The 41,656-nt window shown below is 46.0% G+C and carries 48 protein-coding genes, 1 tRNA gene and 1 pseudogene; 29 read left to right on the forward strand and 21 right to left on the reverse strand.

What is annotated here, in order from left to right:
• The 14 genes from Q0238_RS11970 to Q0238_RS12035 all read right to left on the reverse strand — a co-directional run.
• On the reverse strand, window positions 1-934 hold a 934-nt coding region (locus Q0238_RS11970), incomplete at its 3' end, for a type II secretion system F family protein (RefSeq protein ID WP_297946450.1).
• A complete protein-coding gene (locus Q0238_RS11975) occupies window positions 931-2,679 on the reverse strand; it encodes a GspE/PulE family protein (protein WP_177389147.1) in 1,749 nt (582 codons plus the stop codon). The genes Q0238_RS11970 and Q0238_RS11975, both read right to left, overlap by 4 nt.
• 5 nt (window positions 2,680-2,684) lie before the next feature.
• Window positions 2,685-3,224 (reverse strand): hypothetical protein, encoded by a 540-nt coding sequence (locus Q0238_RS11980; protein ID WP_177389145.1) that lies wholly within the window; start codon window positions 3,222-3,224, stop codon window positions 2,685-2,687.
• Window positions 3,221-4,228 carry a hypothetical protein gene (locus tag Q0238_RS11985; protein ID WP_297946455.1) on the reverse strand — a complete coding sequence of 336 codons (1,008 nt, stop codon included), beginning with the start codon at window positions 4,226-4,228 and terminating at the stop codon, window positions 3,221-3,223. Before Q0238_RS11985 ends, Q0238_RS11980 begins: the two co-directional genes overlap by 4 nt.
• Window positions 4,221-5,051, reverse strand: a complete 831-nt coding sequence (locus Q0238_RS11990) for an ATP-binding protein (protein ID WP_297946458.1) — start codon at window positions 5,049-5,051, stop codon at window positions 4,221-4,223. The genes Q0238_RS11985 and Q0238_RS11990 overlap by 8 nt, the downstream gene beginning before the upstream one ends.
• Window positions 5,044-6,552: a pilus (MSHA type) biogenesis protein MshL gene (mshL, locus tag Q0238_RS11995; RefSeq protein ID WP_297946461.1), complete on the reverse strand. Its 1,509-nt coding sequence runs from the start codon at window positions 6,550-6,552 to the stop codon at window positions 5,044-5,046. The genes Q0238_RS11990 and mshL overlap by 8 nt, the downstream gene beginning before the upstream one ends.
• Window positions 6,530-6,889 (reverse strand): hypothetical protein, encoded by a 360-nt coding sequence (locus Q0238_RS12000; protein WP_177389139.1) that lies wholly within the window; start codon window positions 6,887-6,889, stop codon window positions 6,530-6,532. The genes mshL and Q0238_RS12000 overlap by 23 nt, the downstream gene beginning before the upstream one ends.
• A 68-nt stretch (window positions 6,890-6,957) precedes the next feature.
• Complete coding sequence (locus Q0238_RS12005) at window positions 6,958-7,611, reverse strand: hypothetical protein (protein ID WP_295152091.1); 654 nt, start codon at window positions 7,609-7,611, stop codon at window positions 6,958-6,960.
• Window positions 7,611-9,131: a hypothetical protein gene (locus Q0238_RS12010; protein ID WP_297942316.1), complete on the reverse strand. Its 1,521-nt coding sequence runs from the start codon at window positions 9,129-9,131 to the stop codon at window positions 7,611-7,613. The genes Q0238_RS12005 and Q0238_RS12010 overlap by 1 nt, the downstream gene beginning before the upstream one ends.
• 62 nt (window positions 9,132-9,193) lie before the next feature.
• Window positions 9,194-10,063 carry a GTPase Era gene (gene era / locus Q0238_RS12015; protein ID WP_297946465.1) on the reverse strand — a complete coding sequence of 290 codons (870 nt, stop codon included), beginning with the start codon at window positions 10,061-10,063 and terminating at the stop codon, window positions 9,194-9,196.
• Between the two features lie 509 nt (window positions 10,064-10,572).
• Window positions 10,573-11,892 carry an HslU--HslV peptidase ATPase subunit gene (gene hslU, locus Q0238_RS12020; protein ID WP_297946468.1) on the reverse strand — a complete coding sequence of 440 codons (1,320 nt, stop codon included), beginning with the start codon at window positions 11,890-11,892 and terminating at the stop codon, window positions 10,573-10,575.
• Window positions 11,889-12,437, reverse strand: a complete 549-nt coding sequence (gene hslV / locus Q0238_RS12025) for an ATP-dependent protease subunit HslV (RefSeq protein ID WP_005870266.1) — start codon at window positions 12,435-12,437, stop codon at window positions 11,889-11,891. The genes hslU and hslV overlap by 4 nt, the downstream gene beginning before the upstream one ends.
• Window positions 12,430-12,873 carry a 50S ribosomal protein L9 gene (rplI, locus tag Q0238_RS12030; RefSeq protein WP_297904005.1) on the reverse strand — a complete coding sequence of 148 codons (444 nt, stop codon included), beginning with the start codon at window positions 12,871-12,873 and terminating at the stop codon, window positions 12,430-12,432. Before rplI ends, hslV begins: the two co-directional genes overlap by 8 nt.
• A gap of 175 nt (window positions 12,874-13,048) precedes the next feature.
• Entirely contained in the window at window positions 13,049-14,269 is a 1,221-nt protein-coding gene (locus Q0238_RS12035) for an argininosuccinate synthase (protein WP_177386989.1), read from the reverse strand.
• A gap of 88 nt (window positions 14,270-14,357) precedes the next feature.
• Between Q0238_RS12035 and Q0238_RS12040 the strand changes: the two genes are divergently transcribed.
• The 4 genes from Q0238_RS12040 (at window position 14,358) to Q0238_RS12055 (ending at window position 17,563) form a co-directional block, all read left to right on the forward strand.
• Entirely contained in the window at window positions 14,358-14,603 is a 246-nt protein-coding gene (locus Q0238_RS12040) for an RNA-binding S4 domain-containing protein (RefSeq protein ID WP_177386991.1), read from the forward strand.
• On the forward strand, window positions 14,587-14,994 hold the full coding sequence (gene tsaE / locus Q0238_RS12045) for a tRNA (adenosine(37)-N6)-threonylcarbamoyltransferase complex ATPase subunit type 1 TsaE (RefSeq protein ID WP_297946471.1): 408 nt from the start codon (window positions 14,587-14,589) through the stop codon (window positions 14,992-14,994). The genes Q0238_RS12040 and tsaE overlap by 17 nt, the downstream gene beginning before the upstream one ends.
• The gene (gene lptB, locus Q0238_RS12050) at window positions 14,987-15,709 is read left to right on the forward strand and encodes an LPS export ABC transporter ATP-binding protein (protein ID WP_297946474.1); all 723 of its coding nucleotides are present in this window, start codon (window positions 14,987-14,989) and stop codon (window positions 15,707-15,709) included. Before tsaE ends, lptB begins: the two co-directional genes overlap by 8 nt.
• A gap of 1,035 nt (window positions 15,710-16,744) precedes the next feature.
• Window positions 16,745-17,563 carry an ATP-binding protein gene (locus tag Q0238_RS12055; RefSeq protein ID WP_297946477.1) on the forward strand — a complete coding sequence of 273 codons (819 nt, stop codon included), beginning with the start codon at window positions 16,745-16,747 and terminating at the stop codon, window positions 17,561-17,563.
• Between the two features lie 458 nt (window positions 17,564-18,021).
• Here the strand turns inward: Q0238_RS12055 and Q0238_RS12060 are convergent, their stop codons facing one another.
• The 5 genes from Q0238_RS12060 to Q0238_RS12080 form a co-directional block, all read right to left on the reverse strand.
• A complete protein-coding gene (locus Q0238_RS12060; RefSeq protein ID WP_297946480.1) occupies window positions 18,022-18,756 on the reverse strand; it encodes an arginyltransferase in 735 nt (244 codons plus the stop codon).
• Window positions 18,749-19,030: a hypothetical protein gene (locus Q0238_RS12065; RefSeq protein WP_297946483.1), complete on the reverse strand. Its 282-nt coding sequence runs from the start codon at window positions 19,028-19,030 to the stop codon at window positions 18,749-18,751. The genes Q0238_RS12060 and Q0238_RS12065 overlap by 8 nt, the downstream gene beginning before the upstream one ends.
• Window positions 19,031-19,038: 8 nt before the next feature.
• The gene (locus Q0238_RS12070) at window positions 19,039-20,472 is read right to left on the reverse strand and encodes an acetyl-CoA carboxylase subunit A (protein WP_297946485.1); all 1,434 of its coding nucleotides are present in this window, start codon (window positions 20,470-20,472) and stop codon (window positions 19,039-19,041) included.
• 115 nt (window positions 20,473-20,587) lie between these two features.
• Window positions 20,588-20,674: transfer RNA gene (locus tag Q0238_RS12075), tRNA-Leu, on the reverse strand.
• 69 nt (window positions 20,675-20,743) lie between these two features.
• Entirely contained in the window at window positions 20,744-21,040 is a 297-nt protein-coding gene (locus Q0238_RS12080) for an HU family DNA-binding protein (RefSeq protein ID WP_177389243.1), read from the reverse strand.
• 326 nt (window positions 21,041-21,366) lie between these two features.
• Here Q0238_RS12080 and Q0238_RS12085 point away from each other — a divergent pair, with 326 nt between their 5' ends.
• From Q0238_RS12085 to Q0238_RS12170, 18 genes and pseudogenes are all read left to right on the forward strand, one after another.
• Window positions 21,367-22,044 carry a response regulator transcription factor gene (locus Q0238_RS12085; RefSeq protein ID WP_297882598.1) on the forward strand — a complete coding sequence of 226 codons (678 nt, stop codon included), beginning with the start codon at window positions 21,367-21,369 and terminating at the stop codon, window positions 22,042-22,044.
• A gap of 487 nt (window positions 22,045-22,531) precedes the next feature.
• Window positions 22,532-23,773, forward strand: a complete 1,242-nt coding sequence (locus tag Q0238_RS12090; RefSeq protein ID WP_297946488.1) for an ArsS family sensor histidine kinase — start codon at window positions 22,532-22,534, stop codon at window positions 23,771-23,773.
• Between the two features lie 50 nt (window positions 23,774-23,823).
• Window positions 23,824-24,216 (forward strand): cytochrome C oxidase subunit III, encoded by a 393-nt coding sequence (locus Q0238_RS12095; protein WP_295152060.1) that lies wholly within the window; start codon window positions 23,824-23,826, stop codon window positions 24,214-24,216.
• The gene (gene hemL, locus Q0238_RS12100; protein WP_297946490.1) at window positions 24,213-25,484 is read left to right on the forward strand and encodes a glutamate-1-semialdehyde 2,1-aminomutase; all 1,272 of its coding nucleotides are present in this window, start codon (window positions 24,213-24,215) and stop codon (window positions 25,482-25,484) included. The genes Q0238_RS12095 and hemL overlap by 4 nt, the downstream gene beginning before the upstream one ends.
• 31 nt (window positions 25,485-25,515) lie before the next feature.
• Entirely contained in the window at window positions 25,516-25,815 is a 300-nt protein-coding gene (locus Q0238_RS12105) for an AtpZ/AtpI family protein (protein WP_297880198.1), read from the forward strand.
• Between the two features lie 11 nt (window positions 25,816-25,826).
• The gene (locus Q0238_RS12110; RefSeq protein WP_297946494.1) at window positions 25,827-27,008 is read left to right on the forward strand and encodes a hypothetical protein; all 1,182 of its coding nucleotides are present in this window, start codon (window positions 25,827-25,829) and stop codon (window positions 27,006-27,008) included.
• 350 nt (window positions 27,009-27,358) lie between these two features.
• Window positions 27,359-28,411, forward strand: a pseudogene (locus tag Q0238_RS12115) (quinone-dependent dihydroorotate dehydrogenase); the annotation flags it as partial.
• 911 nt (window positions 28,412-29,322) lie between these two features.
• Complete coding sequence (locus Q0238_RS12120; RefSeq protein ID WP_297946496.1) at window positions 29,323-30,576, forward strand: pitrilysin family protein; 1,254 nt, start codon at window positions 29,323-29,325, stop codon at window positions 30,574-30,576.
• A complete protein-coding gene (dapA, locus tag Q0238_RS12125; RefSeq protein ID WP_297946499.1) occupies window positions 30,569-31,465 on the forward strand; it encodes a 4-hydroxy-tetrahydrodipicolinate synthase in 897 nt (298 codons plus the stop codon). Before Q0238_RS12120 ends, dapA begins: the two co-directional genes overlap by 8 nt.
• Window positions 31,466-32,245 (forward strand): enoyl-ACP reductase, encoded by a 780-nt coding sequence (locus Q0238_RS12130; protein ID WP_297946502.1) that lies wholly within the window; start codon window positions 31,466-31,468, stop codon window positions 32,243-32,245.
• Window positions 32,242-32,799, forward strand: coding sequence for a CDP-diacylglycerol--glycerol-3-phosphate 3-phosphatidyltransferase (gene pgsA, locus Q0238_RS12135; protein ID WP_297946547.1), 558 nt, complete (start codon window positions 32,242-32,244; stop codon window positions 32,797-32,799). Before Q0238_RS12130 ends, pgsA begins: the two co-directional genes overlap by 4 nt.
• 76 nt (window positions 32,800-32,875) lie before the next feature.
• Window positions 32,876-33,148: a hypothetical protein gene (locus Q0238_RS12140; protein WP_297946504.1), complete on the forward strand. Its 273-nt coding sequence runs from the start codon at window positions 32,876-32,878 to the stop codon at window positions 33,146-33,148.
• Window positions 33,149-33,179: 31 nt separating this feature from the next.
• Window positions 33,180-33,521 carry a hypothetical protein gene (locus Q0238_RS12145; RefSeq protein ID WP_297946506.1) on the forward strand — a complete coding sequence of 114 codons (342 nt, stop codon included), beginning with the start codon at window positions 33,180-33,182 and terminating at the stop codon, window positions 33,519-33,521.
• 13 nt (window positions 33,522-33,534) lie between these two features.
• Window positions 33,535-34,248 carry a hypothetical protein gene (locus Q0238_RS12150; protein WP_297946509.1) on the forward strand — a complete coding sequence of 238 codons (714 nt, stop codon included), beginning with the start codon at window positions 33,535-33,537 and terminating at the stop codon, window positions 34,246-34,248.
• 11 nt (window positions 34,249-34,259) lie between these two features.
• Complete coding sequence (locus Q0238_RS12155) at window positions 34,260-34,448, forward strand: hypothetical protein (protein ID WP_297946512.1); 189 nt, start codon at window positions 34,260-34,262, stop codon at window positions 34,446-34,448.
• A gap of 41 nt (window positions 34,449-34,489) precedes the next feature.
• A complete protein-coding gene (locus tag Q0238_RS12160) occupies window positions 34,490-34,696 on the forward strand; it encodes a hypothetical protein (RefSeq protein WP_297946515.1) in 207 nt (68 codons plus the stop codon).
• 9 nt (window positions 34,697-34,705) lie between these two features.
• A complete protein-coding gene (locus tag Q0238_RS12165) occupies window positions 34,706-34,870 on the forward strand; it encodes a hypothetical protein (RefSeq protein ID WP_297946518.1) in 165 nt (54 codons plus the stop codon).
• 43 nt (window positions 34,871-34,913) lie between these two features.
• The gene (locus Q0238_RS12170; protein ID WP_297946520.1) at window positions 34,914-35,159 is read left to right on the forward strand and encodes a hypothetical protein; all 246 of its coding nucleotides are present in this window, start codon (window positions 34,914-34,916) and stop codon (window positions 35,157-35,159) included.
• Between the two features lie 51 nt (window positions 35,160-35,210).
• On the opposite strand, the gene Q0238_RS12175 is transcribed toward Q0238_RS12170, so the two are convergent.
• Window positions 35,211-35,447 carry a hypothetical protein gene (locus Q0238_RS12175; RefSeq protein ID WP_297946522.1) on the reverse strand — a complete coding sequence of 79 codons (237 nt, stop codon included), beginning with the start codon at window positions 35,445-35,447 and terminating at the stop codon, window positions 35,211-35,213.
• Between the two features lie 227 nt (window positions 35,448-35,674).
• Here Q0238_RS12175 and rseP point away from each other — a divergent pair, with 227 nt between their 5' ends.
• The 7 genes from rseP (at window position 35,675) to Q0238_RS12210 (ending at window position 41,032) form a co-directional block, all read left to right on the forward strand.
• Window positions 35,675-36,790, forward strand: a complete 1,116-nt coding sequence (gene rseP / locus Q0238_RS12180) for an RIP metalloprotease RseP (protein ID WP_297946525.1) — start codon at window positions 35,675-35,677, stop codon at window positions 36,788-36,790.
• The gene (locus tag Q0238_RS12185) at window positions 36,787-37,425 is read left to right on the forward strand and encodes a YggS family pyridoxal phosphate-dependent enzyme (protein ID WP_297946527.1); all 639 of its coding nucleotides are present in this window, start codon (window positions 36,787-36,789) and stop codon (window positions 37,423-37,425) included. The genes rseP and Q0238_RS12185 overlap by 4 nt, the downstream gene beginning before the upstream one ends.
• A gap of 357 nt (window positions 37,426-37,782) precedes the next feature.
• Window positions 37,783-38,040, forward strand: coding sequence for an ABC transporter ATP-binding protein (locus Q0238_RS12190; RefSeq protein WP_297946530.1), 258 nt, complete (start codon window positions 37,783-37,785; stop codon window positions 38,038-38,040).
• 194 nt (window positions 38,041-38,234) lie between these two features.
• Window positions 38,235-38,918 (forward strand): hypothetical protein, encoded by a 684-nt coding sequence (locus Q0238_RS12195; RefSeq protein ID WP_297946533.1) that lies wholly within the window; start codon window positions 38,235-38,237, stop codon window positions 38,916-38,918.
• Between the two features lie 140 nt (window positions 38,919-39,058).
• Complete coding sequence (locus Q0238_RS12200) at window positions 39,059-39,430, forward strand: hypothetical protein (RefSeq protein ID WP_297946536.1); 372 nt, start codon at window positions 39,059-39,061, stop codon at window positions 39,428-39,430.
• Window positions 39,431-39,563: 133 nt separating this feature from the next.
• On the forward strand, window positions 39,564-40,022 hold the full coding sequence (locus tag Q0238_RS12205; RefSeq protein ID WP_297946539.1) for a hypothetical protein: 459 nt from the start codon (window positions 39,564-39,566) through the stop codon (window positions 40,020-40,022).
• Window positions 40,023-40,297: 275 nt separating this feature from the next.
• Window positions 40,298-41,032 carry a methyltransferase domain-containing protein gene (locus Q0238_RS12210; RefSeq protein WP_297946541.1) on the forward strand — a complete coding sequence of 245 codons (735 nt, stop codon included), beginning with the start codon at window positions 40,298-40,300 and terminating at the stop codon, window positions 41,030-41,032.
• A gap of 431 nt (window positions 41,033-41,463) precedes the next feature.
• On the opposite strand, the gene Q0238_RS12215 is transcribed toward Q0238_RS12210, so the two are convergent.
• Window positions 41,464-41,656 (reverse strand): hypothetical protein (locus tag Q0238_RS12215; protein WP_297946544.1); only part of this gene is annotated, 193 nt, incomplete at its 5' end.

The following is a 41,656-nucleotide window of genomic DNA, read 5'->3' on the forward strand; positions in this document are numbered from 1 at the left end:
AAGTATGATTATCCACCATTAAAACAGATGTATCCAGCGCATCAGCGATAGGAATACCCGCTCGCACGAGCTCTGTAAAAATAAGCATAAATCGCGACATCGTAGAGAAAAATATAATCTTGCCGAATAGGTAGACCTTTAAAATCGTCTTGTCAAAGCCCTTTTTAAACTCATCGTTATTGCGATACGCCCATCTAAGCCCCACAATAGTAAGTATGATACCCGCTAAAACAAAAATTCCATAATTATTAAGCGTACTTTCGATGCCGAGCAAAATTCTAGTAGGCAGCGGCAGATCCGCACCCAAATCCTCAAAAATCTCGCGGAATTTCGGCACGACATACATCATCAAAATAGAAAACGCAATCGCCATAACGATCATAAGAATTATCGGATAACGCATCGCCTTTTTAAATTTACGCTGGTTTTCCCAAAGCTCTTGAAGCATAGCGGCAAGCTTGGCTAGGGATTCTGCCATATTACCGGTTGCTTCGCCCAGACTTACCATCGCAACGACGACATCGCCAAGCTGACCTCTAAATTTCTCCGTAGATTCGGTAAGACTAAGACCCGCGTTAAGATCGTCGTTCATAGCACTAAAAATCTCTTTTAGCGTCTTATCCTCTGCCGCCCTTGCGACCTCTTTGATCGAGTCGTGGATTGAAATTCCCGCATTTGTCATAACCGAAAGCTGACGGATCGACGCTACTAACGGCAGTGTTCTAACTCTTCCGCTACCGCCTAGCATGCGCGAAACCTGCGCCTTAAAATCGCCGCCCGTATTTGCTACGACTTGGGTTTCACCTCTTTTTACGATCGTCCCGCCTACGCGCTGCTTCATGAGATTGTTTGCTTGCACCTTATCGCTAGCTTGCAAAAACATCTTCCTTCTTGCGCCCTTGGCGTTGTATTCAACTTCTAATTGCTTTTTCATTGTTTAGCCACCCTATAAATTTCTTCTATACTAGTTACTCCGCGCGCAGCACGTATAACACCATCTTCAAACATATCTATAAAACCCTCCTCCTTCGCCAAGGCTCTCATATCGTCCTTTGAGCCGCCGTTAGCGATCAAGCTCTGCATTTTATCGGTAATAGGTAAAATTTCACTAATCATCTCACGCCCCATGTAGCCCGTCTGACCGCATTGATCGCAACCTACGGCCTTGAAAAATGTGTATTTTTCAGGCAAAAATTCCTTCAGCTGATCAAGCATCGATTTAGGCAGATTCGTAGGCTGCTTGCAGTGCGGGCAAAGCTTTCGCACGAGACGCTGTGCCTCTACTGCAATGAGCGCACCACTTATGAGGTAGGCCTCTATACCCATATCCACTATTCGCGGGATCGCGCTAACGGCGTCGTTGGTGTGTAGGGTCGAGAAAACCAAGTGTCCTGTAAGAGCAGCCTGGATCGCGATCCTAAGGGTTTCTTGATCACGGATCTCACCAATCATTATGATGTCGGGGTCTTGTCTTAAGATCGAGCGCAATGCTGAAGCAAAGGTAAGACCTGCTTTTTCGTTAACTTGAACTTGTTGGATTAAATTTACTTGATACTCGACCGGATCTTCTACGGTAATGACCTTAGTATCGATATTTTTAATATCGTTTAGCGCCGCATATAGCGTCGTAGACTTACCGCTTCCAGTAGGTCCGGTAACCAAGATAATACCGTATGGAGCCTTCATAGCGTTATTAAATTTCTTAAAGCTATCAGGGTGCATGCCTAGTTTTTCGAGGCTGATGATAACCTTCGATTTATCAAGGATACGCATAACGGTAGATTCGCCGTTGATGATAGGCAGCGTCGAGATACGAAAGTCATATTCGCGACCTGAAATTTTCATACTAAACCTGCCGTCTTGCGGCTTGCGACGCTCGGCGATATCCATATTCGAAAGTAGCTTCAATCGGCTTACTAGCGGCGGATAGATATCCTTATCAAAGATAAAAATTTCAGCAAGCATTCCGTCTATTCTGGTACGCACGACGCAGTTATTCTCGGTAGGTTCGATGTGAATATCGCTACCGCGCATCTTAATAGACTGACTAATTATCATCTCAATGAGCTTCAAAATCGCCGAGGTATCATCGCTACTTCCGCTACCGCCGGTGTTAGCAAGCTCTTTGCGGATCTCCGCTACGAGCCCTTTAATGCTCTCTGAAAGCTCAAGCTTAGATAGATATTTATTTACCTGATTTGGATCGGCTACTACGATTTTAAGCAGCTGTTTGCTAAACATAGCCTGCGCTTTATCTTGCGACTCAAGATTAAACGGATCAGAAAAAGCAACGTAAATATTCAGATCATCCGCTTTAACCGGTATCACGCCGTATCTTTTAAGCTGTGCGGTAGGAGTGCGTTCCGATAGCCTGAAGTCTATATCGATATCATCTAAATTCATATACGACAGATTCATCTTTTTAGCTAGAATTTGCAAAAATTCCTTTGGATCCATCGAAAATTTTTCGCTTATATCGTCAAATGCTATCTGACGACGCTTGTACAGCTCAACTAAAATCGAGCAAAAATCATCCTGGCTTAGATAGTTATCTCCGACTAAAACCTCGCCTAGCGTCAAGCCGATATCCATCTTGTCCTTTATTTCCGGAACAACGGTGCTAGTAAGGATATTGTTTCTTATTAAAATCGCAACGATTTGCTCTTCAATCTTCGTCATCGCGATCACCAATAAATTTTAATCGAGCTAAGCTTATCGCCAGCATAAATTGCAATTACCATCTTTTTTACCTCTTCCTCTTCTTTGATAAAAAGCTCGGCACGCTCGCCGTTTTCTAGGGTAAAGACATACGTATCACTCTTTTTTACGTATGCTCTCTCCGTAAATTTATCAAAAATTTCAGACAAAATATAATTGATCTTAGGCGTGCGTATATAGCTAATATCCACGCCATCACAAAGCGCTAAATAAAGCATCTTTTTTTGAAAAATTATGGTCGAATAAAGAGAGGCATTCTCGCGAGCCTCTTTCGTCTTATAAAGCATCACCGTAGGCACGACGAGCTCATTTACTTTGTCCATCTTGAGGCACGCTTTAGCATACATATTTGCAAGTGCCTCGCTCTGCTCCTCGATGAATAAATTTCGCACGCTTTCTTGGCAGATACGGTTGTACTGACCGATCTGATCCCAGTTGCGCACGTCATCGGCACTAACTGCAAATAACGACGCGATCGCAAAAGCTAAAATATATAAAATTTTCATAGTTTATCGCTTCTTATCTTTGAAATTAGGTTAGAAATTTCGTTATTTTTCGCCTTTGCGTTAAAGGTCTCAAGAGCGTAAAGCGCGTCTTCTTTACGACCCTTTTTATAATTGGCTTTAGCAAAAATTATCCAGCTGGCGACGTTGTCCTTATCAAGCTCATTTGACGTAAGAGCCCATTTGATCGCATTGTCGTAGTCTTTCTTATTATACGCTTCTTCAGCTAGCGATAGCGAATACTCAATCTTATTCGTCGCGTAAAATTTGCTCTCCAAGCTCTGTTTATCTTCGCTTAAATTTGAAGTTTTTATCTCAATTCTAGAACTTAGCGGAGCGCTACTTGCGGTATTTGTAGAACCTCCAGAGAAATTTGATTTAGGCGGCAATGGAGCACGCCCAAAATCTATAACCTCGTTTTTAGGCGGCTGATTTGCAAAAGCTGCGTTATTGGTATTAGGCACATTAAATGTAGGAGCATTTTGATTGCCAAAATTCTGTCCGCCAAAATTTTGACCGCCGAAATTTTGCGCCTGAGCCTGCCCGCCATAGTTTCCGCCATTTTCGTAATTATTGGTTATCTTAAACCCACCGGAATCCTCGCTGGATAGCACACCCACATCGTTTAAATTTAAGCTTGGGCGTTCCTTTTCGTGTTTAGAGGTGTGGGCAACTTTCGGCGCACTGATATTATAATCCTCTTTGGAGATATTATTTTGCACTGCAAGATCAGCCGCCTGCTGCTCGGCATCACTAGCAGAATTTGTAGCTCCGCCCTTATCCTCAATATTTTGATTAATACTTGCCATACTGACGCTATCACTATCTTTAAGCAGCCAAAATATCGCTCCGATCGCAACCGAGATCAATATCAAAAGCCCTAAAATCGTCTTGTCAAATCTCAATACGAAATTCGGCTTAGATTTCAGGAAAGAAAACTGCTTTCTATTTTTGTTATACTCTTCCCATTTTTTTTCAAGTTCGTTTACTTCGTAAAATTCAAGCATTTATTATCCCCGAGCCTATCGCTGCCATCTCTATAATTTTATTATTAATCTGCGAAAAACTAATTTCCGTAGGTTTATTTACCTCGTAATACTCAAAAAGCTCATACATCTTATACATAAGCTTGTTGATGTTCCTCATATTGCCGTCCGTTAAATTTAAAATCAAATCGAAATTATCGTCGCTAAACATAAAATAGTATTGTTGAAAGCCATGAAGCACAAGCTTCTTTTCAATATACAGCTTGACTTCGCCTAAATTTGAATTAGGAAGCTCAATGCTCTCCCAAATTCTGGTTTTAAAATAATCCTTCGCGAGGCGATCTTCCTCGTCCGTCTTATGCACTGTAAATAAAAATTTAAATAATCTGGTATCTGCCATAAGGCGAATTTTTTCTATTAAATTTCCTGGATACAGCTGAGCTTCGTCGAGCAAAATAACGACCTGCTCTACCGCTCCGACATTGGTAGAGATGCCAAATCTTTCTCTATAAATCCGCATAAAATTTTCATAATTATCAATCGGCTCGCTAGGAGTTGAATGAAAAATCTGCGAATAAAGCTCTAAGAAAAATTCTTTCTCATCAAAAAACGGCTGCGGCACAAATACTACTCTTACCTTTTTTTCAAGATCAACCTTGATCTTATTAAGCAAAAATGTCTTGCCACAGCCCGGTTTGCCGTAGAAAAGTATAAGTTTTAACGGCTTTTGCAAAGCATTTAAAATTTTATGATAAGCAAGGGTCGATTTATCGAGATTAACGAAGTCTGAGACTTCGTTATCCTCGATAAAAATCTCCTTGATCGCCGTATAGTTATTACTCATTTTCGTAGATGGATTTTGAGTAACCTAGCTCTTTAAGAGAGGTAGCAAGCGGTGCGCCGGTATTGTCGATGATATGTGGAGTTACTACGAAGATTAGCTCCGATGTGCTCAAAACATCGGCAGTGCTTTTGAAAAGATTTCCGATTAATGGAATTTCAGCTAGCACAGGCACCCTAGTGTTATTCTTGGACTTAGTTGCACCAATCAAACCGCCTAAAATTACAGTATCGCCATCATCTACCCAAACGACGCTTGAGAGTTTCTTTTGCAAGGTATCAGGTGCGATATCTCTTCTGCCATTCTCTTTCCTTACATTATCTTCTGCATATTTAAGAGAACTTAAAGACGGATTAATTCGTAGCATAATCCTATTATCATCTGAAATTTCAGGCAAGATATTTAAAAGAATACCTACAAATATCGAATACTGATCATCTGACTGAGTATCTCCGCCTTGATAATCACCTGTAGTAGTGGATTTCAATACATAGTTAATGGTATCACCTACAGAGATAATAGCAGGCTGATTATTCATCGTAGTTACCTTAGGACTAGATATAATCTTAGTCTTACCTTTGGTCTCTAGGAAGTTAATTAAGCCGTCAATATTGAAATTTAGATTAGCTCCAATTGTCCAAGTTCCGTGAGTATCGCTAGCCTTTCCTCTATTTCCGTTATCTATGTGATAGCCTGAAAGTTTCTTTGGATCTCCGCCTACATAGGTATTAAATCCCAATTGGAATTTACTCCAATCAATACCGGTAGTGTATTCGTTATTTAGCTCGACAGATATGATATTTACGTCTAGCAAGACTTGGCGACTAAGGCGTTTTTGCATACCGCTTAGATATCTATCGACGCGAGCTATCTGAGACTTCATAGCAGTAACGGTTACTAAACCGGCATTTTGATTTATAATAGGGGCTACTGCAACGTATTTTTCGGTACCGTTATTTAAAACAGAGGTGATTTCCTCGCTAATCTTCTCCCAAAAATCAAATTTCTCTTTGGTAGTGATCTTATTATCTTCTTTATTTTCTTTATCGTCGCTATCATCCACTTTCGTAGGTGCGGAATCGACAGAAGATTTAGTAACAGCAGTGCCTTCTCTAATAGAGGTGATGTAATCCACTTTAAAAGTCCTAGTCTCTAGCGCTGAAATTTTTAATATGCCATGAGAATACTCATAGCTTAGATTATTCTCTTTTATGAGTAGATCTAAAACTTCGCGTAAAGAAAGGTCTTTGATGCTTACGCCTTGCAGTGGCTTACTCATCTCCTCTTGAGCGATAGCATCTTTTGCTACCACTGAAAAGCGGCACATATCGGATAGCTGAGTTAGCATCTCGTTTAGCGTAACGGTATCGTTAATCTTAATATTTAGCGCCTTCCTATCGCAGTTACCTGCAGTTGCGGGAGCGGCATATAGACTAGTAGCCGTAACAGACAAAGCAAGCATAGCAGCTATGCTAAGCTTTTTACTTATATGTAATAATGACATTTTGACTTCCTTGTTTTAGTGTTAGTTCGACTTTATTTTCATCGTCGTTGGTAATAATAACGCTATTGCCCGTTATTTGCACGATCTTATATGAACCTACATATTCGCCCAAACCATACCACTTATCGTTTAGCTTAACCTTATCGCCCATAATACCTACTAGCTGATAACCTAGATCCACTTGCTGATTAGCTTCTCTAGGCGCATTGGCTTCTTTAGGATAAAACGGATCTTGCAAAGAAGCTATCTGCTCATCACTAAGACCTACTCTAGGCTTACTAAGATCATCGAATATCGCATCGTATTTAGCTTTATAGGCTCCATTACTAGGCGCCACCGTCTGATTATTATCTACAGCAAATAGAGCAGTAGAAAGTAGCAAAGAGCATAAAATTAACTTTTTCATTAGTAATTTACTCCCCAGATAGATATACCGATGCTTCCACCGATTTTGCCATTTTTAGTGGCATTGATATCCATCTTATTTACATCTACGATCATCTCCGATTGTTCTATAAGATTGATATACCTAAGGACGTTCGAAAATGCTCCTTCAAATTTCACATCTATATCCAGCAAAGCCTCAGGCTGAAAAATTTGTTTGATGCTAGGCTCTCTTCTATCGCTGTGAATAGCATAAATTTTAATATTGTTATTCTCTGCGATCGTTGAGAGGCTATCCATAAATTTAGCCCAGTTCTTTTCATTATAGGTAAGCTTTGAAATTTCTTTTAGCTTACCGTCTAGATACCCACGCTCTTCAATAATATTGTTAAGGTTGGTCCTAGCACCATTGAGGATATTGCGCTTATTATCAACGAAAGCTTTAGGATCACCACCAAAAAACTCGTTATACTCTCTCTGTGCGCCTTCAAGCTTAGTCGTGGCAGTACTTAGATTTGTTTCGCTCTCCTCTAAATACGGATCCGCATAGCCACTCAAAATAAAGTAAGCTACCACACCTACAAACAACAAAGCTATGTAAAAATAGTTATTTGCACTATTTCCCTTGGAGGCAAACCATTGATCAAGTTGATCTAATGAACTTTTCTTTTTCATTATTTAACCTCCACACTGATGTTGCTATCGTAAAAGACGGTTTTATTACCCTCTTGTAGCGCGATTGTTTTAGTATCCACGCCATACACCTCTTTTTTACTGATATCCTCTAAAAGCTCGGTCATCTGCTTATCGTTTTTGGTGCGCACCTGAACAGTTAGAGTCCTATTCTCATCACCGATCCTAACCATATTGCCCTTATTTTTAACGACCATATTGGTTAGCTCAAAAATAGAAACACCCTTCATAGCGTAATTATTTTTCTTATCTAAGATGGCATTAATTAGATCGCGCCTGTCGTTAAGCTCCTTACCACTCTTAGCAGCCTGAGCATTTACCTCTTTAGTCTCTTTATCCAAACGCGCATTTTCTGCTCTAGCAGGAACCATTTGATCTTCTAAACCCTGATATTCGCTAGTTTTATCGTTAGCTACCATATTATTATAATATCCATAGCCGAAGTTATACGCAGGATACACAGCGCCAAGTAAGCAGCCTAGCAGCATATAGCCTATCAGCTTACCGGTTGATCTTTGAGTCAAAGGCGGAGGTCTCATAAACGGCGAGTAGTTGTGATCGTCGTCTTTAGTAACCAAATAATCTTGACCTACCAAGAACATCAAAATATCTAGCTGAGTGAGCGGATAATCTTTTGCGTTGATTGCAACGTTAAAATTAAAATCCTTGTATCTTAGCTTTAGATTATTTTCTACGAAAACCTCGATCGCAGGAATTTTACCGATATCCGTTCCAATATAGACATTTTGAATATTGACGTTGTAAATTTTACTAATACCGTTCAATACGTCGTTGATGTAGTAAAACATATCGTCAAAAATTTGGATCATATAATCGCGTTCGGTCGGATTTTCTAAATTTACTCCCTGTTTGGAGAGCAGTCTATAAAAGCTCTCTTCATCGACTCTGCTACCGACTAGCTCGACATATTTTTCATGCAAAAATTTTAGGTTATATCTTACTTGACGAGATTGAAAATATTCGCCGTTTTGATACACTACCAAAAACGCATCGTCGCGCTGCAAGTAGATGAAGCAGTCGATTCCGTCGCGAGTTAGGACGCCTCTATTATACAAGCCCTCGTATAAAAACGGAGCCATAGCCACATAGTCGATGTAGTTCGTCCTAGCGGCGATCGCATCGAATTCTGAAGTGAGTTTGGCATTATCTACGACAAAGACGTTGAAAATTCTATCGTCGCCGCCAGCGCCTATTACCTCACTATAGGTGATTTTGTAATCCAAAGCGGTGTCAAGCCCCAGCTCCTCATACACCTTAACGACGATCGCATCTAAAAGATCCGCGTCCTCTACCGATCTGCTTATCTCGACCGTCGCAGTCATTATATCCTTATACGGAATATATGAGACGTAAGTTTCCTTCGCACGATTCGCTTTTGAGAAGTCGTGCTCGAAAACTTCATTCTCACTTAGACCGAATATGGTTTGCGTGACTTTGTTAATCGCAACAATCGAACTAGCATTTTTACTATTCTTTGCCATAACACTCCACTTCCAAATGAAATTTTCTACGCTGCTAATACTAATAGAAATAAAATAAAATGTCAATAGATAAAATCGGTTTTTACCCTAAATTCGTCATTTTTCCAGCTTTTTTTTACAAAAACTGTTAATTTTAAGTAAATTTTGACCTTAGAAAAATTTGAAATTAACTTTTTGGCTCGAATTCCGATCCGCTTGATCGCCTCGCCGTTTTTGCCGATCAACATCTCTTTGTGTGAATTGCTGTCCGTTATGATCCTCGCATAGACCGAGATTAGACCGGGTTTTTCCACTATTTTTTCCATCACGACGTCGCTGCAATATGGGATCTCGTCGCTCATACTCTCAAAGATCGCTTCAAGTATGAAGTCACGATAAATTTCACGCTCATTGGTTGCGCTTAAAATTTCAGGATCGTAAAAATACTCATGTTCGGGCAAAATTTTACAAATTTCGTCCAAAACCTGCTTTTTATAGACCTTTTTTTTGATGCTAACGGGGATTATCGCTTCGAATTTATCGGCAAATTTTTGATATTGCAGCAGCTTTTGCACGATCTTTTTGTCGTTTGCTTCGTCAATTTTAGTTAAAATCACGATATGTTTGGTGCCTGCGTTTAAATTTAAAAATTTTTCGTATTCAGAGGTATCGTCGTGCACGGGCGCCAAAAACAGCACCAGATCGCAGCCCTCAATCGCCCCGAGCGCCACTTCGACCATCAGCTTATTCATCAGCTTGGCGCTTTCGTGCAGCCCCGGCGTGTCCGTGAAAATCATCTGATCTGCGCCGTTCATCGCGATGCCGTTAATCTTACGGCGCGTGGCGTTAATTTTATGCGAGACTAGCGAAATTTTCTCGCCGCAGAGATAGTTTAATAGCGAGCTCTTGCCCGCATTCGTCCGCCCGATGAGCGTTACAAATCCGCTTTTCATATTTTCCTTAAATTTATAAATTTTATCTTGAGACCGCAGCGTTAAGCTCCGATGGGCAAATTTAAAATCTCTCTTCGTGCAAATCGGCTCTTGCACGAGCGGCAAAATTTTAAAATTCCGCCGCCGTATAAGCAAATGAAATTTTAAAATTTCAAGCTGCACGGTAGCGGTAAATTCCGCTCCCCTAGGCGCAAAATATTATCTATTTCAAATTTTGCGCGCCGTAAATTTTGCGGCTTCACAAACTAGCAACGAAATTTTAAATTTCATCCCACGACTACATTATATATAGTCCGCACCGCGCAGAATTAAATCATCCTTGAAATTTTACAATCTTAAAATTTCAAAGCATCGTCAAATTTAAAAGGACGAAATTCTGCGCATTTTAAAATTCCGCTACATTTTGCGCCCGAAATTCCAGCGCTTTGCAAATTCTAAGAGCGCATAATTTTCGCTATCCGCAAAATTCCGCGACTCTTCAGAATTCTAAGAGTAGCTACCGTGCCGCCTTATAAAATGTATTTCGCCAGATCCTCGTCGCTTGCGATGTCTGCGAGCTTTTCGCTTACGAGCTTTTCATCCACGACGATCTTTTGCCCTTTAAGCTTATCGGCTTCGAAGCTGATATCCTCAAGCACCTTTTCCATTATCGTATGCAGCCTTCTAGCGCCGATGTCTTCTACTTTTTCATTCGTGCTCGCCGCAAATTTCGCGATCGCCTTGACCCCGTTCTCGCTAAATTCCAGCTCGACGCCCTCGGTCTTTAAAAGCGCCGAGTACTGCTTAAGAAGCGAATTTTTTGGCTTGGTTAAAATTTCGCACAACGCCGCCTCGTCTAAGCTGTCAAGCTCGACGCGAAGCGGAAAGCGCCCCTGAAGCTCAGGGATTAGATCGCTCGGCTTGCTGATATGAAAGGCGCCCGCTGCGATAAAAAGGATGTGGTCGGTGTCGATATTGCCAAATTTCGTGCTTACGCTGCTGCCCTCCACGATCGGAAGCAGATCGCGCTGCACCCCCTCTTTGCTCGGATCCTGCCTGCCGCTATTGCCGCTTGAGACCGCCACCTTATCGATCTCGTCGATAAAGATGATGCCCTCGTTTTGCGCGCGCCTAACGGCTTCGGTTTTGATGCTCTCCATATCCAAGACTTTTTCGCTAGCCTCGCTTTTGAGGGCAACCTTGGCGTCTTTGACCTTCATCTCTTTTTTGCTTTTGCGCGTCGAAATTCCGATTACTTTGATGAAGCTTTCCTGCATATTCGCCATCTCGGGCGGCAAATTCGGATTTGACTCAAGCGCATTTTCGCTTACTTCTATCTCGATGCTAAGATCGTCCAGATCGCCGCGCTCGAGCTTAGCGGCCATCTTTTCGTAGCTTTTTTCGTAATCTGCGACCTTCTCCTCGCTTGCGCCGCGCGGAAGCGGCGGAAGGACTTTTTCTAAAATTTTACGCTTGATGTAATCATCGATCTTGTCTTTGTTTTTTTCAAATTCCTCGCCGCGCACTAAATTTACCGACGCGGCGGCCAGATCGCGCACCATGCTCTCCACGTCGCGCCCCACGAAGCCCACCTCGGTGTATTTGCTAGCCTCGACCTTAATAAAAGGAAGTCCAAACATCTTCGAAAGCCTGCGCGCGATCTCGGTCTTACCTACGCCGGTAGAGCCGATCATCAGGATGTTTTTGGGCATCACCTCGTTTTTCATCTCATCTTCGAGCGCCATTCTGCGGTAACGATTTCGCAAAGCCACAGCTATCGTGCGTTTAGCGCTATTTTGTCCGATTATATATTCGTCTAGTTTCTCTACGATCTGCTTTGGCGTCATCATCTCTTTTCGTCCCAAATTGCGTATGTTTTGATATTTTCGTTCGTGTAAATGCAAATCTCGCCCGCGATCTTAAGGCTCTGCTTTACTAGCTCCTCTTCGTCTAGACTAGCAAATTTATCCAAAGCTCGCGCCGCGCTAAGAGCGTAATTTCCGCCGCTTCCGATCGCCGCGATCTTGCCGTCGTCCGGCTCTACCACATCGCCCGTACCGCTAAGCAGAAAGATATTTTTGCGGTCCAGCACCAGCATCATCGCTTCGAGCTTTCGCAGATATTTATCCTTGCGCCACTGCTTGCTAAATTCTATCACAGCCCTTAAAAGATCACCCTTTGCGCCGTCTAGGCACTTCTCAAACATATCAAAAAGATTAAACGCATCGGCGGTGCTGCCCGCAAAGCCCGCTAAAACATTGCCTTCTTTGCCGATCTTTCGAATTTTAGTCGCATTGCCCTTTAAGACGGTGTTTCCGAACGTAACCTGCCCGTCGCCGCCGATGACAGAGCCCTTCGCGCCTTTGTAAGCTAAAATGGTAGTCGCTTCAAACACTAGCCACCTCTATCTCAAATTTAGCGCTTATGCCGTGCTTTAGCTTGGCATTTACGTCGTAGATCCCGGTCGTTTTGATAGCCTCGGTCTCTAAAATTTTCTTATCGATTTCGATCCCCTTTTGCTCTTTTAGCGCGGTTGCGATCTCATCTTTGGTCACCGAGCCGAAAAGCGCGCCGCTCTCGCCCGTTTGTTTTACGATCTTTACGCGGATCTTAGCTAGCTCCTCGGCTAGTTTTTGCAGGCTTGCGACTTCGTATTTTTCAAGCTCGGCCTGTTTTTTCTTATCCGCTTCAAATTTACGCAAAACCTCCGTCGTAGCAGCCCTAGCGTAGCCTTTGCCGATTAGGAAGTTGTTGCCGTAGCCGTCCTTGACCTCCTTTACCTCGCCCGCCTTTCCGAGCCCCTTAACGTCTTTGATCAATAATACTTTCATCCATTATCCTTTTAAATTTAGCTTTAAATTTATAAAATTTTATAAGCGGCGCGGGCGGATCTAAAATTTCGTGAAATTTTATGAAATTTGCCCGCAGCCGCTCGCTACTTTTCCGATAAAATTTTAAAATTTCGTTTTGTGAAATTTGCCTGTCCGCCCTGCGGCAAAATTTCAGCTAAAGCTTGCGTCCGTTCTTGCCCGCGATGATAAATCTTAGCGCGCTTAGCTTGATAAATCCGTCGCCGTCTTTTTGATTAAAAACTTTATCCTCTTCAAACGTCACGAAATCGGTATTAAACAAACTATCGCTCTTGCTTTCCCTGCCCAGCACGGTCACGTTACCCTTATAAAGCTCTAGCTTAACCTTGCCGTTTACGTGCTCTTGGGATTTGTTTATCAGCTCTTGAAGCAGCAAGCGCTCCGGGCTGAACCAAAAGCCGTTGTAGATGAGCTCGGCGTAGCGCGGCATCAGATCGTCTTTTAGATGCGCCGCGCCGCGATCTAGCGTGATGCTCTCGATCGCGCGGTGAGCCTTTAGCATGATCGTGCCGCCCGGAGTTTCGTAGCAGCCGCGACTCTTCATACCGACGTAGCGATTTTCTACTAGATCGAGCCTGCCGATGCCGTTTTTAGCGCCGAGCTCGTTAAGCGCTGCTAGCATCTCGTGCGGCTTAAGCGCCTTGCCATTTAGCTTTACGGGATCGCCGTGTTTGTATTCAATCTCGATGATCTCGCTCTTATCTGGCGCATTTTTAGGGCTTACGGTCCATCGCCACATATCCTCTTCAGGCGCATGGGCGGGATCTTCCAGCACCAAGCCCTCGTAGGAGATGTGAAGGATATTCGCATCCATCGAATACGGCGACTTGCCTGGCTTTGAAGCGATATCGATGCCGTTTTTCTTAGCGTAAGCAAGCAGCTTCTCGCGAGAGTTCAGATCCCACAGCCTCCACGGCGCAATCACCTTAATATCGGGATTTAGCGCATATGCGCCAAGCTCGAAGCGGACTTGGTCGTTACCCTTACCGGTCGCACCGTGGCTTATGGCGTCCGCGCCGGTTTTTTTAGCAATTTCAACTAGCTTTTTAGCAATCAACGGGCGCGCGATCGATGTGCCTAAAAGATACTCGCCCTCATAGACGGCATTTGCGCGAAACATCGGGAACACGTAATCGCGCACAAATTCCTCGCGCAGATCCTCTACGAAAATATTTTCCTTTTTGATGCCCAGTTTCACAGCTTTGTTTTTGATCGGCTCCAAATCCTCGTTCTGACCGATATCTGCGGTGAAAGTCACCACATCGCAGCCGTAAGTATCGCCGAGCCACTTTAAAATAATGCTAGTATCTAGTCCTCCGGAATACGCCAAAACGACCTTTTTTACATCTTTTGCCATCTCAAATCCTTTACGTAAAATTTGGCGAAATTCTACCAAAAATAGTTTAATAGTTGCTTTTAAGGCAAATATCGCTAAACTCACGCTTATGAGAATCGATAAATTTTTAAACGCAGTAAATATCACCAAGCGGCGCGCCATCAGCGAAGATATGTGCAAAAGCGGCGTCGTAGCCGTAAACGGCGTCATGGCAAAGCCCGCCAAAGAGCTTAAAATCGGCGACGTGATTACGATAAGCTTTTTGGATAGAAAACAAAGCTTTAAAGTCTTAGCCTTTCCTAGCGCGAAAAATACGCCCAAAAGCGAGCAGGCAAAGTATGTCCAAGAGCTTTGAACTCATCTGCGGCGAGGATGAAATTTCACGCCTCGTGCAGGCTCTGCCAAAAAGCGGCATAATATTGCTAATCGGCGATCTTGCTAGCGGCAAAACGACTCTTGCGCGCGCGATCGTGCGGGCTCACGGGTTAGACGAGCACGTGAGCTCACCTACGTTTTCGATCATGCAAAACTATGGCGAAATTTATCATTACGACATCTATAACGGCGGCTGTGAGGGGATTTTAAAAAACGGACTATTTGAAAATTTATTTGAAGAGGGGCTTCATCTGATCGAGTGGGCGGATGAAAATTTGATAAATTTACTTAAAAAATATGAGCTTGATTTTTGCGTAGTGAGGATCACGCCGCACGCGCAAGGGCGAAAATACGAGGTAAGCTATGCATAAACTGGAAGTCAGGAGTCTAAAAAAAACCATAAAAGGCACGCCGATCATTAAGGGCATCTCGCTAGAGCTTTACAACGGCGAGATTGTAGGGCTGCTAGGGCCCAATGGAGCGGGCAAAACCACGACATTTTATATGATCTGCGGGCTGATAAGCGCCAGCGGCGGCGATATCTTGCTTAATGAGAGCAGCATCGCAAAGGTTCCGCTTCATAAGCGCGCTAAGCTCGGCATCGGCTACCTACCGCAAGAAAGCAGCATCTTTAAGGAGCTTAGCGTTGAAGAAAATTTAATGCTTGCCGCGGAGATTACCTATAAAAATAAAGCGGAGGCCTCACGAAAGGTCGATGAGATGTTAAATCTGCTCAACATCGAGCCGATCCGCCAGCGCAAAGGCGTGAGCCTAAGCGGCGGCGAGCGCAGACGCTGCGAAATCGCGCGAAGCCTAATGATAACGCCGAAATTCCTACTTTTGGACGAGCCGTTTGCAGGCGTTGATCCGATCGCTGTTAGCGACATCCAAAGCATCGTGCGCGATTTAAGCGATCTTGGCATCGGCGTGCTCATCACCGATCACAATGTCCGCGAAACGCTTGCGATCTGCGACCGCGCCTACGTCATCAAAGACGGCGAGCTTTTCGCAGGCGGCACCGCAAAAGAGATAGCTAACGATCCAAATGTCCGCAAATTCTACCTCGGCGAGGATTTTAGCATCTAAGCCGGCAAGGGCGCTTTATATTTTCAGCTCCCCCTTTTTTTTCGGCGCGTGCGGTTAAATTCTATAATTTAAGTTTTGCGATTTAAATTTCAAGTGTACGGCTGCGATTAGTCGTACGCGCGACACTTGATTTAAAATTTTGCATATTAAAATTTAAAGCCACCGCCACGACCGTACAATAGAGCGATTTAGTTTTGCGCTTTAAATCTTAAAAGCCAATTTTATTGTCCGCGCCCGATTCTAAAGCTGGGGGTTAAATTTTGCGCTTTAAATTTTTAAAGTAGTTATGGCGGCGGGATTTGAGTCCAGCGTTTAAAATTTAGCATATTAAATTTAAAAGCACAACGTAGATTGTACGGTGCATTCTATTCAAAGTTTGAATTTCACGTATTAAATTTTTAAAGAGCATGTAGGTTCGTCTTAAAATTTTTAAATTTCAAAAGGTATTTTGTACACTGCAAATTTTAAATAATTTTTTGCAGCAGGTTCTCTTTTCGCGACCGAAATTTTACATCCGCGGTGCATAAAATTTAAATCGCATTTTAATCGCGCTTTGTTTAAATTAAATCAAATTTTAAAGCGGAGGCGTCTTTAAACGTAACGCTTTCATCTGCGCATAAAAATCACGCCCACAGTTTGCAAAAAAATATCCACTCGCAGAATTAAATTTCAAAACGAACACAGCCGCAAATGAATTACATATGCAACGGTGCTTGAAATTACGCGCGAGATGCTGTCTAATTTCACGGCGTAATTCCGCGAGCGGCAGCGTAAACCAAAGCGCACACAAACCTACTCACTTCGGCTTCGACGCATCAAATTAAAAGCGACGCGCGAAGCAAGGCCTTCCGACCCGCTAGAATTTTGCCGATTAAGCCGCCTCGTTTAACTAAAATTGCACTTTTATTTGCTCTACGGGTCTAAATTTCGCTCATCTTAAAGCTCGCCGCGGAGTTTAAAATTTTAACCAGACGCCCCGGCGCTTCCCTTAAAATTTTAAAATTCTTAGAATTTTGGCGAGATCAAGGAGAGATTATGAAAAAAATTCTACTTTCGTGCGCCTTGGCGGGCGCGCTTTTCGGCTTGGAGCTCGATGGATTCAGTGCGCCTGAGGGCTCGCTAATCACCGAGGACGCTTTTTACATCGCAAATCGCGGCAAAAACGAAGATTCGCTAGGCAGAAGCGGCTTTATAAGCAGGATCGTGAAAAATTCCAACGTCGTTGAGACCAATTTTATAGACGATCTGGTAAATCCTGGCGGAATGGCGCAGATCGAGGGCGTGCTCTACGTGTGCGATCTGGATGCGATCAGAGGCTTTAGCAAAGGCCAGGAGGTTTTTAATCTAAAAATCGAGGGGGCGCAGGCCTTAAACGACGTCGTAGCGCTCGGTAGCGAGGTTTTGCTCGCAAGCGATAATGCGCGCAGCGTGATTTATAGCATAAATTTAAACGCGAAAAGCTACGATAAGTTCGCACGCATCGACCCATCGCTCGGCAATGCGGGCGCGCTTTTGCTCAAAGGCGACAAGCTTCTGATCACTACATTCGATCTTAGCGGAAAGGTTCCTGGGCGCGTGCTAAGCATGGATCTGAAATCTCGCGAAATTTCGATCTTTGCGGATATGAAGGGGGTTTTCTACGGCATAGCGCGCGGAAAAAACGGCGAAATTTTAATTAGCGACTGGGGTGAGGATCTTTTAAGCGGTAAAATTTGGCGTATCGATGCAAACGGACAGATACGCAAAATAAACCTCGGCGCGATGCAAAGACCTGCGGACATCTCAAGCGACGGCAAAGTTTTATTGATCCCAAAATCGCTGGAAAACAAAGTCGAACTGATAAATTTGCCTTGAATCAGCCGCCCTTTTTTTCGCTCCGCCGCTTACACGGCGGTGTCCGCTAGAGAACTAAAGCTAGTTGCTGAGGTGCCGAAACTAATCGCCCTTTTCACGCGCACTCAAGAGCCAAGTACGCCCAAAAGCCGCGTGTACCGTCTTGCGACACGCAAATGCCTAGCCTGCCGTAAAATTTGCAAATCCATCTGCTCTCCTTTTAAATTCCATCACATTAAATTTCATTGCCTTAAATTTCATCACTGCGGATATTTTTGCAGGCCGAGCGGCGCTAAATTTCAGCGTGAGATTTGGCGCTTAGGCGCGCTTTTACATACCGCGTCGTATCTGCGCGCGACCGAATTCTGCGCGGCAGCGTGATCTCGGCTCCTGCACGCTGTCGTTGTACGGGCGCGCGGAGCTTACGATTATATGCGGCGCGTATGTCTAGGCTGCTTCTGGGCGCCCGCGCGCAGAACCTACCCCTCTATGCGACCCTCCCACACGGCGGGAGCGTCAAGCTCTACGTATGAGTTTAAAATTTCATACGGCTCGTAGCTAAATTTATACGCTAGGCTCGGACACTGCTTCACCGCATAGCCCAGATAGATCCATCGTAGCCCCAGATCTTGGGCGAACTCGATCTGTTTTAAAAGCGAAAATTTACCCAGACTTAGATGCGGCAGATACGGATCGTAGTAGCAATACACCGAGCTAATGCCGTCATCCACGATATCGATGAGGTCGACGCAGATAAGCCGCCCGTCCTCGCCGTAGTAAGAAATTTCTTTGCCGAAGTCGCCGTGACCCTGGACGTAAATTTCGTCATATCGCTCAAAATCGATCTCTTGCACAGGCCAGCCCTTTTTTAAATGCATGTAGTCGTGATAGAGCGCGAAAAGCTCCAAACGCGCATCGTTTAAAAGCGGGCGAGATTGCCATACATAGGCGGTCGTGCGATTATTTTTATAGACGCGACGATGCGATCTGCTAAATTTAAAATTTAAAGCATCAACGCGCAGGCTTTTACACTCCGCACAGGCTGCGCAAATGGGCTTTTGAAAATACCTGCCGAAGCGGCGGTAGCCGTGCTGCACTAAGCTTGAATTATACTCGAAGTCGCAGTCTTTTATGTAGAGATACTCGCTGCGCGCGGCTCTGCCGCCTAGATAGGGGCAGGCAAAATCCAGCGTACAAAATGGAATTTCAGTCATTCAGCTTTTTGATATTCGCCGCGTCCACGTATTTTAAAAACTCGTCTTTGAGGCGCTTTTCGCGTGCGGCGATGCTCTCTTTGGCTGCGTTGAATTCCTCCGCGTCGCCGTCTAAGCCGCTTTCGCTTTGCAAGCTTGAATCATCATCTCTGAAAATATCTTTAAACTCGTCGCGATTTGGATTAGGTTTTTTGGGCTTTTTGGGCGCGGAGCTTGCCGCCTTGTCCTTAAGCATATCCTTTTTTATATCTTTTAGGCTATCTAAAAAATCCATACTCTTTCCTAAATCCGCGCAGATTTGCGCATAGCAGCGATGATGGCGGCGATCGCTTCGTTTTTATTCGGCTGCATATCATCAATAGTGTTTTCTAAAATTTTGTCTAAATTTTTCTCGACGTAGCTCGTGTCGAAAAAGCCAAGCCGGAACTCACGCGACTTGCTGATACTGAGCAAAAACGGAATGATCGTACGCACTCCCTCGATGCGAAACTCCTTCAGCGCGCGCTCTAGCTTATTGACGGCCAGGTCGTAGTCGGTGGTTTTGATGATTAGCTTGGCTAGAAGCGAGTCGTAAAACGGCGGAATTTTATAACCTTTGTAGATGTGGCTATCGACGCGCACCGAAGGACCAAGTGCTGGATAATAATCGCTAACGGTGCCGGGAACCGGGGTGAAATTTTTCCAGACGTTTTCGGAAGTGATACGCGCTTCGATCGCGTAGCCGTGCGGCTTGATATCGCTTTGCTCAAGCTCTAAAATTTCGCCGTTTGCGATGCGGATCTGGCGTACGACGAGATCGACGCCCGTAACCTCCTCGGTGATGCCGTGCTCGACCTGGATACGGGTATTCATCTCCATAAAATAGAAGTTGTTGTAGTCATCGAGCAAAAATTCCACTGTACCGACATTGGTGTAATTCACCGCCTTCGCCGCAGCGACTGCGGTCGTACCCATCGTCTTACGTAGATGCTCGCTTATCGAGGGGCACGGCGCGATCTCGATGATCTTTTGGTGACGGCGCTGGATCGAGCAATCGCGCTCGCAAAGGTGAATGATGTTACCGTAATTGTCGCCGATGATCTGAAACTCGATGTGGCGCGGCTTGACGACGAGTTTTTCCATAAAAATTTCATCGTTATTAAAAAAGGTTTTCGCCTCTCTCGTGCACGAATCGTAGGCGCTCTCCATATCCTTCTCCTCCCATACCTCGCGGATACCGCGTCCGCCGCCGCCGCCGCTAGCCTTTAAGATCACGGGATAGCCGATCTCGCGCGCATATTTTTTGATCGTATCCATGCTCTCGTGATTTAGCTTTTCGGTACCCGGCACGATCGGAATGCCGTTTTTGCGCATCAAATAGCGAGCAATGTTTTTGTTGCCCATTTTTCGGATAACGTCGGGCTTTGGACCGATGAAGATGATCCCCGCGTCCTCGACCTCTCTTGCAAAGTCAAAATTCTCGCTCAAAAAGCCGTATCCAGGATGTATCGCATCAGCGCCACACTCTTTGGCGACTTCGACGATCTTTTTGGCATCCAGATAGCCTTTTAGCGCGTCCGCGCTTACTTCGTAGGCCTCATCGGCGATTTTTACGTGCAAGCAATCGATGTCGGGTTTGGTATAGATCGCGACGCTTCCGATATGCAGATCTCTGCAGGCCCTAATGATGCGAACCGCGATCTCGCCGCGATTAGCGATAAGAATTTTACGTATCATAAATAATTGCCTCTTTTAAAGAAATACCGCGGTAATAATAGTATAAAAAATTTTATAGCAAGTTGAAATTCATAAAAGACGGTTGAAATTCCAGATAAAATTTAAAGAAGATTTATGGTGCCCGAGGTCGGAATCGAACCGACACGAGGTCGCCCTCGCCAGATTTTGAGTCTGGTGCGTCTACCAATTTCACCACTCGGGCATTTAAAAAGTTATGATTGTATAAATTTAAAAGAGAAAAGCCCCGAAGACGGGGCTTGGAGCAAGAAAATTATTTTTTCTTCTTGCCTTTTGCAGCCGCAACAGCCTCTTTTAGCTGTTTGCCGACTTTAAATTTTACTACTTTAGTAGCAGGAGATTTGTAAGTTCTGTTTGTGCCAGGAACTTTACCCTCGCGAGCTGCACGCTCTGCAATGCCGAAAGATCCGAAGCCGATGAAGCTTATGTCATCACCTTTTACTAAAAGCTCTTTGATAGCTTCAAGTGCAGAATCTACTACCTTAACGGTATCTTTTTTGGAAAGACCTGCCTTCTCGGCAACTACTTGGATAAAATCAGCTTTTTTCATGCTAATCCTTTAAAATAAAGTGGTTTGGGCGGTATTCTACAATAGTTTCGCAAAAAATACAATAGTTTTTTAAGAAAAAAACGCAAAAATCGGCAAAATTTAGCCGAATTTAGCCCAAATTCGTCAATTTTTCAGATTTCGCTTCTTTAAATTTCAAAATTCCGCCATATTTTTGGGGCTGATTTTTGAAATTTCGCCCGGTTTAGAAAAATTTCAAAATTTTACCCTACCGAGCTTCATTTTTGTAAAATTTCGCCCAAATTTGCCGCTTTAAAATATATAAACTATATTTTGTTATAATCCGCGCAAAATTTCAAAGGTTTTTTATGACTAAAATTTTAATGATAGAGGACGATTTAGAACTCGCCGAAATTTTAAGCGAATATCTGCAACAATACGATATCGATATCACCGTCGCGGACGATCCGTTTTTGGGGCTTTCCAAGCTAAATTTAGAAAATTTCAACCTCGTGATTTTAGACCTCACGCTTCCTGGGATGGACGGACTTGAGGTCTGCAAAGAGATCCGCAAAAACACCGATATACCGATCATAATCTCAAGCGCCCGCCACGATCTGACCGACAAGATCAACGCTTTTGACTTCGGCGCGGACGACTATCTGCCAAAGCCCTATAATCCGCAAGAACTTTTAGCGCGCATCAAACGCCATATCGAGCGCTACGACATAAACTCGCTCCAGCGCGCCGCAAAGCCCAAAAAAGATCTCGAGGTGGATGATTTCCGCCACGTCATCAGTTTCAAAGGACAGCCGCTGTCGCTCACCATCGCCGAATACGACGTGCTTTCGTATCTCATCAAAAAGGAAGGCGGCGCGATCACCCGCGAGGAGCTCATATACAACTGCAGCTCCATAAGCGAGGAATCCTCGAGCAAAAGCATAGATGTCATCATCGGCCGCATCCGCCTAAAACTCGGCGAAACGTCCAAGGCGCCAAGCTACATCCACGCTATCCGCGGCGTAGGCTATAAGCTGATACAATGAGCGAACTTGCGCCGGACGGGCGGCGCGATAAAATTTAGCTACTCGCGACTCTAAATTTATATAGATATCCGCGCGGCGAAACTGAAATCGCAAGTCGGTCCGCGCGATCTTGCCGTTTAAATTTAAGGCGCCGCAACTGAAGCGTTAAAATTTTACGATAAAATTTTGCAGTTATAAATTTAGCACGCGGTTAGATGCGCGCGAAATTTTATCGTCGAATTCGGCAAGCAGTTCGGCTCTACACGCAAGACGAGCCATAAAAAACAGAGCCCAGGACAACGAAAGGGTAAATTTTAAAATTTAAAGCAGCGCGGCTGTTAAATTTAAAAGCACCCTGTTTTCGATGAAATTTTAAAATTTACACGCCGTGCCTTTAAGACGCGTCGTAAATTTAAAGCCGAATAAGTCGGTACGCGCACTAAAGCAAAGCAAGCCCGCGGCTTACAAAGCTTTGAAATTTTAAAAATTTAAGGATCATATAAATTTAATGAAAGTAAGATCGTCGATTTTTTACACCATCACGTTTATCTTCGCGCTCGCTGCCGTGGGTGTTTCGCTCGCTCTGCTCTGGCTCATCGGCTACGATCAGCAAAACTACACCCGTGAACTAAACTCCAAATACTCCATCGTTGCGCGCGCGAACCTATATCAGATGAGTAAGCTCATCAGCGATGTCGAATACGAACGGCAGGTCGCAAATTTCGAGTTTTCGACCATCCGCGATGAAGCCAAGCGCGATGAGATCATTAAAGGCGCTGAAATTTTAGATAGCATCTCCGCAGACATCGGCTCTGCGGACATCTTGCTTTTTAAACGCAAACACTACTTAAAGATCACTCACGCGGGCGAGACGCGGCTTTTAAACGACAAGGATTATCAGCCCTATCGCTACGATATTTTCAAAGCGATCTACGGCGTCATTTTGGTGATCATTCTGCTTGCGTATATCTTTATCATCCGCAAAATTCGCCCCCTTCGCAAGCTCAAACGCCAGATCGATAAATTTGCTAAAGGCAATCTCCAGATCAAAGACGTAAGCGTAGGAAACGACGAAATTTCCGAGGTTTCGCATGCATTTTACGAGGCGGTCACGCAGATAAATAAGCTTAACGAATCGCGCCATCTGTTTTTGCGAAACATAATGCACGAGCTCAAAACCCCCATCACAAAGGGTCGCATCGCCGTCGAGATGATCGAGCACGGTAAAAATCAGGAGCGCCTCATCTCGGTCTTTGAGCGGCTGGAGAGCCTAATCAACGAATTTGCGGCGGTAGAGCGCGCGACTGCGGGCACAGCGCTGCTCGAACGCGGAATTTTTCCCATGGATGAAATTTTAAAAGAGGCGCTCGGCATCGCGATGATCGAGCCCGGCTGCGTCACGCTGCAAAATCCGCTGAGCCTGAGCTTAAACGTCGATCTGAAGCTCTTTTGCGTCGCGGTGAAAAATTTAATCGACAACGCCGTAAAATACGCCGCAGACGGTAAAATTTTAATCCGCTTAGACGCCCAAACTATGGACTTCATAACGCTCGGCGAGCCGCTACAGAAGGACTTTAGCTACTACAAAGAGGCCTTCGTCAAGGGCACGAACGCCAAGCAAAGCTTCGGCCTGGGGCTTTACATCGTCGATAACATCGCCAAAGCGCACGGGCTAAAATTCCTCTACCGCAGGCAGGATGAGCTAAACGTTTTTTATTTCGAGGGGATCGAAAAGATAGCTGCGTTATGAAATTTAAGCACATTTTTTATATTATTGCGCCAAAAATTCGAAACGAGAAGATGCGAAATTTTATATTTTTAGCGCTGTTTTTAAACGCGACCATATTTTTTCTACCTCGCGGCGCACAAGCCGAGAGCTTCATCACCGACGAAGAATACGGCGCGATGCTGTATAAAAACCCCCGCGGCATCGGCTGCGACAAGTGCCACGGCGAGAAGGGCGAGGGCTCGCTGATCGCGACGTATAAAGAATTTAACCGCACCGCAGGCGCCTACTACGAGCGCGCCCTAAACGCGCCGCCGATCAACAATCTCTCGCTTCAGGAGCTCGCCGACGGGATCAGCAGCTCGCGCGACGTAATGCCCAGCTACTTCTTGACGCAAAACGAGATCATCATCATCTACAAATATATAAAATCGATAAATCAACCCAAAAAGAAGGAGAAAAAATGAATAATCACGACGAATTTTTAGCAGCACAAAAACTTATCCCAGGCGGCGTCGATTCGCCGGTGCGAGCATTCGGCAACGTAGGCAGTGAGCCTTTTATGGTGGATCGCGGCGAGGGCTCGTATATCTACGACGTCGAGGGCAAAAAATATCTCGACTTCGTGCAGAGCTGGGGTCCGCTCATCTTCGGTCACGCCGACGCAGACATCCTGCGCGCCGTCGTGCAAACCGCCAAAAAGGGGCTAAGCTTCGGCGCATCCAGCCCGCTTGAGACGCAGCTTGCCTCGCTCGTGCTAAAAAATTTCGATTTCCTAGATAAGATCCGCTTTACCAGCAGCGGCACGGAAGCCACGATGAGCGCGATCCGTCTTGCGCGCGCCTTTAGCGGACGGGATAAAATTCTAAAATTTGAGGGCTGCTACCACGGCCACAGCGACAGCCTGCTCGTCAAAGCGGGCAGCGGCGCAAGCACCTTCGGTAACGCAAGCAGCGCGGGCGTACCGCAGGACGTCGCAAAAAACACCTACCTAGCCAGATACAACGACATTCAAAGCGTTAAAGACGTCCTAGAGCAAAACGACATCGGCACGATCATCATCGAGCCGATCGCGGGAAATATGGGCTTGGTGCCGGCGGATCCCGAATTTTTGACCGAGCTTCGCGCGCTGTGCGACGAGAAAAAGATCGTGCTGATAATCGACGAGGTAATGAGCGGCTTTCGCGCGAGCGAGCTAGGCAGCTATGGTATCTACGGCGTCCGCGGCGATCTGGTGACCTTCGGCAAGGTCATCGGAGGTGGTATGAGCGTGGCGGCGTTTGCGGGCAAGCGCGAAATCATGGATATGATAAGCCCGCTAGGAGCGGTGTATCAAGCAGGCACGCTAAGCGGAAACCCCGTCGCAATGGCTGCGGGCATCGCTAGCCTAAGTAAAATTTACGCTAGCAGCGGCCTTTACGAAAGGCTCGGTGAGCTGGCGCGCAGGCTTACAGACGGGCTTTGCGCCATAGCACAGCACCGCGGCATCGCGCTGCAAACCGCCTGCGTAGGCTCGATGTTCGGCTACTTTTTTGCAGACGAAGAGGTGCGCGACTATGATGGCGCCCTGCAAGCAGACACCGCGCGCTTTGCGAAATTTCATGGCGAGATGATTAAGCGCGGCGTATTTTTGGCGCCTAGTCAGTTTGAGACGGGCTTTATCTGCGCCACGATGAATGAAACGCAGATCGACTTTGCGCTAAACGCCGCAGACGAAGCGATGGCGGCGCTTTAAGGGCTGCATTTTAAAATTTTACGGATTTTAGATGAGAGTAACGAAAAATTTAAACAAAATCGTAAAGGGCGCCTGCGACATCAGCCTAGGCATCTCAATCGTCGTAGCGATCGGCATCGGCGTAGCGATCGGACTTGGGCTGCGGCACCTCACGGGCTCGCTGCTTCTGCTCTGGTTCGGCATCGCTATCGGCATCGCGGCGGCATTTTTGAATGTTTACCGTGCGTGCAAGGCGCTAAATTCGAGCCTAAAAGAGCTCGAAGACGATCCGAAATACAAGGCGGATCCGAAAAATTTCGACGACGACGATGAATGGGATGAGCGGGATTGAGTAGGCGGTTTTTGCTCATATACTGCGCGCTAAACGCAGCATTTGCCCTGCTTGGGCTAGCACTTTGCGGCGGCGGGTTTTTCGGCACGGGCTCTTTCAGCGTGCGGGCGCTTGCGTGGCTTCTTAGCTTGGAGGCCGGATTTTTGGGCGCATTCGGAGCGGTATATTTTTCGTTTCGCGCTTACCGCAACAAAATAGAAGATGAGCTCAGAGCCGGCAAATACGATGAAATTTTACAGCAAAGCTCTAAAAATTCCGCAGGTTTCATAAGTGGCGAAACTTCCGCTAGCAATACGAATTCCGCAAACTTTAGCGGCGAAAACCAAGGCGACGCAAGCGGCGATGAAATTTCATACGACAAAATTTGCGGCAATGAAATTTTAAAGAGCAAAAGCTTTAGCGATCTAAATTCAGGCGCTGAAATTTCAAACGCGCAAAATTCCGAAGGCGCAGTAAATTTCACGAGCGGTGAGACCCGCATCGAAAACGGCGATAGTTGCGTCACGTACGATGAGACCGCCGCCGAGCGTACCGCAAGCTCCGCCGATATAAATTTTACTCGCGGCTCGAATTTAGGCGCCGAGCGCAGCAGAGCCGCTGCTACCAAGCGCGACTTAAATTCTACCGAAGACAACCGCAACGAAATCTCCGCTTGCAACGCGACCGCTTTGGGACATGTCGCCGATAAATTTAATATGAAAGATTGCGCGACTTGCGGCAACTCACACGGCGGCATAAACGACGAAGCTAGCGATAGTTCGCAAGACGGCATAGGCGAGCGTTACGACGACTTAAAAAGCGGAGCGAGCGGCTACCTGGACGGCGGCGCAGATCGCAACAATTGTGGTAACGGCGCAGATAGCGGTAATCGCGGCGGCGATGTAGATAGCGGCGAGCCGGGCGACGGTACGAGCGATTTTGGGGGCGGAATTGGCACCGCTCGCGACAAATCAAAGGATGATTTCGAAGGCGCGAACGATTTTGAGGGCGAGCTTGAGTGGAGCGAGGTTCGGAGTAATTTTGCAGGGGCGTTTTTCTCTCCGTTTAAAATTCTATCCTACGCGGCGCTCGTGGCGGCGATCTACCTGCTTGCCAAGCTGTCCTTGCTAAACCCGCTAGCTATTATCTTGGGCGTTGCGATCATTCCTCTGGGCACGATGATTGTTGCTTTCGGCGACAAAGAGGCGCGCTAAACTCAAACAGCGCGAGCAGACGCTTTAAATTTTAAAATTTAGCTTGGGCGGGATTGAGCGCAGTCAGGCGCAGGATAAAATCGCGTACGACCCCTGCACCGCGAGCTGCATTGTAGACACTGCGCATTTTGATATGTATCGCAACTCGCTAAATTTATAAATTCGCGGCGCACATCTTTGAACTTCTGCGTAAATTTAAACCGCTCATTGCAAGCCGTAGAAATTTTACCGGCATCTCTCGCATAATTCTAAAACTAAATTTAACCGCCGCGAATTGCAATTCAGCGCGAAATCCTTATCTATATTTAATTAAATTTTAGCTACCATTACGAAAAATTTGAGGAAAAATTATGAATTATGATACCTTGAAAAAAATCTTTTTTCGATTCGATCCAGAAACCGCTCACAAGATCGCAGAATTCGGACTTCGCGCGCTCTATGCGACTCCGGGCGGGCTTGAGGCTTTGGCAAAATTCGGCGTTTATAAAGATAAAATTTTAACTCAAAATATATGGAATCTCAGCTTCGATAACCCCGTAGGTATCGCGGGTGGCTTCGACAAAAACGCCACGATGATCGCGCCGCTGGCCGCTCTTGGCTTCGGACACATCGATTTTGGCACCTTTACGCCGCGACCTCAAAGCGGCAACGAAAAGCCACGACTTTTTCGCCTCATTAGCGAGCAGAGCATTCAAAACGCGATGGGCTTTAACAACGAAGGCGCCGATATTATCGAGCGTCGCGTGCGAAAAATTTATCCTTTTAAAATCCCGATCGCCGCAAATATCGGCAAAAATAAGACCACCCCGAACGAGGATGCGCTGAGCGATTACGAGGTCTTGGCGCGTAAATTTGACGGGCTGTGCGATTTTTTCATCATCAACGTAAGCTCGCCGAACACCCCGAATCTGCGCGCTTTGCAAGAAAATAGCTTCATAAGCGAGCTGATCGGAGCGATGAAAAAGATCACGAACAGACCGCTCGTCTTAAAGCTGGCGCCCGATATGAGCGCGGATCAGGCGATCGCGCTGTGCGAGTGCGCGGTGCAAAGCGGCGCAAGCGGCATCATCATAAACAACACGAGCGTCGATTATTCGCTAAGCCCCAACGCCAGGGACTTCGGCGGCCTAAGCGGCAGGCTAATCACCGAAAAATCGCGAAAGCTTTTCGCACAGGTCGCTCGCGAGCTCTTCGGCCGCACGATCCTAATCAGCTGCGGCGGCATAGACAGCGCGCAGGAGGCCTACGAGCGCATCAAATCGGGCGCGAGCCTGGTTCAAATTTTTACCGCCTTTATCTTCAAAGGTCCGTTCGTCGCCAAAGCGATCAATGAGGAGCTCGCGGAGCTTTTGCGCGTAGATGGTTTCAATAACATAAACGAGGCGGTCGGAGTAAATTTAAAAGATCGCGCGGGCGAAGGATACGGCATCAGAAATGATCAGGCCAAAAATCGCGACAACAGCGTGGACTTTGGCGCTTGCGAAGGCAAAGAGGCGAATAAAATTTCAAACGCGCCCGAAAGTAAGGATGCGGACGAAATTTCTAACGACGGTGAAAGCAAAATTTTGAGCGCTCAAACAGACTCAAACTCCAAAGCGGACGAAAATTCCGACGCTTCGGCAAATTTAAATGATTTGATAAACACAGATACTGCGACGGATCAAAGCTCGACCGAGCAAAGCAGCGCAGAGAGAGAAAATTCCGAGGTTAAAAATACAAAACGAAACAGCGCAAAGAGCAAGAATTTAGAGGCTAAAAGCGCAAAGCAAAGCAGCGCCGATGAGAAGCAGGACAAAATTTCAAAAAGAGCTTCCAAAAGCGGTGCGGATCAAAAACAAAGTCAAATTTCAAAAAGCGGCGTAGGTTCCAAACGCGGTAAAATTTCAAAAGATGCTACGCAAAAAGATGCCGCGCATAAGGGTACTGCGCAGGATGATGACGCCTCGCAGAAGGACGTCGCGCAGGATAACAACGCCTCGCAGCAAAAGGGCGACGAAGCAAAAAATCTCTCGAAAAGCGACGCAAAGAGTGAGAATTTAGAAGTCAAAAACGCAAAACAAAGCGGAGCGGCGAACAAAACCGCCAAAAGCAAAACCACAACTAAAGCCGCACCAAAAAACGACATAGAAAGTAAAAATTCTAAAACGAAAGCCGCGCCAAAAAGCAGCGCGGAAAGCAAAAGCTCCAAGAGCAAAAACGTAAAACAAAGCGGCGCCAAAACTAAAAATGCCGAGGCCAAAGAGACCAAAGAAGCGAGCGGCGCCCAAGACGCGGAGCAAAACTCAAGCAAAAAACGAAAGGCGAAAAAAGATTAATGTTTCCGAAATTTAAGAAAATCACGCTGCAAAACGGGCTTCAAATTTATCACATCCCGATGAATAAAGGCAGCGGCGTCATCAGCGTGGACGTGTTTTACAACGTCGGCTCGCGCGACGAGACGATGGGCAAAAGCGGCATCGCGCACATGCTGGAGCATCTAAATTTTAAATCCACGAAAAATCGCAAGGCGGGTGAGTTCGACGCGATCGTAAAGGGTTTTGGCGGCGTAAATAACGCAAGCACGGGCTTTGATTACACGCACTACTTCATCAAGTGCGCGAGCTCAAATTTAGAGGTCTGCCTGGATCTTTACGCCGACATAATGCAAAACTTGAGCCTAAAAGACAAAGAATTTCAGCCCGAGCGCAAGGTCGTGCTCGAGGAGCGGCTGTGGCGCACTGATAACGATCCGTTCGGATATCTATTTTTCAGGCTCTACAACGCCGCGTTTTTGTACCACCCGTATCACTGGACGCCGATCGGCTTTCGCAAGGATATCGAAAACTGGAGCATCAAAGATATCAAGGAATTTCACGCTAAATTTTATCAGCCGCAAAACGCCGTGCTGCTGATCACCGGCGACATCGGCGAAAAGGCGGCGTTTGATGCGGCCAAAAAATACTTCGCGCCCGTAAAAAACAAAAGCGAAATTCCGTGCCTTCACTGCACCGAGCCCGCGCAAGACGGCGAGAAGCTTAGCGTTATTTACAAAAACAGCGAGGCGCAGATCGTAGCAGTCGCCTTTAAAATTCCGCCGTTTAACCACCCTGACGCCGCGGCGATCAAAGCGATGGATATATATCTTAGCGGCGGCAAGAGCTCGCTTTTACAGCGCGTGCTGGTCGATGAGAAAAAGCTCGCCAATCAGATCAACATCTACGATATGAGCGCCAAGGACGAGAATTTATTTATAGTCTTTGCCGTTTGCAACCAGGGCGTAAGCGGCGAGACGCTGAGGGATGAAATTTTAGCGCTGATCGAAAAAGCCAAAAAAGCTAAAATAAGCGACGATGATATGCTAAAGATCAAAAACACCCTAAGCAGCGATCTGATCTACTCCCTCGACAGCGCTAGCAAGGTAGCGCAGATGTACGGCAGCTACATCGTCCGCGGCGATCTGGACGCGCTATTTAGGCTGGAGCGCGAGATCAAAAGTCTAGATAAAAACGCGGTTAAAAAAGCGATGAAAACCTATCTAAGCCTTAAAAGCTCCACGAGCATTATCTTACGAAAGGAAAACGATGAATAAAAATGTCATAATCGGCTCTATGACGGCACTGATCACGCCTTTTAAAGAGGGCAAACTGGACGAGCAGACCTACGCCAAGCTCATAAAAAGACAGATCGCAAACGGCATAAGCGCGGTAGTACCCGTAGGCACCACGGGCGAGAGCGCGACGCTGACGCACGACGAGCACCGCGTCTGTATCGAGATCGCCGTAGACGCGTGCAAGGGCACGGACGTTAAGGTGCTAGCGGGCGCGGGCAGCAACGCAACTCACGAAGCGATCGGGCTCGCTCAGTTTGCGCAGGCTCACGGCGCGGACGGAATTTTATCCGTAGCGCCCTACTACAACAAACCCACCCAAAAGGGACTCTATCTGCACTACAAGGCGATCGCTAGCTCGGTAGATCTGCCGGTACTGCTATACAACGTGCCAGGGCGCACCGGCTGCGACATAGCCGCAGATACGATCATCAAGCTTTTTAACGACTGCGAGAACATCTACGGCGTCAAAGAAGCCAGCGGCAGTATCGATAAATGCGTCGATCTACTCGCGCACGAGCCGCGCCTTAGCGTGCTTAGCGGCGAGGATGCGATCAACTATCCGATCCTAAGCAACGGCGGCAAGGGCGTGATCTCGGTCACCGCAAATTTACTGCCTGATTACACGGCGAGACTTACGAAATTTGCGCTGCAAAATGAGTTTTTAAAGGCCAAGCAGATCAACGACGATCTCTACGCGATCAATAAAATTTTATTCTGCGAGAGCAATCCGATCCCGATCAAAGCGGCGATGTATATTGCAGGTCTCGCGCCGAGCTTGGAGTACCGCTTGCCGCTTTGCGAGCCGAGCGCGGAAAACCTCAAAAAAATAGAAAACGTAATGAAACAATACACTATCAAAGGATTTTAATTGACGAACGAATTTAAAGGAAAAACGCTAGTTATCAGCGGCGGCACGAGAGGCATAGGCAGGGCGATAGTTTTGGAATTCGCAGCTGCGGGGGCAAATATCGCCTTTACGTATAATTCCAACGAGGAGCTGGCGACTTCGCAAGCAACCGATCTTGAGAAGGCTTACGGCATCAAGGCGCGCGCTTATGCGCTCAATATCTTGGAGCCCGAGACCTATAAGGAGCTCTTTGCCAAGATTGACGAGGATTTTGCGCGAGTGGATTTTTTCATCTCAAACGCCATCATCTCGGGTCGCGCAGTCGCAGGCGGATACACTAAATTTATGAGGCTAAAGCCACGCGGTATCAATAATATCTTTACGGCGACCGTAAATGCCTTCGTCGTAGGCGCGCAAGAAGCGGCAAAGCGCATGGAAGCGGTAGGCGGCGGCTCGATCATATCGCTTAGCTCCACGGGAAATTTAGTCTATATCGAAAACTACGCGGGGCACGGCACGGCAAAAGCCGCCGTCGAAGCGATGGCGCGCTACGCTGCGACCGAGCTCGGCGAAAAAAACATCCGCGTAAACGTAGTAAGCGGCGGCCCGATCGAGACGGATGCGTTACGAGCCTTTACGAACTACGAAGAGGTACGCGATAAAACCGCCGAGCTTAGCCCGCTAGGACGCATGGGGCAGCCGGAGGATCTGGCGGGAGCATGTTTATTTCTATGCTCTAGCAAGGCTAGCTGGGTGACGGGGCACACCTTCATCGTCGACGGCGGAACAACCTTTAAATAATGCTAAATTTACCCAATATTTTAGCGAGCTTTCGCGTTGCGCTGGCGCCGCTGTTTTTTTGGCTGATCCTACTAGCCGGCCATGCGAACGGCGGCATGGTGGGCTCTGTGCACGTCAGCTGGATCGATTATTTCGCCGCACTGGTCTTCGTCATCGCCTCCGTCACGGACTTTTTCGACGGATACATCGCGCGCTCTTGGAACCAAAAAACTAGGCTTGGCGCCATCATCGATCCGCTCGCCGATAAGATGCTAACTCTTGCGGGCTTTTTGGGGCTTATGTTTATCGGGCGCGCTAGCCCGTGGGCGATCTATCTGATCCTAATCCGCGAGTTTTTCATCACGGGCCTTCGCGTGGCGATGGCGGGCGACGGCGTAGAGGTCGCCGCGTCGATGGCGGGCAAGGTAAAGACGGTCTTTCAGATGATCGCTATCGGCTGGCTAACGATGCAGTGGCCCTATGCAAACGCCCTACTCTGGATCGCAGTTGTGTTGACACTATATTCGGGCTTTGAATACGTCGCGGCATATGCTAAGGCTACGAAAAAGAGTTAGAATTTAAGCATCTAATCAGCGCTTGGCAGTTGAAAGCAAATAGTTTAAATTTTATCAGAAGCAATAAAGGTAAAAAATGCAAGAACAAAAAGAAGCGATCAAGCCGCAGTCATGCACTAGAATTCCGCCTATAGTAGCGTTCGCTATGATATGTATAGGTATCAGTGGATTTATGATTATTTTATCCGTGCTAAGCGTAAGCGGAGCATACATATATGAAATATTTATAAAAAGCCTGATAAATGATTTTAAGGCTTGGATATCCGTTTTTTTGACCGCTTTAACTCTATGTTGTTTTGCATTCGGTGCAAGCGGACATATAGGCGGCGGCAAAAAGCGAGAAGATTAAACGCAAAAACTATTAAATTTGGAGATATTCTATGAGAAGATTGATGTTTGGGTTATTAATAGCGAATATATTGATGTGTTGTTGGCTTTTATATATGAGACCACCTGCAGATACGGTTTTTACCTCAAAAACATTTTACGATAAAGACCTTATAATTCAAATCGGTGTTGGAATAATCTTTGCAATATTTGCGATCTTTATTCTCTTTAAACGCGAAAATGAGTGGAATGAAGAAAGACCCATCGCTAGGCTATTTTTTATTCTAGCGACCCCACTTACTTGGCTTTATTATATGCTTTGTAATATCTTTTATGGCGCGTTGGCACTTTTTGAGGCCTTTACTACGCAGGCTCCTAAGCAGCATTTTAAATGAGAGATAAAATTCTATGAGTTTTAAAAAAGCAGCCGATATATTTTATAACGTCCTTTGGGGCAAGATGCATTATGTCACCATAGCGTTTTACGCTCTTTTATTCGTGATATGGCTAACGCACGATTTAAAATTTTTCCTTGCTACGATTGCTATAGCAGGTATAAGCTTTTATTCCTTAAAATATATCGAAGAAGACATCAAAAGCTACTACGTAATCGTGATAGCGATTTACGTCGGATACTTCTACTTTGCTTTCAAATATGCGATTTGGCTCTTTCCTTTCGATAAGGTGCCGTTTTTTACCGGGGGTGCGGATATATTTGCCTATCATCCTTGGTGGTATTTGCCGTTAGTAGCGCTCTTTCCTATTTTATGGTATTTCATAGTATCGTTTTTGGTATTTGAGGTTATATCTAGGTTTATCAAATTTGAAGAGCTAATAGACGATTTTAGACTATTTAGAAGCTGCTATCCTTTTATCAGATTTCACGATATGTTTAGATATGATGTAGAAGAAGAGGGCGAGGTGGATTATAAAGAATTTATCGATATAAAGGCTATCGCCCCTTACGATAAATTCGGTAGGAGAGCGAATAAGGCGTCTGAGCTGGAGCCATTTGCGATAAAGCAAGTATGGCTTTGGCGCTACAGGACACTACCGCGGACTATCGCGCGAGCATTTGGTGTATTGATTAGCTTATCAATACTTTCAAATTTGTTTTTCTAAAGGATAAGATTATGGATTTTTGGGATTTAAAACACGAATTAAGCCAAGGTGGCTTCTTTTTTCAATATCTTGCTTTTGCTGTCATAATATCAAGCGTTTTGGCTATAGTATGGACTTTTGGTTTACGGGCACTTCAAATTACCGCACTATCGCACTCGATTATGAAGGGCATTGGCGAGGCGCTTTTTAGGCTGCTATAGGCAAATTACTGCTTTGAAATAAATTTAAAAGGATTGATATTATGACCGATAGAGAGATAACGACCCTGGTAGGAAGCAATAGCTTTCAACTAAAATGCGTATTAGCTTGCATCGTGTTTGCTATTATCGCCATAGCTACGGGATTTTTCGATATGGGCAGCAGAGAAAAGCGACTAGGCGACGTCAATCTGACTGCGCTTCCGACCTTTGATAGGATAATCCAAACCGCTAAAGCTTCGATTAGATAAGGAATTTAAATGGCTACAAAAGATCCCTACGCAGACGTAAGAAAGGTGCTTTACTGGTTTATAGTAGCGTTCATAATCATAGCAGGAGCGATAGTATATGAGATAGTCGTAAGCTCCAATGCAAACTATGCGCGCATTAAAGCAGAAAGCAAGCAAACATCGCAAACAAAATAACGTAATGGATTGCGAAAATAAAGTATTATTTAAAGGAGTAAAAATGGCTGGTATTTTTAAATGGAGATTGCCTACTGATGCCGAGCTAGATTTAAAGCAATACGAAGCTCATCGGCTCGATAATGAAACCGCTCGTGTTTACGCTCGTAAATATATCTTAGGATTTTTATTTGTGCTAGTTGTATGCGGTGCAATAACATTTATAAGTATAAACAAGGGCTCTTACGTAGATACAGAAATAGAAAGCGCCTACTACTACCATAACGTAGATGTTATAACATTGGAATAAAAAGCCCTTTTATAAAATTCCGCACCTACTCGCAAGTCAAAACCTCCAAGGCTATCGGTTTACGCTATATGCGAGTAGAACTCTGACGCGTAAAATTTCACGGCGTAAAATTCCGTTTAAACCGCCGCACAAAATTTCAGGGCGGCGCGGCAGTATTTTAAAACACGATGGAATTTCAAAGCGCAACAAAATTTTAGAGCATAACGACTTGCCAAGATATAATAAAATTTCAAAGCATAGCGGCAGTTCAAAATACAAAGCCTCGTGCTGCGAAATTTTATAATCCACTCCGCAAAATCTCGCGGTAAAATTTCGCTTTTAAAATTTTAAATTACGCGCGCTGTCCATCCGCCTGCGCGCCCTTAATTTAGCTAAATTTATAGCCCGAAACGGCAGTGAGCTAAGCTCAAAGCTAACCAAATTTAAAAAGCGAGCCAGGGCTTTAAGCGACGATCTAAGCTTAAAATTTGCAAAATAATAGTAAGCTTAGCCCATTTTTTACAAAGGTCTGAAATTTGAAAAGCATAATTTTAACGCTCGCGATCCTGGCGGTCGGATTTTATTTCTACTCGATAAATTTTATGGTCACAGTGCTAGCGATCAGCTTCCTCATCTTTTTCCACGAGCTGGGGCATTTTTTGGCGGCACGGGCGCTGGGCGTGGGGGTGAACGTCTTTAGCGTGGGCTTTGGAGAGAAGGTCTTTACCAAGCGCATCGGCGCTACGCAGTACGCCATCAGCGCGATCCCTCTGGGGGGTTACGTGAGCCTTAAGGGGCAGGAGGATCTGGATCCCGCTGCAGTAAGCGCGGACCCCGATAGCTACAACTCCAAAGGCCCGATCGCGCGCATAATCATACTTTTTGCGGGGCCGTTTTTTAACCTGTTGCTTGCGTTTTTGATCTACATCGCGCTGGGCTACATCGGCGTCGAAAAGTTAGCGCCCAAGGTCGGCAAAATCTCGCCGGATTCCGCCGCGGCAAGCGCAGGGCTAATGCTAAACGATGAAATTTTATCGATCGACGGCAAGCAGATCCGCGAGTGGGACGACATCTCAAAGCAGGTAACCGCCGCACCGCTAAGCCTAGAGATCATGCGCGGCGGCGAGCGGCTGAGCCTGCAGCTCACGCCGAAGCTCGGCGAGAAAAAAACCATCTGGCGCGAGAGCATCAGAGTGCCGCTCATCGGCATTTCGCCCGATTACAACGCGACCGTGACGCTATATCACAAAGGTGCTCGCTCGCTTAGCTTCGCGTGGGATCAGACGGTGGAGGCATCAAAGCTCATCTTGGTAGGGCTCGAGAAGCTCGCTAGCGGCGTCGTTTCGCCAAAGGAGATGGGCGGCATCGTCGCTATTACGGACATCACCTCAAAGGCGGTCGATTACGGCGCGGCGGTCCTGCTCGCGCTCGTGGCGCTAATATCGGTAAATTTAGGGCTTATCAATCTCTTTCCGATCCCAGCACTCGACGGCGGACACATCGCGTTTAATCTCTTTGAGCTCATCTTCCGCCGCCCCGTGCCAAAGCGAGTGTTTGTGGGCGCCAGCTACGTAGGTATGGGGATTTTGGCGCTTTTGATGATATTTACGGTGCTAAATGATTTCGCTAGAATTTTGGGATTTTACAAATGAGGCTGGATGAAATTTTAAAGCGCATTGAGGCTGCAAAAGTAGGCGCGGGCGAAGTGCAGCTAGTCGCGGTGAGTAAAAACGTAGGCACAGATGAAGTGCGCGAGCTGTATTCGCAAGGACAGATCGCGTTTGGCGAAAACAGAGTGCAGGAGCTAAAGCGCAAAAGCGAACTACTGCGTGAACTGCCGCTAAAGTGGCACTTCATCGGCACGCTACAAAGCAACAAAATCAATCAGCTCATCGCTCTGCGCCCGACGCTGTGGCAGAGCTGCAACTCCTATGAACTCGCGCTTGCCGTAAATAAGCGGCTAACTTATCCGCTAGATACGCTGCTAGAGATCAACGCTGCGGGCGAGAGCTCCAAAACGGGGCTCGATAAAAACCGAGCGGTGGAGGAGTTTTTGCGCATCAAGCAGGAGTGCAAAAATCTAAATTTAATCGGCGTGATGAGCATCGGCGCGCATGTGGACGAGCCCGCGCAGATCGCGCGAAGCTTCGAGGCAAGCCGCGAGATCTTCGATGCGCTCGTGCCGCACGGCGCGCGGATCTGCTCGATGGGGATGAGCGATGATTTTGAGCTCGCGATCAAATGCGGCTCGAACATGATCCGCCTGGGTAGAATTTTATACGCCTAGGTCCCGAGGAACGGGGCTTTATCGCGCGAGCAAATTTTATACCGCTTTTATTCGGCGGCACACTTGATTTGCCGCGCGAGCTAAATTCGGCGCGTAACTTGAAATTTAGAGCAATGCTTGATTTTACGTGCTACTTAAATTTAGCGCGTTATTGAAATTTTACGCAGCGCAACAATACGGCATCAAATTTTAAACCTCGATAAAATTTATTCGCAACGACGCAAATTTTAAAGACGTGAGAATATAAAATTCTAAGCGCAATCCATATAAAGACAGAATCTTAAAAGGCGAAATTTCAAGTGGCAGCAGCTCGCGTATATCGCGCGCACGCTGGTTCAGGGCGCGAAAGCGATCTTTATGGACGAGCCGACAAACGGGCTGGACTTCGGTAATCAGATCAAGCTACTCGAGATGATAAAAGCTCTAGGCGACGAGGACTACACCTTCGTGCAGACGACGCACTACCCGCGCCACGCGAAGTTCGTTTCAAGCTTGACGCTGTTTATAAAAGACGGCGAAATTTTAGCCTTCGGGCGCAGCGAGCAGCTCATAAACGCCGAAAATATCGATAAAATTTACGGCATAAACTACGAAAGATACGAGGATAGATTATAAATTTTACGGGCGCGTAGCGCCGTTAAATTTAGTCGAATTGGGGTAAAATTGCGCGCATTATATGGTTTTCGGCGGCAAGACGGCACGCCGAAAAACGCCAAGCTGCGGATCGCAGCTGCGGCAATGTAAGCGGCAAACCGAATTGCTAACGAGCAAAACGTCTAAATTTAAACGATAAACTTAAAAGGAAAATCATGACTCCTCGAGAGATATTTTTAAACGGTTGCGCCGAGATCGCGGCAAATTTTACGGACTTCAAACCCACGCAAAAGGGGCAAAAACTAACTAAGCTCGCAAGCGATAAGGAGATTTTATTTGAAATTTATTTTGGCTCCAGCATGCGCAACTACGCCGGCAGCGTGAGCATCCTACCGCAGATCGCGATCTACTGCAAGCGCCTAAAAAAGCTGATGCAAGAGGAGCTACCCTACTCGACCGACCTTGTTTTCGTATCGTATCTGAGCTATCTCACGCCGCGCAGGCAATTTCGCGACTGGCAGCTCGCGGGCGCTAGCTTTGAGCCCAGCGTGCGGGAGATTAGCGCGGCTATCAAAGACTACGCGCTGCCTATTTTTGAGCTTTTTGAGGACAAGCGCAAGGCGGTGGAGTTTATGAGGCGGCACGGGGCTAAATTTAACAAAAATCTAAGCGCCTTCGATCTGCGCCCGATCTACTTTATCTATTATTTCGGTGGCAGGGACGCGGCGGAGGCGTTTTTCAACGTCTGCCTAAGCGATTGCACCTACAAAGGGCGATTTTATAAGCTTTACGAAGAGCTTGCAAACGGCGCAGAGGCGGATTTTAGTAGGAGTTCGTTTATGGGCGATACGGAGGCTAAATTTGCATTTGTAAAAGGACTTAGAATTTTAAATGGCTGAAGCTTTAATTCAAATTTTAATCGTAATTTTTAGCGTTTTACTTTTGGGCGCTTTTTTGGCGCAACCCTCGCAAGCTTAGCCCGAGCTGCCTTGCCGCGATAGATGGGATAAGCGAAGCAGACGCGGTAAAAAGGCTTTCCGTGCGACCGTTTTTGTTCTGGCTGGAGCGATTTTTTATCTCATGCGAGAGCCTTTGGTTCGATCAGGATTTCATCTATGTTTTTAGCGGGCAGAAGCTCGCGGCGAGATATAAATTTGAGCAAATTTTAGAGCTTGAAGTTATAAAAATACGGATAAATCACGCTAGGATTTGGCGGATCAGCTTTGCAGGCGGCGCGAGCGAACTTGAACGCGGCAGCACGAACGAGTCCAAGCGAGACGGCGCGAGCGAGTATAAATTTGTGCCCGCTGCTTCGATTTTTACGCCAAACTTTAAAGAATTTTTGCAAATTTTACGCGAGAAAAACCGAGACGCGATCAAGACGGAGCCAAGATTTTGGGAGACCGTTTAGCGCGGCAGAATTTTACAAAGCGGATTTGCAAAAAATAGAAAAGGTGCGGAGCTTTCAGGCGCGATCATCGCAAAGGGCGGCAAAAGCTACGCGCGAAACCGCAAGAGGCGAAAAATAGACAAAAGGAGGCAAAATGAAACGTTGGAGCAAGCTTGCAAAACGGCTTTACGAGCTCGTGGATGAAAGCATTGATTTTAAGCTCCACTGCACGGTTTATCGGATGCAAAGCAGGCGCGGCAGCACAGATTTGCCGCGATATTTTATCACGCTTGCGGGCGAGATTATTTTTGATTACCCGAAGGATTTCGTGCTAAAAAGCGGCGGCGTAAAAAGCCTAGCAGGGGGCGTTCTAACGAAAATTTATCCGTATGGTAACGACATAAGCGACATCGGCGAGCTTATCCGCGAATATATCGATACGCCCAGAGAGGAGCTGTTCGCAAAGCACTTCGATGAGGGTGGATGGGGGCTTGCAAATATCCTAAAGGCTGCCGACAAACGCATCGGCAAAAGGAGGCTGCAAATTTTAGCCAAAAACAAGAAAAATCAAGCGATGCAAAAGGTGATAGCGGCTAGATTGGAGGCCTCGTAATAAGTTTGAGCGGAGATTTAAAGGCAGAGCGAACAAGCGCGGGCGGCAGACTAAAATTTTGATTTATGAGCGGACTTTCTAAAATTTAGCTTCGATCATTCGGTGAAAATTTAAAGAATTTCGAGCATATAAAATACGCAGAGGTAGGCTTACCTTAGTACTTTTCGCCGGGCGGTTTGAAATTTCAGGCGGGTTTGGGCGCGGCGCATAATTTTGCGCTAAAATTTAATGAAAAATCGGTGCGGTCCGCCCGTTAAAACCAGGAAAGGATAGTTATGATTTTAGTTTCAAACTACGATGAGATCGACTTTGACGCGCTTTATAAGACGCAAAAGGCAAAAAGTTCGTTCGGCAAAAAGCTGGCCGAGCATTGGGATAAAAAGGCGCCGAGCTTCAACGAGGGCGTGATGAAAAGCGCCTACGCGCGCGAGTTTATAGACAAGGTCGATTTTACTGGCGTTTCTACGCTACTTGATTTTGCATGCGGCGCAGGCGCGCTAAGCATCGCCGCAGCGGATAAGCTGGAGCGGATCTACGGCTATAACTTTTCGCCCAAAATGCTGGAATTTGCCCGCGAGAATGCTCAAATTTACGGCGCAAAAAACGCAAAATTTGCGCAAAAAGCCTTTGAGGACGACTGGTCGGACGTGCCCGCGTGCGACGTGGTTTTCGCCTCGCGCTGCCTTGAGGTGGACGATCTAAAAACCGCGCTTAAAAAGCTTCTTTCAAAGACCAAAAAATCGCTTTATATCACGTTTAAAGTGGGCGGCAGCTTCGTGGATGATGAAATTTTGGATGCGATAGGGCGCGAAGTGGAGCAAAAGCCCGACTTCGTCTATCTTTTAAACATCCTATTTCAAATGGGCTATCTGCCGAGCCTCAGCTATATCAAAGCCCAGTGTCACGGCGGCGGAGCGAAAAGTTCGGAGGAGTTTGTGCAAAAGACGCGCCGGATGCTAGACGGCGAGCTAAGCGAAACCGGAGGAGGCGCGGCTAGCGAAGTATTTTAACAGCGGCAAATACGAGCCAAAGCGGGATTTTATGCACTGGGCGTTCGTGCGGGTGAATGTTTAGCGCAACGCTCCGCTCTCACAATGCTGGAATTACATATTCGAGCCGGCTTATCATCTTGAAAATAACCAACCGTATCTGCTCTGGCGATCGCTCGTGGTATATAGAAGGCAAGTTACGTATAATATTAAATTTATCGCGTAAAAATATGAGTTAAATTTTTGTAGCTTATCACATAAAATAAAAATTGAAAATTTTTATACGCTGCGCTTTGAAATTTTAAAGCACAAATCGAATTAAGGGCTGCGGTCTTAGAATTTTATTCTCTTCTAAATTTAAAAAGGGGCGAGAAATCTATCGCCCCTGAAATTTTAAGTATAGGATTTGATTTTATAGATGTGCAAGCTAGGGCTTACGCATCTCTTAAAATTTAAAACATAATCTCAAACCCTGCATTGATAGCACCGCCTCTTGTCTTGCCTACGTAGCCCTTGCCTCCTAGGCTAAAGATAAGGTTTTTACTCTCATACTTATAGCCGGCTTCAAATACTCCGGTTGAACCCTTTAAGCTAGGCTTAGGAGCGTCAAGTCCCATAGTAGATGCTTTAGCATCTCCGCTAAAC

Origin of the sequence: uncultured Campylobacter sp. (assembly GCF_938045775.1) — a bacterium.
In the GTDB taxonomy this organism is placed as follows: Bacteria; Campylobacterota; Campylobacteria; order Campylobacterales; family Campylobacteraceae; genus Campylobacter_B.

Bases quoted from the DNA above. Each gene is read 5' to 3' on its own strand.
- Q0238_RS11975 (WP_177389147.1), bottom strand. From the start codon at position 2,679: ATGACGAAGATTGAAGAGCAAATCGTTGCGATTTTAATAAGAAACAAT.
- Q0238_RS11980 (WP_177389145.1), bottom strand. From the start codon at position 3,224: ATGAAAATTTTATATATTTTAGCTTTTGCGATCGCGTCGTTATTTGCA.
- Q0238_RS11985 (WP_297946455.1), bottom strand. From the start codon at position 4,228: ATGCTTGAATTTTACGAAGTAAACGAACTTGAAAAAAAATGGGAAGAG.
- Q0238_RS11990 (WP_297946458.1), bottom strand. From the start codon at position 5,051: ATGAGTAATAACTATACGGCGATCAAGGAGATTTTTATCGAGGATAAC.
- mshL (WP_297946461.1), bottom strand. From the start codon at position 6,552: ATGTCATTATTACATATAAGTAAAAAGCTTAGCATAGCTGCTATGCTT.
- Q0238_RS12005 (WP_295152091.1), bottom strand. From the start codon at position 7,611: ATGAAAAAGAAAAGTTCATTAGATCAACTTGATCAATGGTTTGCCTCC.
- Q0238_RS12010 (WP_297942316.1), bottom strand. From the start codon at position 9,131: ATGGCAAAGAATAGTAAAAATGCTAGTTCGATTGTTGCGATTAACAAA.
- era (WP_297946465.1), bottom strand. From the start codon at position 10,063: ATGAAAAGCGGATTTGTAACGCTCATCGGGCGGACGAATGCGGGCAAG.
- hslU (WP_297946468.1), bottom strand. From the start codon at position 11,892: ATGATGACGCCAAAGCAGATCGTAGAGAAACTAGACGAATATATAATC.
- rplI (WP_297904005.1), bottom strand. From the start codon at position 12,873: ATGAAAGTATTATTGATCAAAGACGTTAAGGGGCTCGGAAAGGCGGGC.
- Q0238_RS12035 (WP_177386989.1), bottom strand. From the start codon at position 14,269: ATGGCAAAAGATGTAAAAAAGGTCGTTTTGGCGTATTCCGGAGGACTA.
- Q0238_RS12040 (WP_177386991.1), top strand. From the start codon at position 14,358: ATGAGAATCGATAAATTTTTAAACGCAGTAAATATCACCAAGCGGCGC.
- tsaE (WP_297946471.1), top strand. From the start codon at position 14,587: ATGTCCAAGAGCTTTGAACTCATCTGCGGCGAGGATGAAATTTCACGC.
- lptB (WP_297946474.1), top strand. From the start codon at position 14,987: ATGCATAAACTGGAAGTCAGGAGTCTAAAAAAAACCATAAAAGGCACG.
- Q0238_RS12055 (WP_297946477.1), top strand. From the start codon at position 16,745: ATGAAAAAAATTCTACTTTCGTGCGCCTTGGCGGGCGCGCTTTTCGGC.
- Q0238_RS12060 (WP_297946480.1), bottom strand. From the start codon at position 18,756: ATGACTGAAATTCCATTTTGTACGCTGGATTTTGCCTGCCCCTATCTA.
- Q0238_RS12065 (WP_297946483.1), bottom strand. From the start codon at position 19,030: ATGGATTTTTTAGATAGCCTAAAAGATATAAAAAAGGATATGCTTAAG.
- Q0238_RS12070 (WP_297946485.1), bottom strand. From the start codon at position 20,472: ATGATACGTAAAATTCTTATCGCTAATCGCGGCGAGATCGCGGTTCGC.
- Q0238_RS12080 (WP_177389243.1), bottom strand. From the start codon at position 21,040: ATGAAAAAAGCTGATTTTATCCAAGTAGTTGCCGAGAAGGCAGGTCTT.
- Q0238_RS12085 (WP_297882598.1), top strand. From the start codon at position 21,367: ATGACTAAAATTTTAATGATAGAGGACGATTTAGAACTCGCCGAAATT.
- Q0238_RS12090 (WP_297946488.1), top strand. From the start codon at position 22,532: ATGAAAGTAAGATCGTCGATTTTTTACACCATCACGTTTATCTTCGCG.
- Q0238_RS12095 (WP_295152060.1), top strand. From the start codon at position 23,824: ATGCGAAATTTTATATTTTTAGCGCTGTTTTTAAACGCGACCATATTT.
- hemL (WP_297946490.1), top strand. From the start codon at position 24,213: ATGAATAATCACGACGAATTTTTAGCAGCACAAAAACTTATCCCAGGC.
- Q0238_RS12105 (WP_297880198.1), top strand. From the start codon at position 25,516: ATGAGAGTAACGAAAAATTTAAACAAAATCGTAAAGGGCGCCTGCGAC.
- Q0238_RS12120 (WP_297946496.1), top strand. From the start codon at position 29,323: ATGTTTCCGAAATTTAAGAAAATCACGCTGCAAAACGGGCTTCAAATT.
- dapA (WP_297946499.1), top strand. From the start codon at position 30,569: ATGAATAAAAATGTCATAATCGGCTCTATGACGGCACTGATCACGCCT.
- Q0238_RS12140 (WP_297946504.1), top strand. From the start codon at position 32,876: ATGCAAGAACAAAAAGAAGCGATCAAGCCGCAGTCATGCACTAGAATT.
- Q0238_RS12145 (WP_297946506.1), top strand. From the start codon at position 33,180: ATGAGAAGATTGATGTTTGGGTTATTAATAGCGAATATATTGATGTGT.
- Q0238_RS12150 (WP_297946509.1), top strand. From the start codon at position 33,535: ATGAGTTTTAAAAAAGCAGCCGATATATTTTATAACGTCCTTTGGGGC.
- Q0238_RS12155 (WP_297946512.1), top strand. From the start codon at position 34,260: ATGGATTTTTGGGATTTAAAACACGAATTAAGCCAAGGTGGCTTCTTT.
- Q0238_RS12160 (WP_297946515.1), top strand. From the start codon at position 34,490: ATGACCGATAGAGAGATAACGACCCTGGTAGGAAGCAATAGCTTTCAA.
- Q0238_RS12165 (WP_297946518.1), top strand. From the start codon at position 34,706: ATGGCTACAAAAGATCCCTACGCAGACGTAAGAAAGGTGCTTTACTGG.
- Q0238_RS12170 (WP_297946520.1), top strand. From the start codon at position 34,914: ATGGCTGGTATTTTTAAATGGAGATTGCCTACTGATGCCGAGCTAGAT.
- Q0238_RS12185 (WP_297946527.1), top strand. From the start codon at position 36,787: ATGAGGCTGGATGAAATTTTAAAGCGCATTGAGGCTGCAAAAGTAGGC.
- Q0238_RS12190 (WP_297946530.1), top strand. From the start codon at position 37,783: ATGGACGAGCCGACAAACGGGCTGGACTTCGGTAATCAGATCAAGCTA.
- Q0238_RS12195 (WP_297946533.1), top strand. From the start codon at position 38,235: ATGACTCCTCGAGAGATATTTTTAAACGGTTGCGCCGAGATCGCGGCA.
- Q0238_RS12205 (WP_297946539.1), top strand. From the start codon at position 39,564: ATGAAACGTTGGAGCAAGCTTGCAAAACGGCTTTACGAGCTCGTGGAT.
- Q0238_RS12210 (WP_297946541.1), top strand. From the start codon at position 40,298: ATGATTTTAGTTTCAAACTACGATGAGATCGACTTTGACGCGCTTTAT.